Consider the following 51,043-nt stretch of genomic DNA (forward strand, 5'->3'; position numbering starts at 1 on the left):
AAAACCTGCAAGCTGACCATGAGTTCCTGACTAAAGGCGGCGTGTTCAGTGAAGATTTCATCCAATCTTATATCGTACTGAAAACAGCTGAAGCTGAGCGTGTAGCACGTACAACTCACCCACTTGAGTTTGAAATGTACTACAGCCTGTAATGGCTAGCGCTATACAACCGGCTCGCTTTATGTAATTGATACAGAAATATAAAAGCCCCGATAGCAACGCTATCGGGGCTTTTTGTATTTTGAAGGTATATACAACTTTTATTCTGATTCAATCATCGCGTTGCTCTCTAAATAGGCATCATCGCCAACCGCTCTTTTATCATTCAGAGAAGGCACCCAGACACCGCGGCAACAGCAATAATAGAGATAGATGGTTAAAAACCGATCTAAACTAAACGAGGATGCAGCAGAAAAACCACCTATATAGTAGGAAGTTAACTACCGCGCCATTATTGTTAAGTGTCCACGCTTTATTCAACTAGGCAGGTTATTGTCAGGGGAAAAATCTGCCAGTTGAGCAGGTTCGCCTGACTCAAATGACGCGAATGGTACGCCATCTAACACCCGCTCATTTTTAAATACACGGATTTCAGAATCAGGTAACTGCGTCATAAGTAATGACAAGATAATGTGCATCTTATCCAATGGGCAATGAAGACGAATACTTGCACGTAAGCCCATTGTTCGTACATCCGATTGGCAGGCAATAAATGGACGATTCCGCGTTACCTTAATCAAATGACGATGCCCATTTTTTATAGGGCTCTCATAAGTTGTTTCTACATTTTTAAAACCGGTGAAGAAAAATGCCCCCAGAGCCATTCCTCCTGCACCAATCAGCGCTGCGGGACCTAAAAAAGCCACCCCGACAATACAAACTACCACCCCAAACCAAGCCAGCCCCCGCACTACCGCGTAAGCTGCATCCGGAATCGCGTCATGATAGGTAGTAACTAAACCCTCGGTGGCGAGCCGATAATGGTACTGTTTGTCGGCCAACCAGAGGTAGCGCATAAATGGCCCAAAAATCATCACTATGATGAGAAAATAATACCATTGTTCAAATCCATACCAGTATGTCACCAACCCAACTAGAGCCGTAATCCCGCACGGAATAAGGACCATGATCCACCCTATGCCATACACAGTCGCTACCTTAATATCCCACTCATAGAGGGTGGGCGCCTCGCGTACCCGCTGTTGGCGCAGTTGATAGAGCCGGTCTTGCTCCTCTTGGGTTAATTGCAGGTACTCACTGCGCGGCAGGTCTTCATACCGACTGTCGTCCAACGGTTGTGTCTCTTGCTCTGTCGACGCCGACTGCTGCGGCGCTGCTTTATTGTTCATCCTGTTACCTCTCGGTAGACTCTACTTGTAGCGTGGGCATCGCCAAGCGTAAATCCAGTCATCCATTTTAAATCAGCAACATAATATGCTCTCGGCCTACCCTCAAGCGAATATTTACTGAAACAGTTTTAAGGAAAGTAATAAAAGTAGCTAGATGGCCAGTGAGGGAAGTGGAGACTGATTTTAAAGAGTATGTTCAAAACTCATCAGAGTTCTGCGAAGGCACGGCATACAAACCTCCATGATTAATACTTATCCAAAACAAGAGTCGCCGTTAACAACTAGGTTATTGAGCTTGGTTGTATCTCGTTTCTGTTGATGAATAATTGACAGATATAATCATATAGTTAGAATGCCAAGCTGTTGAAACAGAACAGGTTGGCGTCAAATGAAACCTGATCTGGTTCCACATCACTAACGCTCTCAGTTGATCAAGTGAGTAGATCATACCGAAGCAATGCAGTTTTTCACATATAAACAATGGAGTGGTTATGCGTTGGTTGACTTGGTTGCTCGTGTGCTTTTCTCTCACGGGATGTGCAACGATAACGTCGAGGATGGGAGAAGATTCAACTTGGGGTCATTCTTTCTCAAGTGTGCAAACGGCTGTTGATAATGGCGAGGAGTGTATGATTATCTCCGCGTTGGCGGCCCCGCCCTTGCTGCTCTTTACCATCCCGCTGACACTTGTTGATATGAGCAGTGCGTTGATCATCGATACTGTTATGCTACCTGCAGATTTAGCGATCACGCCCAGCGATCCCAAGCTCCACACCCCGCGACCTATGGTCTGCCGCTATGACCATAAGATTTAAGCATGATCGCCCCCAATAAATAACCTTAAGTTGCCTGTGTGACGGTGAGTTAACGCCGACATACGGGAACGACCATGTCGCGGTTTGCCTCCCTGAGTGTTGTGTCTTGTTAGTTATGCCTTGTTAGTTGCAGTTACGTAGTACAACCTAGCCTAGTAAGCCATTTTAAATCATTTAAGTTAGCGATTTGCTTTTATCACATCAAGTAACAGCTTGATATCGGCCATATCGTTGTAGATATGCGGCGAAATCCGGATCCCCATGCTGCGAGCATCGACGCTAATATTCGCGTTTGCTAATGCCGTCATGATTTTATGTTGTTGCTCACCAAACTGTAGAATCAGTGTACCGCTGCGCTTCTCAACATCACGTGGCGATACAAACTCATGCTCAAGCTCCTGCGCCACAGCATCAATCAACTGCTGATTACATTTACGCAGCAAGGGGACACCTAAACCCGCCAGGTAATGAATACTGTGAGCGGCAATGGCATAGGGGGCGATTGAAGGTGTTCCACCCCAGAAGCGCATTGCGGAGTGCTGATAACGAAAGTCGTGGATATCAAATTCGAACGGATTCTCATGGCTAAACCACCCCACATCCTTAGGTTGGCAACGCTCCAAAATGGCAGGGTTAATCCAAAGATAGGCTGCACCAGGGCCGCCGCAAAGCCATTTAACACTCGACCCGATTAAAAAGTCAGGTTGTAGGCGCGCGAGATCTAGCGGAATAATCCCCGCCGATTGCGCAACATCCACTAAGCTCAAACAGCCTCGCTCACGGGCTATGGTGAAAATATTGGCTAATGGCGCTTGCTGCCCAGTATTCGAGTAAGCATGACTAACAAACACCAGATCCACATCACGACTGATATGCGCGTCCCACACATTAGGGTCAGTGACATCGAGCCCCTTAGGGATGAAACGTACTTCGCAGCTGGCTGGCAGTGCTTTTTTAAGGGCGAAACCCATGCTGGGGAAATCAATCTCACTCATTAACACAACGGCGTGTTCGCGATTTAATCGCTCGAGTGACATGACGATTTTAGTCAGCGCACTGGAGAGATTAACCTGAGGGCAAAAGTCCTTTTGGTGGCCGTTAAACAGTTTAGATAAGGCGAAAGTAAAATCATCAATCACACTCAGCCACTGACCCCAAGGTTCGCGCCCCGACTCCTGCCAAGGCGCAAAAAAGGCTTCTTTGAAAACCTGTTCGGTCGATTTTAACGGTCGACCGACGGAATGGTTCAATAGATATCCTGGACCCGCGAGGTAAAAGTCCTTTTTATAGTCTGCAAACATAGTGTTATCTCAAACTCTCTTTCAGTTTCTTAATCTCATCATAACGCGTCCGGATGTCGCTGCGCTGAGCGGCGGCACGCCTATCTCTGAGTCGCTCCAATGAACCGAGTAGCACATGCAGTGGCGGACCACTGGCGGTGACCTTAGCTAAATGCTGCTGCTCCATCGTTGTCGAAGGCTCGGCAATATATTTAGTCACTAACTCATTATGGTGCTGAATCGCAGTCTCGCCATGTAATTCGCAGACTTCAATAAAGAGTCGCAAATTTTCTTGATACCAAGTTTGATTTGCCCTGTCTTTTGCCTGCAGGAAGTCATCCATCAAATTCGGCCGACGCATGCATTCACGCAATATCTGTTGATCCTCTGGCATCATGTACAAAAACTTGTCCACCAGCATTTGTGAATAGGAAGCTTCATTAGCGAAACAAAGACCTAGTGTTAAATCGATCACATTAATCCCAGCGAAATCCCCCGCATTGGCGCCGCGATAAATAACCGAGCCCACCCGATAAGGTTTGTAGTAAGGGCGAACACAGTAAAAGAAACGATCCGTATCTAATCGATTGAATAATTGAGTGTTCGACTCAATCACATCCTGCAATGCCTGTTTGGCGACTCGCAGTAAATCGTGACTAATAGGATGGGAAATGCCCAAAGGCTGGATTTTCAATAACGCATCGGCAGCGCGTTTATAGGCCAAAATGCCTTTAGTGTTGTAATCCACAAACAGCTTTTCGGCGCTCAGATCGGTAAAGCGCTTATAAATGCCATTGTGGGCACGATTATGGGTAGTTAAATGCGCGGTGGCAAAGCGCGGCGTGACACCTATTGAAGCGCCAATGTGCATGGCTAGCGCGGAGGCTTCGGCTAATGGTGAGGTGGTTTCCCGTGAGGGCTCAGTAATTTCATGGCGTCGACAAGCTGCCATGTATAGGCCCACGTTACCGAGTAAATCAAAGGCACTGTCGAACCCTTCGTCGGTATTGCCCTCATCGAGCAAGGCCTTAATCAATCCTCGGCCTTCGCTCTCTAGCGCCAACTTAGCTTCTGCGCCAATATCGAGCACATTGGCCCGGTCCGCTTGTTGATAATAAAGCTGTTCTAGCTCTGAGTTGAGTTCCACAAAGCGACTGCGGATCCAATCATCGAAGGCTTCGGTATTAAAGGTGGCAGGTTTCACGGGCTTATCCTTGAGTATTGTTATCGTTCTTGTAAACGGAGCGAGCGCTAAGTCTTAGCCCTTTCCGTAAAACTCGTTAACCAGAATGCAACTTATCGCCATGCGTTTCTAGCGCTAGTTCAAATTTATGAAAATTCTAATGCCACTTTTTATTTACACCTTGCTCCAGCGCAAGTTATCAAAATCAATCGCCTCGCAAAATAACGCCAAATACAGATAGCCCTAATACAAATAGCGCGGCAGGTTCCGCAGGGGTAAATCAAAATGATTTTAATGGAATTTATTGTCGTACTCGGCTGCTTGCTGCTGGGTACCCGCTATGGTGGTATGGGACTCGGACTGATAAGTGGTATTGGATTATTTTTACTGATATTTGTCTTCGGTTTAGCGCCAGGACAACCGCCAGTACAAGTTATGCTAACGATTCTTGCGGTGATCGGCTGTGCGGCCGTATTGCAAACCGCGGGCGGATTAGATGTGATGATGCAGTTTGCCGAGCGCCTACTGCGCCGTCATCCACAATACATCACCATTCTAGCGCCGCTAACCACTTGGACACTCACCTTTTTGTGCGGTACTGGCCATGTGGTTTACACTATGTTCCCGATTATTTCCGATATCGCGTTGAAGAAAAATATTCGCCCAGAACGCCCAATGGCGGTGGCATCCGTCGCCTCACAAATGGCAATTTGTGCTTCGCCTGTATCAGTCGCGGTTGTGTCTATGGTGTCGATTCTCGCATCGCAACAAGGTGTGGGCCGTGCCTATAATCTGCTCGAGATTTTAATGGTATCAGTACCGGCATCGCTATGCGGTGTCATGGCTGCAGCGCTTTGGAGTCTACGTCGCGGTAAAGATTTAGATAAAGACGAAGAATTTCAAGAACGAATTCAAGATCCTGTGCAAAAAGCCTTTATCTATGACAAGAGCGAAACCCTGCTTAATCAACGTTTTCCTAAGGAAGCTTACTGGGCAACGGGGATTTTCTTTGCGGCTATTGCTGCTGTGGTGCTACTAGGTTCTTTTAGTGAACTGCGCCCTGCATTTGAAGTTAAAGGGAAAACAACCTTATTATCGATGAACTTAGTCATCCAGATGATGATGTTAATTGCAGGGGCTTTTATTCTGATGACCTGCAAAGTCAAACCGACTGAGATTGCTAATGGTCCAGTTTTTAAAGCCGGCATGGTGGCAATTTTCTCCGTATTTGGCGTGGCTTGGATGAGCGATACGTACTTTATCAGCCATATGGATGTGCTTAAGGAAAACCTCTCCCACGTGGTGCAAAGCCAGCCTTGGACCTATGCCTTAGTGCTGTTTCTTATCTCTAAGCTTGTTAATAGCCAAGCGGCGGCGCTGACTGCCATTGCGCCTATGGGCCTCGCCTTGGGGGTCGATCCAAAACTCTTGATCGCTTTCCTTCCTGCAAGCTACGGTTATTTTGTGCTCCCTACTTATCCAAGCGATCTGGCCTGTATCGGCTTTGACCGTTCAGGCACAACTAAAATAGGTAAGTTCATTATTAACCACAGCTTTATTATTCCAGGTTTTATCGGTGTAGGTACCGCATCGATCATCGGTTATCTGCTGGCGACAGCCTTGCTCTAGGCTGTATTTCACAAATAACAAAGGCCGCTGATGCGGCCTTTGTTTTGAATAGGATTAAACGCTAGATTTAAGCGCGATACATAGCCAAAAACATCTTAATATTGGCGTCGATAATCGCTTGCTGATTATCATCATTATTTTTCATATAGAACAGCTTAGGCCAGAATGCAAACGCCTTAAACATGCCCCAAAACTGAGTCGATGCCATTGCAATATCATCGATATTCAGCGCCTTGTGTTCTACCGCTCCCGCAAGCCAAGCTTCGAGTCCACCTTCTTGCTTCGCAAGCTTCTCCATCGCTTCAGTCGCTTGGACAGGCGAGCGAATAAACTCTGCCATCACCACCCGCGCCACATCGAGAAACTCAGGCTGCTGATACAAAGCCCAGCATCGATGCGCAATTTGCTGCAACTGATCTTCAAGACTCTGCGCAGGATTGTAAACTAAGGTCGCCGCCTCTTTCGTTCGCGCCCACAACTCTGTGGTTGTGGTATCAAACAGCACTTCCTTACTCGGAAAATGGTTATACACAGTACGTTTAGAAACATTAGCCCGCTGGGCGATCCTGTCCATACTGGCCCCCATAAAGCCATTAACCATAAACTCTTCCCGTGAGGCACGCAGAATTGCCACACGTTTCTGCTGAGTGTTTGTCAATTTAATGGGGTTGTCTGCCATGTTTTCCTACGCCATAAAAATCATTTGTCGACATTTTACACTATCCAGTTTACTTTTACACCGCCACATGTAAACTACACTGTGTAGTTTACTTTTTAATATTGTACATGCAATTATAAATGCGATTGAAGATTGTCTTGACCTTACTACTACTCGGGAGTTCTATCATGGCCACTCAAACAGAAACTGACGCAAATACTAAGACTTCGGCCCATGTTAAGGGTGACACATTCAGCAATGAAGCTCCCAATACCCACAGTGGTGAAGGTAATTTACTTTCTATTTTATGGCGTTACATGACCGAAAGCATTCCTGATAAGAGTCCAAACCAAGCACTGCCAATCCAAAAAATGCAGCTAAACCCCACTGCGGATGCAACACCTATGCTGTATAAAATCAGTCATTCGACAGTGCTGTTGCAACTCAACGGTCAATATTGGTTAACCGATCCTGTTTTTTCGAAACGCGCCTCGCCAAGCCAAATGTTTGGGCCAAAACGATTCCACGAGTTACCAATCGAACTCGATAATATTCCAGCGCTCGCAGGGATTATTTTGTCCCACGATCATTATGATCATTTAGATAAACACAGCATTTTAGCTCTCGCCGAGCGCACGCAAAAATTTATCGTGCCACTGGGTGTGGATAAACATTTGCTCGCGTGGGGCGTGCCTGCCAGCAAGATAGTCGCGCTCGATTGGTGGCAAGCAACCCAACATGCGGGTCTGAGTTTTACCGCGACGCCAGCACAGCACTTTTCGGGCCGTGGTATCTCGGACAAAAACCAAACCCTGTGGGCATCTTGGGTTATTCAGTCCCCTGAGATCAAACTGTTTTTCAGCGGTGATTCTGGTTACTTCAGCGGCTTCAAAACGATTGGCGACAAACTCGGGCCTTTCGATTTAACCTTAATCGAAACGGGTGCCTACGATGAGATGTGGGCAGATATCCACATGCAGCCAGAGCAATCACTGCGGGCGCATTTAGATCTTCGTGGACGACACTTAATTCCGATACATAACAGCAGCTTCGATCTCGCGCTACATAGTTGGTACGAACCATTGGAACGAATCTCTGTAGCCGCTAAAGCCTATTGCGTGCCGCTGCTAACGCCGGAATTTGGTCAAGGCATCAACCTAAGCGATTTAGCCCATAGCCCTGCTTTGAATCACGCTTGGTGGAAAACCTATTTGCCCAAAGACAGAACCGTGTTTGAAATCATTCCAGCGCGTATGAGTTCAGATAAGCTCTAGTCAGTACTCTTATCTGAGCTTTATTAATACACTAAAAAACGTTAAATCATTGGCTCTCCAACACAGGAGAGCCACTGCGGATTACCATTCAACAGAGTCTCACTCGTCGGCGCTCAAAAGCTTACAACTTCAGTATTAAGCCTCCTCCTGCAAACACTAAATTCTAGACGCCTGCTTGATTTTTGGCATAAGATCACTTGCCTTGTCATTTTTTATACCCAACTGAATTAATGGTATTAATGCTTCTAACTGACCATATTAAAATAGCGGGCACAGGAACAAGACTGGTGATTTTAATCTTTGGATACACCATGATCACTTAACATTTCCCTAAAGGTCGCGCTCATGTCGGTGCTCACTTGGCTTAAGAAACAACTTCATCGCACTTTTTATGGCAACAGCCCACTAGAGCAACAGGATAACTTAACCGCCATTTTTCATCCCGCGCAAATGCCAGACATCGACTTGCCGACAAACCAAGCCTATCCGCTAGTGACATCAATTGTGCAGACTGATATCTACGCCTATCAAGTTCACTGCTTACTGACCTTTGAAGGCAAGCAAACCTTAGATACGTTAATCGGCAATGCAGGTTTTGGGATATTGCCCGAACATGCCGCCAACTTTAATGGCCTGATAATCCATAGGAGCCAAACAACCAACTTGCAGCTTAATCAATATGCCGATTTTGCGGGGATCTGCGTCAGTTTAATAACCAACGACAAAGCGCTATTGGAACAACTAATTGCGTTCAAATCGACTTTACCTCACCCTTGGGAAAGCTTTCCCGATGTCGATCCCGATTCCCTTGGCAGTCTTCAAGGTAATATCGATTTTTGGTGCAACTATTTTTGGCAACCCTATTGGTTATCACTCTCAACAGCTGAGCGTTTACAGTACCCAGTAAATTGGCAGCAATTCAGTGATTTCCATTAAGGTTTGAAAGAAGCACTAAGGCTTAATGCAGGATAAAAAATGAAATTAACATCTGTTGGATTAGCACTGGCGTTACTACTTGGCGGTTACTTGATCCCTGAGTCACCTGTGATCCCGGTAAAAGGCGCCAGCAGTAAAGATTGGAACAGCCAAACCTTTTGGTATGAACCTTGGGGTTCATCGGGCGTGCACAAGGGGATAGATATTTTCGCTGCCAAAAATACCGCCGCGATTGCGCCAACGCCTATGTTGATCTTATATCGAGGCGACTTCTTTAAAGGAGGTAATGTGGTCGTTGGTCTAGGCCCTAAATGGCAAATTCATTACTTTGCCCATTTAGCGCAAATTGAATCGACCACGGGATTAATGGTCCACCAAGGTGAAACACTGGGTACAGTCGGCGATACGGGTAATGCGCAAGGTAAACCGCCCCATTTGCATTATTCCATTTTGAGCTTATTGCCGAAACCTTGGCTGATGGATACTTCAACCCAAGGATATAAAAAGGCCTTTTATCAAAACCCCATCAGCTACTTAGAAACGCACTAAGACTTAGGTGATGAGTAACATAGCAGCTTCTCGGCAATATCAACCACAACTGAGGATTCAGCAACTCGCCATGTCGGCAGACGCAATGAATACCAGCACAGCCGTCAGATTATACGAAGAAATCAACGAATACTTATGATTCAATAGATGCAGTATCAAGAGTCACAGCGTTAACTGCCGTAGCATCCACAGTCTGCGACTCGATACCGGCCCCTGCAGCTAATGCTTCCCTATCCGCCTTCGCAATATATTTAGGTTTATTACTCGATTGCAGTTTGGCATTGGCCTTTTTCGCCTTGCTTTTCAAGGTTTGGTTTATCTTTTTTTTACGGTTCATCAGGGCACCAATGCGAATTAGTAATAAAGGGGCGCGATTATAGCCCTCCAGCTGCACGCCAGACAATCGAAAGCACTAAGTCAGAGCGTCTCAGGCCATCAAACCCACGCCCAACGCTAACTCAGTTAATAAGCCCCAAGTCATCAAGCCTGCGCCCAAACCATCAGATCGCGAAAGCTATGCCAAACGCTAAGTAAGGCGCGGGCTGACCGGTATGAACTCGCACTGGGTAACCCTTGAGGTTAAATCTCGATACCGAGTGCTGTGTCGCAATTTTTGAATACTGCCGCCAAATTGCGCAATTTCCGCGAATACACAACTAGACAAGCCGTAATTCCTGCCCTAAAATCGCGTCAGAATAAAAATCACTATCATTTGCAATGTTGTTTAACGGAAGAATCTAATGCCAAGGAATTCGGTGTAGCAAATCCACCCCTTAGCAGGAAGTTATATGACGTTCAAAACCTCGTTTGTTGCTCTCGCCGTCTTTGCGGCACTCACCCAATCCGCTGTGGCACAAGAAACATCCGATGCGGGAACGAATAAAAACAAAGATATTGAAAGAATAACTGTCACCGCGAGTCGGATGGATAAATCCCCAAGCTCGATCCCTAATACCGTCACTATCATTGACCGCGCCCAGTTAGAAGAACAGTTCCGCACCACTAAAGATTTGTCGACCATTATCGGTAACTTGGCCCCGAGCTTTTCGCCAAGCCGTCAGAAGATGAGTAACACAGGCGAAACCCTGCGTGGTCGCCCGCCGCTGATCATGATCGACGGCGTACCGCAATCAAACCCACTTCGCAGTGGGGGTCGCTCGGGTCAAACCATAGATCCAGCCATGATTGAGCGTATCGAAATCATTCACGGTGCCAATGCAATGCACGGTCTTGGTGCCCAAGGCGGCATCATCAATTACATCACTAAAAAACCGACGGGCGACAGCGAACAGGTTGCCAGTTTCGATGTGACAGTTCCTGATTCGATGAAATCTAACGGTTTAAGCTTTGGTGCCAGCTATGCGTTTTCTGGCGAGTCAGAATTTATCGACATGATAGGTTCGGTTAGCTACCGCAATAATGGCGTCTATTATGATGCCAACCATAACGTCGTAGGTGTGGATACGACTCAAGGCGAGTCGATGGACAGCCAAAGCACCGACTTCTTCATTAAGCTTGGCCACAACTTCGACGAGTCGCGCCTTGAACTAATGGTTAACCATTACACCGCAGACAACAATGGCGATTGGATGCCAGTCGCAGGCGACAAGCCCAATGGCGTGCCCACGGGCGCAGTTAAAGAAACTCAGCCATGGGAAGCGGCCAACAATCAAGTGACCACCACCAGTTTGACTTACACCCACGCCAACATTGGTGGCCAACAACTTAACCTACAACTCTTTAATCAAGATTTTAAAGCGGTTTATGGTGGCGGCTGTTTCGACAGTTTCTACGATCCATCCTTCGAAGGTAGCGACCAAGTGATCCAGTGCGGTGTCGGCAGTAAAGGCGAAAGCTTGTACTACGAGCAATCGCGTAATGCTTCAGTTAAATGGGGTTTAAAAAGCTCATTGATTGCTAAAGATATTGCGGGTTCAGGGATTGATGCGGCCTACGGTATCGACCTTTTCCGCGATACCACAGAGCAAGATTTAGTGAAAACGGGTTTTTCGTGGGTTCCGGAAAGCACCTATGACAACGTCGCGCCATACTTGCAGTTAGATTATGATTTAATTGAAAATCTAACCTTATCGACCGGTGTTCGTTACGAGCATGCCGAGTTGAGCGTCGATGACTACAAAACCCTATGGGGTGCGGGCAACAAGCAGATTGCAGGCGGTTCAGCCACCTTCGATGAAACCTTATTCAATGTCGGTATCTCCTACAAAATCACCCCAGACATTCGCGTTTATACCAGCTATAACCAAGGTTTTGGTATGCCGGATATCGGCCGAATTCTGCGTGATGGTAAAAGCTTCCCCGGCGACAATCCCAGCATAGATGACTCATTGGCACTCACGCCGATCGTCACAGATAACGTCGAAGTCGGCGCCGATTACCAAGGTAAATACTTAAGCGCTAAGTTTGCGTATTATCGTTCGGCCACTGATTTTGGTTCACGTTTAGCCTTAAATAGTGATGGTTTCTACGACGTGAAGCGGGAAAAAAGTGTGATCGATGGGATCGAAGCCAATGTCACCGCCTACCTCACCAGCAATGATGATCTCGGTATGAACATCGCCATTCAGCAGGGCGAATACGATTCAAATGGTGATAACCAAGTCGATACCGATCTCGATGGCGCGAATATTTCACCCAACCGTATCAACCTGTTCTGGACCCATAACTTCGATAATGACATGTCGACCCGCGTTCAAGCCAACTACTACATGGACCGCGACTTTAAAAATGCGGCGGGTAACAAGTATGCAGAATTTGATGGCTATACCACAGTCGATGCTTCCTTCTCTATGCCGCTTTACACTGGCACCCTGAGCTTAGGTCTGCAAAACCTGTTTAATAAGGATTATTTCAATTATTACTCACAAACCATGGGTACAAATGATCGTTATTTCAAAGGGATGGGACGTACTGCGACAATAGGCTACACCTTGCCTTTCTAAGTGAAAGGCCCATTTTGAAGCATAAAAAAGCGCAATTACATTGCGCTTTTTTATTGTGCTGAAGAAAGCCAATTATGCCTTGGTCACGACCCAGAGTGCATGTAATAAACCGGGGAACCAGAACAGTAAACACAAGACTATGTTTATCAACAGATCTTTACCCGCTCCTGCCTTCAAAAATACAGCAACAGGAGGCAATAGAATCGCAATAATGACTAAGAGTAATTTATTTGTATCCATAACAGGGCATCCTTAAAACGGAGATGGTAGGCAAATCAACAAGGTCTAACTTCGCAGGAAGACTCAGAATTTGCAAACTTTTTAGCTTACAGAATGATAAATACTCCAAGTGATTCTCTAAACCAAAGCACTTAATATCGCTATAAATTCAAAGGAAGATGTAGCCCGCCTCATGCCGTTAAATACAGGTTAAGATATCCTATAAACTTCAACCGAAAATGCCTAAAAGCATCTATAGTTAAAGAAAAATATGAACTAAAAGAATGATATTTGATCCCCAAGCCCTATTACTCATCAAATTTATTTGCCTACTGGCCAGCACCGCAGCCGTGGCATGGGGACTCATTGCCAAACCTTTAGCGATTGCGACTCAAGCCAGTATGCGTTTTTCTCTGGCGAACTTGTTCGTTCTCCTTGGCATCATACTCAACAGCCAACGCTCCGAAGCCTCTAGTTACCTTTTTTGGTTCTGCTCCGATATGGCGATTCTGTTTGGATTCATCCTATTACGCTGGGGCACTAAGGCACTCTTCAGACTGAGTCCCAGCGTTAAATCTGACCTTATTCTCTTAACAATCACAGCCGGTGTGATGCTCTCGGTCCCCCCCAGCTTCAGCTCCGAACGCACCTTAGCCGTTGCTTTCTCCGCCTGCGCCGCACTGATTTTTACCATGCTGACGCGGGATAACTATCAGGCCATCAAACGCGATACAGGTAACCGAGTCGCCATCGCTATGGTCACGCCTTTAGTCGCCATGGTCGGTATTTTTACCATTCGTATCTTCATCGCCCTGTTGTCTCCCGAAGAAAGCCCGATATTTATCGCCATGCACACCCAAGAAGCGATACCTGTACTGTGGTTTTATGTATTTCTAACCCTATTAATCAATATCGTGATGATAGGAAATGCCATGACGCGGCTCGTCAGCAAAATCCGTATGTTAGCGGAACGGGATCAACTCACAGGCCTGTGGAATCGCCGGGCTATGCATAAATTTCTCAACAATATCCATCAACGCTGGCTAAGGGATAATGTGCCTTACAGTATGATTTTATTGGATCTTGACCATTTTAAAGAGATTAACGATCAATACGGCCACGATGCGGGTGATCTCGCCCTGCTGACGGCGGCGAGACTGTTTGGATCAGTATTACGTGAAAATGATGCGCTATGTCGTCACGGTGGTGAGGAGTTTCTGGTGATTTTACCCGCGACCGATGCCCCCGCAGCCAGAGCCGTCGCCGAGAAATTACATCAAGTACTTAAAGAAAATTCGATTATCTGGCAAGGCATTACGATAAACATTCATGCCAGTTTAGGTTACGCCACGATTTATCAAGGATGCCAGCCTGACAAACTACTTATTCAAGCAGACCAAGCCATGTACCGCGCCAAATCCGAAGGTCGAGACCGTATTTGCCAAGCTTGCTAGGCTTACGCAAAAATAACGCGACTAGTATTAATCCCCTTTCGCCGGCCAAGCCAAAGTATCGGGTTCAGACCACTCAATCAGCGCTTCAGTCACACCGTCAGCGGCAAAATGCTCACCTTGAGTAGGCAAATCCCTATACGCGTAATCACGCCAGCCAGTCACTTCATCACCATAGCGAAAATGCAGACAGTAGGCATGCAGATAACAACGATCCGCCGCCATGCCGCCGTATAAATCATCCCCTAAAATCGGTACGCCTAAACTAGCCAAGGCGACTCTTAATTGATGGGTTTTACCTGAGTGAGGTTTCAGCAAATATAAACGTAATCCCTCGCCGACACTCAAGGAGAAAAACTGCGTAATCGCAGGATTCTCTTTAGTGCGCAGCAGTTTAAACATGCTACGACGCGACTTTGCCATGTCACCAATCACCCAGCCTTGTTTCTTCTTCGGCTTGCCCTTCGCGAGGGCGAGGTAATATTTCTGCACTTTATGGGCGGTAAATAGCTCAGTAAATTGCTTGGCGGCGACCGCGCTCTTGGCCAAAATCAACAGACCTGAGGTGGGCGTGTCTAATCTATGTACGGCAAAAAGCTTAATCCCTAAATCTTGCTCAGCCTGCGCCACCACGCCTGCCGTCCCATCCTGACAGTGGAAATGCACTTTGGCTGATTTGGAAATAACAATAAAATCAGCCTCATCGGCTATGATTCGATACATGGGGTTCTCGACGCTGTAATGCGGATCATCGACTTAAAACTTAATTGTGACCACTAAGCCGGGATGATTATCCGTGAGATTAATTTTGGCATTGTGCCGTGAGAGAATCGCTTTGACCATAGATAATCCTAAACCTGTACCCTGTAAATGCCGGCTAGGGTCGAGGCGCACTAAGCGTTCGAACACTCTTTCTTTACTGTCGTCGGGAATACCGGGGCCATTATCGCGGATCTGAATTTGAGGGCCTGACTGAATAATCTCAATCCGCGCACCTTGGCCAGAATACTTCATCGCATTATCGACAAGATTATATAAGGCTTGGAATAATAAGTATTTATCACCAAAAACCTTATGGTCAGCCAACAGCGACAAACTCAAGGTTTGCTCATTGGATTCTGCCACGGCATCGGCCATGTCCAACAAATCGGTACACAGTTGCGCTAGGCTTAACTCCTGCAAATCGAGCGTCTGCTGACCTTCTTCGATACGCGTGAGTGACAACATGGCATCAAATGTCGCTAAACAATGGTCGAGCTCCTCGGTCAAAATCGCGCAACCCTCGCTAATCTCATCGCTGGGTTTACTCGCCAACTCTTCAAGACCGATGCGGATATGCGACAGTGGAGTACGTAAATCATGGGCGATATTATCGGTCGCGCCGCGCACTGCCATCAGGTTATTTTCGAGGATATCCAGCACATTATTAAACTGTAGCGCCAACATATCAAACTCATCCTGACGCCAACTCAAGGGCAAGCGGGTGTCATAGTGGCCGCGTTCAATCTGTTCACTCAAGCGGTTGTATTGCACTAATCGACGTAAAATCGCCTTAGAAAACAGATAGCCGAGCGCTAAGGTCAACACTATCGTAAGCATCACGGCTGTCGCGGCGGCGCTGATAAACTTATCGATTAACGTCGCTAAGTTATCGGTACGGGTCGCAATCAACACTGGGCCGTAGCGGGTCATTACCAACCCGCCGGTAAGAATATGCAGCTTATCTGGGCCACCGGTTAAGATGGGGAAATCCCGCGTTTGCGGCAGCATGGGCATGCCTTCGGGCATAAAGCTCAAGGCACCGACCATATCGTAGCTATTACGCCAAGCGATCAGAGCGGTTTGTGGATCGGCGGCGCGGATTTGAGCGGCAAAACTACGGCGGTCAACCGTTAGGGCAAGTTGCTGATAACGTTGGGTCTCTGACTCTAAATATTGAGTCACTTGATACTGTTGCTCGATGATCAACTGTCGATAGAGGGCAAATAGCAGCGCCCCAATGATCACCGTCACTAAGGTCGAAAAGACGATTGTGATGCGCCAGGCGCTGCTTTGGTAAGGCTTAATGCCTTTGTCGTAAGCGATAACCCGCTCCCCTCACGGTTTCGATAAGCTCGCCATGGCCTAACTCTTCAAACTTACGGCGTAATTTTGCGATATGCACATCGATAACGTTCGTGCGTGGGTCGAAGTGATAATCCCACACTGCTTCGAACAACAAGGTGCGGCTAATCACTTGATTCGCATGTTCCATTAGATACTTAAGTAACTGGAACTCTTTCGGCTGCAGCATCAACTCTTGCCCGTCTAAGGTCACATTACGGGTCAGTAACTCCATCTTCAAGCCACCGACAACGAGATCTGTGGTGACAGGCACAGATTGGCCACGGTGCATGAGTTTTTCGGCGCGTACTAATAACTCAGAGAAGGCAAACGGCTTAGTCATATAGTCGTCGCCGCCCGCGCGCAAGCCTTTCACTCGCTCATCAACGTGCGCTAAGGCAGATAAAATCAGCACTGGGGTTTGATTGCCCGTTGCCCTTAAGGCGGCCAATAATTTTAAGCCATCGAGCTGGGGTAACATGCGGTCGAGGATCACGAGATCGTACTGACTACTCGTGGAGAGTGACAAACCTTGGTGGCCATCGCTCGCCGTTTCGATATTGTGGCCCTGCTCAAGAAATCCTTTGACGATGTAATCAATCGTCGTCGCATCATCTTCAACTAAAAGTATTTTCATCTGTATGTTGCGCTCCTCAATCCTAAATACTCGTTTGAGCACTCGATTGACTTAGATGTTTCAATCCCACTTGAGTAAAGGTAACGGGCGTAAATTTTCGACATCAAAAGCCAATTTAAACTTACCCGTATCGTCCAGCAGCTTAAGCTCTAAATAACTGATACCTAAGTCGTGATCTAACTTTGCCTCGGTTAAGAAGGCTTTGTGATCTTTAGTGGCCTTAGCGATTAAGCCTGAAAATGTTTGATCTTTTGCTGCGATCAAACGTGTCGCCTCAACCTCACCGAGATCATCCGCGCTCACTTTACTCGCCTTTTGTTTCAGCAACTTACCATCGCGGGCACGATATTCAAACCGCGTTATAGAATTGGCCAAGGGATTAATCAACTCAAATTGGTAGACTAATTCACCCTCTTGCTCTTCCATATTAAATTCGGCAATCACGCCGGAGAACCCTTTTTCGATCTGCTGCATAACGCTCAGCGGCGGTACATAGTCTCCACCCGCAAACATCGAATACATGCTCTGAGTCGCAGTTGCGACGCCAGATACCAACATGAATCCTAGCAACCATAGTCTCATGGCTCCTCCATATAAATCAGCTAAGTTTGTATCTTATGAGACAATCAGTTAGAAGTCGATGGGACCTATTGTCCCTGTGCGCGATTCCAAGCCAATCTCCGATAATCTACCACTGGATATAGCATCACACTGCGTTAGCCTTAACTCAGGTTGGGTCATAAATGGAACGAAAATTCCCTTTCAACATCACCTAAGTTATTAGCTTTTAAGCCAAACACTCAATCATTTTGTGGCTAATGTGTTAAGTCTACCTAATACCAGCTGAAACACCGATGGAAACAAGATTAAGCTTTGATCATCTGGGGGATTCCAAAATATGAATTTGTTCGGATTTGAGTGCCACTGTGGTTTGCATTCCTTTCGTGAGTGCAAGCTTTTGGGCAAAATGCAGCGAGACTTCGGTGTTAAATTGTAACTGAGTACCTGTGACATAGCAGATAAGCCGCACAGATTCCCCCATCACCAGCATAGCGTCGATAGTGACATCTAACTTATTAAAACTGCGGCATAAACGTCCGTTAGATATCGAGTTAAAGCGAATGCCTTGGTTGGGGATCACCCAACGCACTTTGCTGCCAACGGCGCGGTCTTTGCCATAGTCGCAGGCGATCAACTGCTCGCCAAACTTAAGCCAAGTGAGGTCTTTTGTGCTGTCTTGAAACACTACTTCACCGTCGAAAATATTCCTTAGCCCCATCTGCCGCGCCACAGCTTCATTGCGCGGCCGCGACAACACTTCGAAAGGTGCGCCCTGCTGTAGCATCTTCCCTTGGCTGATCAAAATCATCGAATCAGCCAGCAACAAAGCTTCATTTAAGTCATGGGTAACCATGATCACTGGGCAGAGTAACTGCTCTTTGAGGCGCGCCAATTCGAGATATAAACGCTCGCGGGTTTCCCGATCAACTGCCGAAAAAGGCTCATCGAGTAATAACACTGAAGGTTCGCGGGCAAGTGCACGGGCAAGCGCAACCCGCTGACGCTGACCGCCAGATAAATGCGCCGGCAATCTATCGGGTAGGCCTTGTAGGTTGACTCGCTCAAGCCAATCTTTAGCGCGTACAATGCGCTCCGATTTAGGGATATGGTCAAGTCCAGCGACTACATTCTCTAAGGCAGTGAGATTCGGAAATAAGCCAAAATGCTGCGGCATATAACCGATATGGCGTTGCTGCGGGCTCAAGGCGATGCGCGCTTTATCATCAAACCAAGGCCGTTCGCCAAAATGGATTTGGCCCGTATCGGGATGATTCAACCCAGCGATCATCCGTAGTAAGGTCGTTTTGCCACCGCCAGACGGCCCCACCACAGCGAGCACTTCGCCAGCCTTGCAGCGAAAATCAGCGTTGAGTTTAATGTGTTTATGGTTTTGGATCTGACACTGCAGATCAGCGATGATTTGCGCCACGCTGACCTCCTAAACGCCGTGACAAACTGGTAGTCAGCGCCAAAGCCGTTACCGCAAATAGCAATAACACTAATGACATAGTGCCTGCGGCATTAAAATCGAAGGCTTGCACGCTGTCGTAGATAGAAATCGAAATCGTCTTAGTCTCGCCAGCGATATTGCCGCCCATCATCAACACGACGCCAAACTCGCCGAGCACATGGGAGAAACACAACACCAGCGCGGTTAGCACACCCGGCCACACCATAGGCAATTCAATTTTAAGTAAAATTTTAAGTCGACTCATGCCGCAACAAGCCGCTGCGTCGCGAACATCATTCGGCACAGCTTCGAATGCGCGTTGTATCGGCTGCACAGCGAAGGGAATATTGACTAAAACGGAGGCAATAACCAGACCTGAAAAATGAAACACGAGCTGCTGGCCAGTCAGTTGCTCTATCCATTGTCCGAGCCAACTCTGACTACCGAGCCCCACCAGCAAGTAATAGCCAATCACGGTCGGCGGTAGCACTAAGGGCACCATTATCAATGCCTCGACCCAAGATTTGCCGACAAATTGACGGTAGGCCAAAGCTCGCCCCGCGAGTATCGCAAGGGGGATCAGCACCAATACTGTGATGCTGCTGAGTTTGACCGATAACCACAGCGCCTGCCAATCCATTGGAATCCTTAACTTACCGGCAAACCAAAACCGTATTGAGTGAATACGGCGCGGGCGGCGTCTGACTGTAGATATTGGTAGAAACGCTCGGCGGTTGAGCTCGCCTTAGGCATTAACGCCATACGTTGATTCAGCGGACCATGGAGATCTGTGGGTAAAGCTAAGTAATGACCGAGGGCTTGAAACTGCGGCGCAATCGCCAGTGATAAAGGAATAATTCCGCCTTGAGTCGAGCCGCTGATCGCAAACTGCGCCGCTTGGGAGGCGTTTTCGCCTAAGATCAACTTAGTTTGCAGCTCATCCCATAACCCGAGTTTTTTCAATAACTCACGGGCGCGTTCGCCGTAGGGAGCATGGTCAGGATTGGCGATCGCAAAACGCTCTAATTGGCCCGCAGCCAGTAATGCTTTTAGGCCATTGAGCTCGATATCTAGTGCGAGCGGTGAATTTTTAGGGGCGACTAAGGCTAAACGGCCGACGGCATACTGCACGCCCTCGCCTTGGGTAAAACCGACTTTATTTAGCTCTGCAATATAACGCTCATCGGCGCTCAGCAGCATTTCGAACGGCGCACCGTGTTGAATTTGCGCGACAAAATTCCCCGATGAACCATAGGAAACCCGTACTTTGAGACCCGTTTCTGCGGTGAAGTTTTTAACAATGTCATCCAAGGCAAACTTGATATTAGCCGCCGCGGCGATGGCAGGAATCGGAGTATTATCCGCTGCGCGACTGGTCGATGGTACGACGGCTAAGCAAAACAGTAATGCAAAACCAAGGGAGTGGAAGAAACGGGTCAAACTCTGCATTGGGTCACCTCAGTGCCGTGTTCGCGTTCATGTAGAGCTAGCAAGCTGCCTTGCCACTGCGCGTATTTTTGCTGTAACTAAATCTTTGTGTTGCCACAGTTTGGCAGCTTGTTCATCGGCATCTTTCGCCTCAACCCAACTTTTACCTTGCTCGCCCGCTTCTAATTTCCAGAATGGCGCTTTGGTTTTTAGGAAGTCGATTAAGAATTCACAGGCCGCGAAGGCGGCTTTGCGATGGGCGCTGGTTACCCCGATAAACACAATTTGCTCACCTAAGGCCATAGTGCCCACGCGGTGAATCACAGTGACCTTGTTCAGTGGCCAGCGACTGCGCGCCTCGACAACGATTTGCTCTAGCACGGCTTCTGTCATGCCCGGATAGTGCTCTAAGGTTAAGTCAGTCACCGCGGCGCCATCATTAAAATCACGCACTTTACCGACGAAAGTGACTACGGCACCATCGCTATCATCTTGAGCTAACTGCCGATATTCGTCGGTCACACTAAAATCGACTTCTTGCACTCGAACTGCGGGTAATAAACGCATATTAACCTCCGGTAACGGGTGGGAAAAAGGCGACTTCATCACCATCGTTTACAGGCGTATCCCATTGACTGATGGTCTGATTTACCGCCACCAGCAATTTGTCTGAGGTTAAGACTTTGGCCCATTTATCATCGGTAGCCGCCAGCGTCGCACGTAACGCTTCGGCGGTTTGTGTCTGCTCGCTCGCCTCTAAGCTTAATTTAGCTATGCCCAATAATTCTCGAACTTGAGCAAAAAAAAACACGTTAATCATAGTCTTCTCTCGTTTTTGATCCGCTAAACCTTAAAATGTCCCGACTTGCCGCCGCGTTTTTCTAGCAAACGAATTTGGGAGATCACCATATCTTTTTGCACGGCTTTGCACATATCGTAGATAGTTAATGCTGCCACTGAGGCCGCAGTTAAGGCTTCCATCTCAACACCTGTTTTGCCGGATAATTTACACAGACTGGTGATACGCACGCGGTTATGTTCGGGCTGCGCCTCTAAATCGACTTCAACCTTAGTCAACATCAGTGGATGGCATAAAGGGATAAGATCTGAGGTTTTTTTCGCGGCTTGAATACCCGCAATACGTGCAGTGGCAAACACATCACCCTTGTGGTGGCTGCCGCTCATGATCATCTCAAGTGTCGTGCTTGCCATCTCGATAAAAGCTTCTGCACGGGCTTCGCGCTCGGTAACAACTTTTTCAGTGACATCGACCATATGGGCGTTGCCATCGGCATTAATATGGGTAAATACATTGCTCATTGGAGCGATCCTTTAATTGAGGTCAAAACAGGGTACAAGGGAAATTGTGCTTATACTCGCGCTAAATCGGCGCTGATGAAGAACCTAAATACGGGCTAGCCACCAATAGAGGCGAGATGCTGAGTGACACCAGTAATGCCTTGATGCAAGTAATGGGTGGCTTTCTTCTGGGCTAATTGACCGTGCAAACGCTCAATTAATTCCGCTTGTTGGCTAGAATGCTGCAGCAGATCACGCAAATCGACACCGGATTCGGTAAAGAGGCACAAGTGTAACTTACCCTTAGCAGATACCCGTAAACGGTTACAGGTAGCACAAAAATTATTGGCGTAAGGCATGATCAAACCAATGCGACCTTGATAATCACTGCGGCTAAAGTTTTGCGCTGGACCATCATCGGCGCTCGGCGTATCTAATTGCCAACCATCCGCCAGCAACTGCGCTTTAATGTCAGCGCCCGCTAGATGATGTGTTTCAAAATACTCACGGCCTAGGCCAGTTTCCATTAACTCGATGAAACGTAAATCGATTGGCGTGTTTTTAATCCAATGCAAAAAGCGCGGTAAATCTTTATCGTTTAGGCCTTTAAGTAGGACGGCATTGATTTTTACGCGCTCAAAACCCGCCGACAAGGCAGCATCGATCCCCCGCATCACTTCGTCGAATTTATTCTCGCCAGTGATTTGGTAAAACATTTTAGGATCTAAACTATCCACAGACACATTGATACGGCGCAAGCCCGCATCGAACCATTCTTTGGCATGCTTTTCGAGTCTATAGCCATTAGTGGTTGTCGCTATGGTGTGAATGCGCGGGTTATCGGCGACGACACGGATGATGTCGGTAAAGTCTTTACGCAGGGTGGGTTCGCCGCCTGTTATGCGGATTTTTTGGGTGCCGACTTGGCTAAATGCAGAGACTAAGTTTTCTATCTCATTGAGAGATAAGAATTTTGGCTTGCCGTCAGGATGATAACCGTCGGGGAGGCAATAACTGCATTTGAAGTTACAAACGTCAGTGACTGACATCCGCAAATAGTGAAATTTTCGACCAAAGCTGTCTTGTAATTGAGACATGATCACCTTTCCAAGTGTGGGAGGTGAGAGCATTTCTTATCCCACCCCGGTGGCATTATTACCACGGCTACACCTCCATATCTTTCGACTTAGGTAGGCAAGCTCGGAGAACCGTCACCGGTGATTATAGGCCGAAAGTACTCACTAGCTATACCCCTAAACAGGTATTTATTAACCTAGATCACGCTAGCGTGAATAATCTGTGACAGTCCTCACCTAAAGATTTGTACTGAATTAGACTAAACAGCCGCTTAATCCACTGTGACCTTATCTTATTTTCAGGTAAGGTGGTACAAGCAATAAAACGCCCGTTTACAAACTACAACACTCGATAAAAATCGGGGAAACGTGAAGGAAGAGGTGAACTGATGGAACGCGAATCAATGGAATTCGATGTTGTTATCGTCGGCGCAGGTCCAGCAGGCTTGGCCACCGCGTGTCGAATAATGCAAATATCACAGGATTCAGGTAAAGAAATTACCGTCTGTGTGGTCGAAAAAGGCTCAGAAGTGGGCGCGCATATTCTGTCAGGCGCAGTGTTCGAGCCAAAAGTGCTAGACGAGCTATTCAGCGACTGGCGCGAGAAAGACGCTCCAGTGAAAACCGCTGTCACCCACGACGAAATCTACCTACTCAGCTCAGCCACCGACGGCCGAGTGATGCCTAATGCCTTTGTGCCAAAAACCATGCACAACGACGGCAATTTTATTATCAGTGTCGGTAATCTGTCCCGCTGGCTTGCTAATCGCGCCGAAGAACTCGGTGTCGAAATATTCCCCGGCTTTGCCGCCAGTGAATTGCTATTTAATGCCGATAACAGCGTTAAAGGTATTTTGATTGGCGATATGGGCGTGGGCGCCGATGGTGAGCCTAAAGACAGCTTTATGCCCGGTATGGAACTGCACGCTAAATATACTGTTTTCTCAGAGGGTTGCCGCGGCCACTTAGGCAAGCAACTGATCGAAAAATACCATTTAGATAATGGTAAAACACCCCAGCATTACGGCTTAGGCTTCAAAGAAATTTGGAAAGTCCCCGCCGAGCAACACGAGCAAGGCAAAGTGGTGCACACTGGTGGCTGGCCATTAACCGAGGGCGCATCGGGTGGCGGCTTTCTGTATCACATGGAAGACAACCAGATTGCTGTCGGCCTCATTATCGATTTGAACTACAAGAATCCGCATCTGAGTCCATTTGACGAATTCCAGCGCTATAAAACTCATCCTGTGATTGCAAAGTATTTAACCGGCGGCGAACGCCTCAGTTACGGCGCCCGTGCGATTACTAAAGGCGGCTTGAACTCGCTTCCTAAGATGAGCTTCCCCGGCGGCCTGATCATCGGCTGTAACGCTGGGACTTTGAATTTCGCGAAAATCAAAGGCACTCACACTGCGATGAAGAGCGGTATCGTTGCGGCAGAAACCTTAGGCAAAGCCATGATGGCGGGTGTTGAAGGCGGTAAAGATCTCGACTGTTACCAAACTCATATCGAAGAAAGCTGGCTGCATGAAGAACTGCATAAATCGCGCAACTTTGGCCCTGCGATGCATAAGTTTGGCACCTATTTAGGTGGCGCCTTCAATTACATAGATCAAAACTGGTTTGGCGGAAAGTTCCCTATCACACTGCGTGATGAACACCCAGACTATGCGCAAATGGCCTCCGTGAGCGCTTACAGCAAGATTGATTACCCAAAACCCGATGGCAAACTCAGTTTCGACAAACTGTCCTCTGTGTATCTGTCGAGCACTTATCATGAAGAAGATCAGCCCTGCCATTTACGTCTTAAAGACAGCAGCATTCCACTGGGTATTAACCTGACTCAGTTTAATGAGCCAGCACAACGTTATTGCCCTGCCGGTGTGTATGAAATCGTCGAAGAGGCGGGTCAGCCTAAGTTTGTGATCAATGCGCAAAACTGCATTCACTGCAAAACCTGCGACATTAAAGATCCTAGTCAAAACATCACTTGGGTTACGCCTGAAGGCGGTGGTGGTCCTAACTACCCCAACATGTAATTGGTTGCCAACAATTGTTAATAGCGGCGCTCAGTGGAGCGCCTTTTTTTCATCTTTGACACAAACATCTCACTTTTTTTGCTTGCCCTTATCTACGACATTGGCCACAATTGCCACACAAAAAAGAGTTCGTTTTCAATCACCATCCCATTTCCATCTATACTCTACATAATTAGATCTACTGCAAGACCAACGGGTTAGGCCAAATAAATGTTTTATACGCTGTTTTATTCAGCATTCGGCCTAGACTAAGGTTAACTTTTCACATTCCTGTCCGATAATCTTTTACCGTACAAGAGTGCGTTGAGCGATAACGCAAAACAGTCCAACACAGGCATATTGATATTTATGATATTTAATAACCTCACCATTAAGCAGAAAATTCTGCTAACAGTGACATTTGCAGTACTGCTGTCGACCATACTCGTCGGCGTATTAAGCCAACGTAGCGCTAAAAATGTCGTACAACAACGGATGTTAGGTTCGGAACTGCCGAGTTTGATGATGCAGATCCGCAATAAGATCGATCTCGACATCTCCACTTTAATGAATGCTGCAGAGCAATTGGCCAGCAGCCGCATGTTACTGCAATGGCTCGAAGACGGCAGACCACAGGCCCAAGAACCCCAAGTGGTTGCCCAACTAAAAGATATCACGCGTCAATATAAACTAGCGCAAGCCTCCTACGCCGACAGACAAACTGCCGCCTATTATACTCAAGATGGATTTTTGCGCGTGCTCACCCCTGCGCAGGATGGCTGGTTTTTTGGTTACCGCGACAGTGGCCAAGAACGTATGTTGAACGTATTCACTGAGGCCAACGGCGAAGTCAAACTCTTTATCAACTACCAACAACCCAATGGTCGCGGCTTAGTCGGGCTCGCTAAATCACTCGATGATATGGTGCGTTTACTGAGTTCATTTAAGATTGAAGAAACAGGATTTGTTTACTTAGTGGATGCTAAGGGTGAAGTGAAACTCCACCCAGATACGAGCCAAATTGGTAAGAGCAACCTAAGCAACTTATACAAAGATGCGAACTCAAGCGCCTTACTAAACCGCGGTGATTTCAATCTGATCAATACCAAAATCAATGGCGAAAACATGCTGGTTGCCAGTAGTTATATCGCGTCTATGGATTGGTACTTAGTGGCACAAGTGCCAGAAGCCGAAGTGTTTGCGCTATTAACCGAAGCGGCTTATCAGATCTTAATCTGGACACTGTTGATTGCAGCGGGCTTTATCGTCCTCGCTATCGTTGTTGCAGGTTCTGTGAGTCGTCCCATCGCCCAAGTTGCCGCTATGTTCCGCGACATAGGCGAAGGTGAAGGTGACTTACGCCAACGCTTACCTGTCAATGGTGAAGATGAGATTGCGCAACTCGCTAAGGGATTTAACAGCTTTATCAGCAAGATCCAAGATTCGGTCATCGAAGTGGCGCAAACCAGCGAACAGCTCGGTTTCTCCGCTAAGGATGTGTCGAATCAGGCACAGCAAACCTTAGAAGACAGCCACGAGCAGAAAGATCGCACTATGATGGTGGTAACAGCCATTAATGAAATGGGCGCGACGGTTAACGAAATTGCCAGTAATGCCGCTCAAGCTGCGGTTGCTGCAAGAGATGCAGACACTGAAGCCAGCAGTGGCCAAGTTGTGGTAACCCGTGCCCGCGATACCATTAACCAATTGTCAAAAGACGTTGGCCAAGTGGGTGAAGTGATTGAGTCCCTCGCGACCCACACTAAATCCATTGGTGGGATTTTAGATGTGATCCGCGCTATCTCTGAACAGACCAACTTGTTAGCCCTCAACGCGGCAATTGAAGCGGCACGTGCCGGTGAAGCTGGACGCGGTTTTGCTGTCGTCGCCGATGAAGTACGTAACTTAGCATCACGTACCGCAGCATCGACCAATGAAGTGCAAGGCATGATCGACAAGTTGCAATCGGAAGCCAGCCGCGCAGTGAATGCGATGGCCCAGAGTCGTACTCGCTCCCATGAAGGTGTTGTGGCCGTCGATGAAGCCAGCAAATCGTTGATTGGTATTAGCGATCGCATTGGTCTTATCAGCGACATGAACATCCAAGTTGCTGCGGCAACGGAAGAACAATCCACAGTTGTGGAGGACATCAACCGTAACGTCACAGAAATCAACGATATTACTCAGCGTACAGCCAATACTGCACAAGCGGCAGCACAGGCGAGTTTAGCCTTGAATCAACTGTCACACCGCTTAGATACCTTAGTGGCCAAGTTTAAGGTGTAAAACCTTAAACTTACACCATAAAAAACGCCTTAGATGGAAACATCTAAGGCGTTTTTCTTTAATTCAATGAGGCGATTAATCCATAGCAATAAATTTAATCGTTAATGGATATTTATATACCTTACCCTCACTGGCTTTAATAATCGCCAGCACAGTGCACACCAAATCGAATATGCCGAGTATGGCTAAAAAGATAAAACCTATCCCGACCAAAGCGAGTACGCCACTGATGATTACATAAATCAGCAGGCTCAATTTAAAGTTCAAACAACTACGGCCACATTGATCGACAAATGCGGACTCTTCGCGCTTCATCAGCCAGATAATCAAAGGACCAAGAATCGAGCCCAGCGGCACTAGGTATCCAACAAAGCTTGAGGCGTATACCAGTAAGCCAAAATCTTTATCACTTTTTGTAACGGGTTCAATCATAAGGTCATCCCTGTTTTATCATTATGAATATAAATACTTATTTACCGCTCGGCCCACATAATACCAATCACATTAAATATCTAATCAGTTCAGAGCCTCACAGGCATCTCAATCCAAGGCGCATTGACGCAGAAATGGTTATTCCCTTTTAAGGCAATGCAACACGGGAGTGGGATGCCTGTGAGGCTCCCGAAGGGCGGGTTTCAATGCGCTTTATACTGCGTTCAAGGCTTTAGACAGAGCACCACTATGCCTTCAAGCCTTCGCCTTGTCTAAAGCGCGTTGAACTCCCGCTGAATGAACAGATATTTAATACGATTGGTATAAGCGCATTTGCCAATCTTCCACTGTCTGTGATGCTAAGCGCCGTTGTAGGCTATTCACCCAACTCTGCGCTAATCCCTCGCAGCAAGCTAAACGATCATAGCCGCTGGTATTAAAGGTAGGGGAAAAATAGAGTGCCATAGCCTCGGCGACACTGATGTCCGTACGGCGCTCAACCAATTCAATCTTATCGTTTAACTGAATAATCCCAGGCGTTAATACTCGATAAAACCAACCACATAACTGGCTCTGCTGCATGGCGAGGGCAAATTCTTTGTGCCCAAATTGCAGATTCAACTTAAAGCAAGGTGAACGCGGCTGAGTGACCTGCACTGTTACGGCGCCAATTTGTAAGATATCACCAATATTAACTTGGGTTTCGTTCAGCCCAACGGTACTGATGTTCTCCCCCATACTGGGCGCATCTTCGAGTTGAGTGATTAAATCCCAACGACGATATTGGCCGTAATGCTCGCGGGGAAAATGATGTAACACGCGATCGAGTCCGCCATGGTGTTTAGGATCGGCCTGTGCATCCCCTTCAACATGGCTGACATGCACTAGCAGTTGTTGAGCAGCTTGCTTGCCATCAATACCTGTGGCGACACCTGCCATTTCCTGCAGATGCGTCCCTAAATACAACCCAGATAACTTATTGATCAACAACGTTGACATCTGTAACCCCCAATCCATAACCCATCTCGCATTACCGCCAGAGTGTAAACCGCGATACGCCAGTAACACAATCAACTTGCTCAATAACTCATAAAAGTAGGCGACATCTTGCCACCAATAAGCACGGGGCTGAATCTATGAATGATTTAACACCACTTGATTTCGACCGGCTTCCTTAGCCTGATACAAGGCCAGATCGGCACGCTTGATCAGATCTTCTGCAGGCTCTTGCGCCTGATGCTCGGCGACGCCGATACTGGCAGTAATAGAAATATGTAATCCATTCACTTTAATTTCCCGCTGAAAAATAAGCTCACGGATCTGTTCAGCCAGTTCTGCCGCTCGGGTTAAATCCATCCCCGGAAGTAAAATCAAGAACTCCTCGCCGCCCCAACGACATAAAATATCCTGTTGCTGCAGCGCGCCACGCAGCATATTCGTCATGGTTTTTAATACTAAGTCACCAATCCCATGCCCATAGCTGTCGTTCACTTTTTTAAAGTGGTCAATATCCAGCAAGAGTATTGAAATCGGCGATTGTGCCAACTTAGCCTTATCTAACGCCTGCCTAAAGTACTCATCAAATACCTGACGGTTAGCGGCGCCAGTAAGCTTATCGGTAGACGCCATCACTTCTAATTTGCGCTGATAACGACCTAAGGTCATGTTGGAGATGAATAAAATCCCTAGGGTCACCATTAGGCTTAAGCCCAAGTTGCCCCAAAAAGTATTCAGTAACTCCCGCTCCTGAGGCGCATCTTCCTGCTCAACAATCAAATACCACTTAAATTCAGGGACTAGACGGCTGTTGAGATAAACGGTTTTACCATTTCTCTGGTAGCTAAAAGCCGCACTTGGACTGGTTAAAATACGCGTCGCTAAATTTTCAAGCCCGGGACTGGTTTGCAGCGAATCCGCACCATCATATTCATCGCCATGCAAAGTGACATTGCCCTGCCGATCGGTAAAGAACACACGACGGTTATAACGTTTTTGATAAAGCTCGATGAGAGACTTAACCTTTTCAACCGCCAAACCCACACCGGTAACGCCTATAAATTTGCCTTCAAAATCAAAAACTTTATAGTTTACGAATACGGTTGTTTTACTGCGGTCCGCCGTATCAGCATCAATATTGACCTCATAATGCTCAGATTCGGGTAAAGAGCGCACTCGAAAGTACCAAGCATCATCGGGCTCAACATCTTGGATTTGTTTTAAAATACCCGTGGAGTGGTAATAATGCCGACTTTTCTCTGACACAAAAAAACTGGTGACTGTATCGTATTTCTCTTGGATTTCCTTAAGGTAACGGATCAGTTTTTCTGGCTCTTGCTCGTGGCTTAATGTCCAATCGCGAACAAAGGTATCCTGCGCCATCAAGGATGAAATAAAGATAGGTCGCAGCAAATCCTGCTGAATTTCAGAGTAAATATTGTCACTTGTGAGTGGTAGGGTATTACTCTCGATTTGTTGACTCAGTGAGTCATGGGCCACCTTGTAACTGATACCACTGGTCACTAAAAAGGCAACCAAAAGCAGAACAGAGAGCAACCAAATAAATTTATTCTTATCATTCCAAGCGTTATTGCCCATTCTCAACTCCAAAGACTACAGAACACCTTGAGTGGCTTATTATTTTAATGTCACGATAACTATTTTAGTTGAATAAATGTTAACGCAATTGCGCCATGGCCGCACAACATTTCAACCTTATGAATGTTCTGCGATGGAATAACTTTATTTTGAGCAAAAAAATGCCTCGTTGGGGAAACGAGGCAAAAAACATACTAACCAATAAATGGGAGAAAAGCACAAGAAAACGTTAAGGGACAAGAGCTATGCGCCACAAGACATACTCTAGCAAGGACGTATAACAAAAAGATGACTCAAACTGCTCGCCCGCAGATTTATCATGCGATTTACTTCGCCTCTAAATACTGTTTTAGTGCCTCACCAGGAATAGAACTATCGGTTGCCACTGCAAACGCCGCCCACACTGCGCCTTCTGCCATTGCCTCAGTAATCGACTGGCCAGTGCATAGACTATGGATAAGTCCTGCGGCATAGGCATCGCCAGCGCCTGTAGTATCAACTACAGTGGCAGGGATAGCCGCAACATGCTGCACTTGATCGTGCGTGTAAACCTTAGCCCCATTGATGCCATCGGTGACAATAAAATAACCTAATGAATTGCCAGCAATACTCACACCATACTCCCAGAATGCCGCTTCACACCTCCCCTGCATATCGCTCATAGAGGCCAGCAAAATATGACAAGGTCTCTGCCTATCATCCTTGGCTAATTGCGCGACCACTAGGCAATGTTCTAAAGCTGTTTTTGCCCAACTAACAGTGCCTTCAGCGGAAGTATTAAAATATAACGCATCCCATGATTGCCACTTCGGCGGTACCGATAATTCAAATATGGGTCTTTGTGGCCGAATAATTGTTCGCTCGCCGTCTGGCGTCATTACGAGCAGCATTTCACAAGTATTACTGGCACGGCGCTGCACTAAACGGCAATCGAGCCCTTGAGTGCTAGCTTCTGCAATCAACCAATCCCCCATATCATCACGACCAACTTGACTCACCAACGCGACGCTATGCCCAGCCCAAACTAAACCTAATCCGGTATTTGCCCCGCCGCCACCGAGCCTTTGTCCACCATCTTGATAATGGAAACGACCACCTGTTTTTAAAGGTTTATCAAGCAGTAAAATCCGATCACAGTTGAGATTGGCAACTAACAAAATATTCGCCATTACGCGGCTCCAAAGGGCAAAAAAGACTCAAGACCAGAAGATGAAAACAAAGAAATATCAATCTAGAGCAAAATGCTCACTGGTACAATCCAATCATCAAGATAGCAACACAATCAGGCTATGGCTGACGCCTGTGTAAGCATTTGTCCCGAATAAGATAAGGAGAAAAGTCCATCACCATACGGTAAAACTGACTATTTCAGCTCAACCCTCTGTTTAAAATAGATTTCTATATTGCATGACGCCCAACGGCATAAATGCATACAACAAACTTCAAACCAGCTCAGTTAAATAGCAATAACTGTCGTTAAAATATGTGAAGTGAATAAGGAATTAAATTTATGAATGGAATCAAACGCTATGCTAATGGAAAGATGGGATACCGCTGAAGAAAAAGCTGAGCAGCTACGCCGTTACCAGCTCTGCCTTGATGAGTTTAATGAGTTAGATTTTCACGATGTGTATGTGGCAGAAATAAAACAAGAATACCAACAACTTGCAGAGCTAGTAAAAGTGCAGTCAACGTCAGCTCCCGAACGTTAACTGCACTTACCTATTTAGTCACTTAACCATAAATCTTCAATTACTTTATTGGCGTCAATGGTGATAAAGACGCAAATTGTACTGCCAACGTCCAATCTGTGATAACCATATCTGACGGCTGCCAACTGTCATCAACCCACTCATAAATCAATCCTGGATTTTCCTCAGCATTGACTAACAAACGCCGTCCATCTTGCAATACCAGCGTATAATCGAGCCCCTGTGCATCGACACTTTCAATGTCCCCCAAGACATTATGTTTAATGGCCGAAATGGTTCCCGTTGCCTTAACGGCATCGCTCCCCTTTGCACCGCTGTAAAACGTTAACGCCTCGTTTGCGACAGTCTTATGAAAGACAAACTCCTCAGTCACACCCATTACGATCGATTGATCAAGTTCGTACCAGGCGGGTATCCATAATGCGTTAATTGTCATCCCGTTATATCCTGCATAATAATTTTACGGACGGGATCATTCTGCCTTAACCCCGACAGAGAAAATACTCTTCAGGGATAAAATAATTTTAATCCTAAAAAGGCTGGTATCACAAAACGCAATGCTCACTTCCTTTGTAAGATATTCTTAACTCTAAAGGTCATATCCGAGATGTTTTAGCGCCAGTGGCTGATGTTGGACTCAATTCGTGTTTCTGTTAGTTTGTAAATCAAATCGACACATTAAGCTGACAAAGTGATCCTGAGCCCAGTAATCGCGTATAGAGTCACACACGATAGATTCATGTCCCCATGCTTGCAGCGCAGGCCGATAAATACGGAGTTTACTTGCCTATGGATAAGCCCATAACGCAACCCCCTCAAACCCTTAAGCTCATTGGTGAAACTGAGGCAGGAAAGCGTCAAGAGCTTAAGCAGTACTTTAATCAGACATGGGCTCTGTACGAGTCACTGTTTGATTTGATCCAAGAAGATAGCGCCTATTACCTCAAAGCCGAGCCGCTGCGTCATCCGTTGATCTTTTATTTTGGCCATACGGCCACTTTCTATATCAACAAGCTCAAACTCGGCAAATTTCTCGACGAACGGGTAAACGATAACTTCGAATCCATGTTTGCCATTGGTGTCGATGAGATGTCTTGGGACGATCTGAACGAGCAACATTATCCATGGCCGAACGTGGCAGAAGTGCGAAGCTATCGCCAGCAAGTTAACGCTGTCGTCAATCGCGTGATTGATGAAATGCCGCTGGCGCTGCCGCTCACTCAAGACAGCCCAGCTTGGATCATTTTAATGGGCATTGAACATGAGCGTATTCACTTAGAAACCTCATCGGTGATCATCCGCCAACTGCCGCTGGAACTTATCGCACCTAACAGCTACTGGCCTGCTTGCCAAGACACCGCCCCTGCCGAGGCCAACAGTTTATTAGCTGTAAAAGGGCAAAAAGTGACCTTAGGTAAAACTGAACAAGATCAAACCTACGGCTGGGACAACGAATACGGCCATAAAATCTTTAATGTTGCCGACTTTAAGGCCTCTAAATTCTTAGTCTCGAATCAAGAGTATCTCGTATTCGTCGAGGCTGGCGGTTATCGCTCACCCCAATTTTGGAATGAAGAAGGCCAAGCTTGGCTTGCCTATACCCAAGCTCAAATGCCGCGTTTTTGGCGCTTAAAACAAGACAAATGGTGGCAACGTAACTTAACCGAAGAAATCCCGCTGCCATTAAACTGGCCGGTAGAAGTGAATCAACTCGAAGCTAAAGCCTTCTGCAATTGGAAAGCCGAGCAAAAGCAAAGCAATATTCGCCTACTGACGGAAGCCGAATGGTACATATTACGTGAGAGTGTACCTGCCGATGCGCCAGACTGGCATGAAGTACCGGGCAATATTGCTTTGGCTTATTACGCCTCTTCTTGCCCAGTGAATCGCTTCGAACATAATGGCTTTTTCGATATTGTTGGTAATGTTTGGCAATGGACAGAAACCGCAATCGACGGCTTTAACGGTTTTGCCGTGCATCCACTCTATGATGATTTTTCGACTCCAACCTTCGATGGTAAGCATAATCTCATCAAAGGTGGTTCGTGGATCTCCACAGGTAATGAAGCCATTGCTTCGTCACGCTATGCGTTTCGTCGACATTTTTATCAACACGCTGGCTTCCGCTATGTGGAATCCACGCAAAATCCCGCCCAAATGGCCGAGGTCAATGTGTACGAAACTGATGAACTGATTTCCCAATACCTTGAATTCCACTACGGCGCCGAATATTTCGGGGTTGCTAACTTCTGTGTCAATGGCGTGCAGCAAGCACTCAGTGAAATTCAACTCACCCATACCGCCAAAGCCCTCGACATCGGCTGCTCCGTAGGTCGAGCGAGTTTTGAACTGGCAAAAGTGTTTGATCATGTTGATGGTATCGACTTTTCGGCGCGCTTTATTCAACAGGCCTATGCGCTGACCGAACAAGGTGAAAAACGTTACACCATACGTACCGAGGGCGACTTACAGGAATTTAAGAGCGCGAGCCTAGCTAAACTTGGCTATGGCCTTGAGGCGAAAAAAGTCAACTTTATGCAAGGTGATGCCTGTAATTTAAAGCCAATGTATACAGGTTATGACTTGGTTTATGCCTCGAACCTTATTGACAGACTGAACGATCCTAAGCACTTTTTAACCAGTATTGCCCAGCGGATTAATCAAGGTGGATACCTTGTTATTACTTCGCCGTACACTTGGCTGGAGGATTATACGCCCAAGGATAAATGGCTCGGTGGTGTTAAAGTCAAAGGAGAGAACTTCACCACCTTAGATGGCTTGACCGAAACCTTGATCGGCCAATTTGAGCTGGTCGCAGTGAAGGAGATTCCCTTCGTCATCCGCGAGACAAAACGTAAATTCCAACATTCCATCTCCGAAATGACAATTTGGCGTAAGCGTTAATGCTCTCTCATGGAATAAACAACTGAAGTCTCAATAAAAATATCCGCCAGAAATCCATTTCTGGCGGATGTGTAACATCCAGCTCAGTCATATTTGCAGCATCAACTAAGGTTGAACACGGCAAATACAGCGCAAATACCTACACCTTAAACTGTGCCGTTGTTAAACCAAGCTGATTCGCTAACCCTAACAAACTGCGCGTACTCGCCGCCACTTGGCTGATCGCCGCGCTATTTTCTTCCGCCGCCACGCTCAAGCCAGCAATCCCCTGTGCAATCGTTGCCGAAACCGTTGTTTGCTCCTCCGCGGCGGTGGCGGTTTGGATCATTAATGCCTTTAAGGTTTCTAAACGTAAAGCGATGTCATCCACTGCGGCTTGCATGCCATCGGCATCTTCTGCGGTTTTAGAGGCTTCAGTTGTACAAGTCACACTATGCAGCGCCAACACGCCAGATTGCTGTTGAATGCCTTTTAACACTTGACCAATATCCTGAGTAGCCAACTGAACCTTAACTGCTAACTGGCGCACCTCATCGGCAACTACGGCAAAGCCACGACCATGTTCACCAGCTCTCGCTGCTTCAATCGCCGCATTAAGTGACAGCAGATTCGTTTGTTCAGCAATCGCATTAATCACAGCCAATACCGAACCGATTTTCTGACTGTCAGCCTCAAGGCTGCCCACCTGTTGATGTATGGTCGCAAAACTGCTCAAGGTCACTTTCAAGCTTTTACGTGTGCTGGCTAAATTTTGCGAAAGAATTTCACTCGAATGAGTACAGGCAGAGACTTCATCAGAGGATTTAAGCGTATTCGTGCTGATTTCCGCGGCGGCATAACTCATTTCTTCGACTGCGGTTGCCAGCATATCGGTCTCTTTCGCCTGCATCTGAATACTGCAATCGGCTTGGGTCATAGCGGCAGAATTTTGTTCCGCGGCGGATTCGAGTTCATGTCCAACGCCCACCAGCTGACTAATGATTTCTTTGAGCTTTGTTTGCATCCTGGCCAACCAGCTCATCAGATGATTATCCGTTTGAACATGGGGCAGATTATGGGTGAGATCCCCTGAGGCGATCATGCTGGTCAAATTGCACATGTCCTCAGGCTCACCGCCGAGTGGCTTCAACACAAATCCTGTGACTAACTTAGCAGCAGCGAATGCCAGCACTAAGGCCGCCACGCAAACAAATAAGCCAATAAACAACATTCGATAAGCCGGCGCCGCGATTTCGCTTACGTCAATTTCAGCCATCAAGCCCCAACGTAAGCCAAGTTCAACAACGGGAGAATAAGCAGATAACACTGGATTATGATTGTAGTCATTCACTTGCATCACACCAGTCTTACCCGCCAACGCCTCTTTCACCGCAAGTGTGTCGACGCCATTCTGGGCAACCGTTCCAGCGAAGGAAGCGGTCACAGTGCGATTGTTCGGGTCAAGAAAAGAATCGGAACGCATGCGATTATTGGGGCCAATTAAATAGGTCTCGCCACTTTGTCCCATACCTTCGCGGATCTGCATAACTCGGTTGATGCGGTCAATTGATACTTGAGCCGCCACCACTAATCTTTGCTGATTGAATTGAATCGACTGACCAATAAATGCCGCTGGTTGGCCATTTGAAGGGGCGTATGCGGAGAAGTCTTGCAATAATACAGTACCAGTAGCCCCCAAAGCCTTATTGAATAACTGCGCTAATCCCGAATCATGATAAGGCCCAGTGCGAAGATTTGTGCCGAAATCCGACTCCTTCGCGGCGGTGTAAAACACAGTGCCGTCATCCCGAATGATGAACAGATCATAGAAACCTAAAGACTTATTTAACGACTTTAAGGTCTCATCAAGGTCGGAGATAGTATCGAGGCTTTTTTGGCTGGCGATCACCGCACTAACGGCCTGCAGGTTATCTGAAAAGTCCTGAAACATACCGACAATCTGTCGCTGCTTGATCTCGCGCACCGCCACTAAACGAGACTGAGCCTCGGCAAATAACTCATCCCGAGCAATGTAAGTCACTATCGCGGTAGCAAATATGAGGGGTAATAGGACAATCAATAAACTGATCAGCTGAATTTTACGAGTAAAACCCATGGTGAGACTCCTTGTCGCGCTTCTAATTCCATTCATTCACTTTTTGCAAAATTAAATCTGCCCTAAAACTATAGGAGAAGAATCTCAGCTAAACAAAGCGATGCCGACTATTTTCATCAAAAGTTCACCTAAATGCTGCCAACCAATTATTTTTAAATAGAAAAATGATTAATAACTTTAAATGACAGCCAAGCCATACCGACCATTTCAAACAAAATGATAGAGTGGAAAACACTCTATAAACCGAACGTTAGCATCAACTTATATTCCATACGCACATCCACACGACAAATGATGCATTGAAAATTATTAAATATGCATATAAATTCACCTCAAGCCAATTTAAAGAGGATTAATAATGAGTTTACTCGAGCAAGTGTCAGTATCTAAAAAAGCCAATATTTACTTTGATGGCAAAGTGGCTAGCCGTAGCGTATTTTTTGCAGATGGCAGCAAGCAAACCTTAGGTGTTGTATTACCAGGAGAATATGAGTTCTCGACTTCTCAAGGCGAAATCATGGAAGTGACTAGCGGCCGTTTTGAGGTGTTACTGCCAGAAACAATAACTTGGCAAGAATTTAGCGAAGGAACTCAATTTGAACTGGCTGCAAATGTCAGCTTTAAAATTCGTAACACAGCCATTGCAGAATATTGTTGCAGTTACCTCTAATCATCTTGATTGAGTAAAAGTTTCAATATCAATTATGAATCTAATGCTCACAGTGACGGTTTATCTCAGCACTGTGGGTATTTTGTCTTACCGAACCATTTCTCCTTACCACAATTTCACCCTCTGCATGCTTTATCCGTCTGGCTTTTTATCAATTTGATAGCTTTATTAGGCAGACCCAAGACAGTTTAAACCTCGCGACTTAAAGAAGACTAAATTGGGCGTGTTGATATCGCCGATAAAAACAACACTAGACGACCGGTCTAATTTGTTTTATTCTAACCCACATGAAAATTGAAACTCAATCCACTCGCCAGCACATTCTCGACATCGGCTACAAGCTGATCGTACGTAAAGGCTTCTCCAGCGTCGGCTTATCGCTACTGCTGCAAGCCGCCGAAGTGCCTAAAGGCTCGTTTTATCATTACTTCAAATCCAAAGAACAATTTGGCGAAGCGCTCATAACTGATTATTTCGAAAAATATCAGTTAGATTTAGACGCATTATTCAATGACTCGACGCTGACGGGCTATCAACGCTTGATGCAGTACTGGCAACAATGGTTGCACGTACAAGCCGATGGCTGCGTAGATCAAAAGTGCCTAGTCGTGAAACTCAGCGCTGAAGTGGCCGATTTATCCGAAGCCATGCGAGTTGCCTTACTTAAAGGTTCCGCCGGCATCATAGACAGGTTAACCACTTGTGTTCAAGTTGGCATAAACGACAGTTCAATCGCCGAGCAAGATCCGCAATCGACCGCAGAAATGTTGTATCACATGTGGTTAGGCGCCAGCTTAATGAATAAATTAGGCCACAGCCCTGCGGCACTCGAACGCGCTCTAGTGACGACTAAAGCCATTTTAACGCCTAAAACGGCCCTTTAACCTAATACCGACTCAAAACTAATATTGGCTGATATCAGTCAGCCCAGATTTTTAAAGAATACATTCTCACTCCCCAAAATTAGACGACTGGTCTACTAATTTGATAGGCGATTAATTAACGCAGCGCATTTAACACTGCTAATTTAAAGTAACTCACTTAAAGTAATAAGGGATAAATCATCCATGCTAAATTTTAACTATTACAACCCAACCCGTATCCGTTTTGGTAAAGACACTATCGACGAAATAGATGCTTTAGTACCGAGCGATGCTAAAGTCATGATCCTCTTTGGTGGCAGCAGCGCCAGAAAAACCGGCACGCTAGATGAAGTTAAACAATCATTGGGCAATCGTTTCGTTGTCGAGTTCGATGGCATTGAGCCAAACCCAACCTATGAAACCTTAATGAAAGCCGTCGCCCAAGTGCGCGAACAGAAGATCGACTTCCTGCTCGCAGTGGGTGGTGGTTCGGTTATCGATGGCACTAAATTTGTTGCCGCTGCAGCAGTATTCGAAGGTGAACCTTGGGATATTCTTACTAGCTGGGGCGCAAAAGTAACTCAAGCTATGCCTTTTGGCTCAGTATTAACCTTGCCTGCGACGGGTTCAGAAATGAACAACGCCAGCGTAGTGACCAGAAAATCACTACAAGCTAAGCTGCCATTCCGTAATGACTTGGTTTATCCACAATTCTCAATACTCGATCCGACGAAAACCTTCACCCTGCCAGAACGCCAAGTGGCCAACGGTGTAGTCGATGCTTTTGTGCATATCACAGAACAATACCTCACTTACCCCGTTAACGCCGCCGTACAGGACAGATTTGCCGAAGGTCTGTTACAAACCTTGATTGAGCTTGGTCCACAGGTATTGGTTCAACCCGAAGACTACGACATTCGCGCTAACTTAATGTGGGTTGCCACTATGGCACTCAACGGCACGATTGGCGTAGGCGTTCCGCACGATTGGGCAACCCACATGATAGGCCATGAACTGACTGCGCTTTACGACATCGACCATGCGCGTACATTGGCAATCGTATTGCCTGCTCTGCTGCAATGTACCAAAGAGGCTAAGCGCGAAAAATTACTCCAATACGCAGACCGCGTGTGGCACATCAACACAGGTACCGATGACGAGCGCATCGATGCCGCTATTGCAAAAACTAAGGCTTTCTTCGAAGCCATGGGCATACCGACACATTTATCTGCCTATGATCTCGATGCCAGCCACGTTGATACCGTAGTGAAACAGCTTGAACTGCACGGCATGGTGGCACTCGGCGAACATGGCAACATTAACCCAGCAATGAGCCGTGACATTTTGACCTTAGCCCTATAACGTCAAATGGTATCCTGATTGAACTAAACCCAAAGCTCACACGTATTGATGTGAGCAACTTAGGTAAAGGTATGAAAATGAATATATTAATGGTACTAACTTCACACGATAAACTCGGCGACACAGGTTTAAAAACCGGCTTTTGGCTCGAAGAATTCGCCTCACCTTTTTATGAGTTTAAAGATAAAGGTTTTGACATTACCTTAGCCTCGCCATTGGGCGGTCAACCCCCGCTCGATCCAAAAAGTGATGAGCCAGACTTTCAAACTGAAGCCACTGCGCGCTTTAGCAAAGATCCTGAGGCACAAGCACTGCTAGCAAATACCACTTGCTTAAGTGAAATTAACGCAGCTGATTATGATGCGGTTTTCTATCCAGGCGGCCACGGCCCACTGTGGGATCTTGCCGAAGATAAACATTCTATCGCCTTGATTGAACAGTTCTATCAAGCGAATAAACCCCTAGGGCTCGTCTGTCATGCGCCTGCGGCACTGCTGCACCCTAAAGCCAGTGATGGTAAGCCATTGGTCAGCGGCAAGCGCGTTACCGGTTTCAGTAATTCTGAAGAAGAAGCCGTGCAACTTACTCATATCGTGCCATTTTTAGTCGAAGACATGCTGCAGAAAAACGGCGGCACTTATGTCAAAGGTGATGATTGGACAAGCTTTGTTGTCGCAGATGGCCATTTGATCACAGGTCAAAACCCAGGATCATCCGAAGCCGTTGCTCAGGCCATCGTCGCGCAACTGAACGCCAGAGGTTAAGCGATAAATGACGCGACACACTCAGCTTGAAGTGAATAATGACAAGCTCGAGTGTGCTAAATGCGGTAGAAATAGCTATCGCACCATAATGGTGCGATAGCTAAAAATGTACTCTCACAGTCGAAAGGGAAGCCAATGATCACCTTGCACCATCTCAATAAATCACGCTCTAAACGTATCATCTGGTTGCTAGAAGAACTCGGTCAACCTTATCAAATTAAGAGTTATCAGCGTGATAGCCAGACTTTTCTCGCGCCACCCGAACTTAAGCAAATTCATCCGTTGGGCAAATCACCCGTTATCGAAATGGACGGTCAAGTGATTGCGGAGTCAGGCGCGATCACTGAGTATCTGATTGAAAAATATGCGGCTGATACCTTAGCCCCCGCTAGAGACAGCGCTGACTACATCGATTATCTGCAATGGCTACACTTTGCCGAAAGCTCAGCCATGCTACCTTTGTTACTGCGTATGTTCGTGCAAAAGGATGGCTGTAAAACCAACTTCCTTGAAGGTTATGCCGCGATAGAAGTCAGTAAGATAAGCCACTACTTCAATGATATGTTGGCCGGTAAAACCTACTTGGTTGCAGACAAGCTCACAGGTGCGGATATCATGATGTCCTTCGTGGTGGAGCTACTGGCTAATAGTGGCGACCTCGAAAAATTTGAACACATTCAACGCTATGCCACTCAATTATCCCAGCATGCCGCTTGGGTTAAAGCGAGTGAGATCGAGAAACAACTCGACGCAAGCGTGTAATTTACAACTCGAGTTCGGGTACATGAGTGTGCCCGAACTTCAGTTCGTTCAACCCAGTCCGATTTCTAGCTCTCCCTTTCCTGTCGCGTTTTACGCCTTCCATGTAGCGACGCCGCATAACAAACACCATGATTTTTGATGTAAAAGAGACTAATCTTGATTAACTCTCTCTCAAGGCTACAGGGACTTTAGCATGCGTTCACTCACACTCATCGGCTTAGTGCTATTTAGCATGTTAGCGCAAGCGACGGTTTATAAATGGGTCGATAAAGATGGCAAAGTCCATTACTCAGATGAGCCGCAGCCAAATGCCCAAGTCGTTGAGCTAAAAGAGAAGACCTTAAATCAAATTGCCCTTCCTCAGCCCAAAACAGACTCAAATAACGCAAACCAAGCAATTGAATCTATTCAATATAAAGTTAATATCACTTCCCCAGCAGAAGAAGAAACCGTCAGAGATAATAATGGCGATTTCGACGTCGTTGCGACTATCACCCCTGAGCTAAAAAGCCAGTATTTAATGGTCCTCAAACTCGATGGCACCCCCGTCGGTCAGCCGCAAATTGGCGGTACCTTCAAACTCAAAAACATCGACCGGGGTGAACATACCTTAGTCGTTGACGCTTTGACTCAAAACGGCAAAGTCTTTGCATCAAGTTCACCAAGAAAGATATTTCTTCATCAAGCAGCTAAGCGTTAATGCCACTCAATGCATAGATAAAGTTAGTATAAAAACTTTAAATACATAGAGTTAGATTAAACGCCCAAGACTAAACCGTTTGATGAAGACAAGTTGCAGCTTGCACCAGATTGGTGCACCATAGTGGTGCAACCCTATTTCTAGGAACGGTCGATGGATAAAGAGACACTGCTCAATCATTTAGTTACCGCTGTACTTGTCATCGATAAGGATCTTAAGCCTTGTTATGCCAACGCAGCAGCAGAGCAATTATTAGGTGTTGGCAGCCATAGACTCGTAGAACAAGCTTTGCCTGAGCATTATCAAATCCTCGGTGTCGAAGCCCAGTTATTGAGGGATGCAGTAACAGCTGGCCAAGGTTTAACGGTCAATACAGCGGCCCTAGTCACGCTCGATGGCCAGCACCATACCGTTGATTTAACCCTTATTCCCCTCGATGACGAGGCTGAACTCAGCCTGCTCGAACTGCGCCAAGTCGATCAACAAAGACGCATTCATCAGCAGCTGAGTCAAGATGCACAGCAACAAGCGGCGCAGTTTTTGGTGCGCAACTTAGCCCATGAAATCAAAAATCCTTTAGGCGGCCTGCGCGGTGCAGCGCAATTGTTATCGCGGGAGCTGGATGATCCGGCGCTGAAGGAATTCACTACCCTCATCATTGAGCAGGCCGATCGACTGCGTAATTTAGTGGATCGCCTGCTCGGCCCCCAAAGGCCAACACAGCACAGTCTGCACAACATCCATCAAGTGGTGCAAAAGGTCTATAAATTAGTTGAAATGGCGCTACCCGCTAACATTCAGCTTAAACGGGATTACGATCCATCCATTCCCGATATCGAGATGGACCCAGACCAAATGCAGCAAGCCGTGCTCAACATTTTACAAAATGCGGTGCAGGCGCTTGAGCATACGGGCGGCGAGATTTTGATCCGCACTCGCACTCAACACCAAGTCACTATAGGTTCACAGCGCCACAAGCTAGTGTTAACCCTATCGATTATCGACAACGGCCCCGGCATACCGCCTGAGCTGATGGACACATTATTTTATCCAATGGTGACAGGCCGTGAGCAAGGTTCAGGTTTAGGCCTCTCAATTGCCCATAATATTGCCCGTTTACACTCGGGCAGAATCGATTGCCTCTCCAGCGCTGGGCACACCGAATTCATCATTTCATTACCGATTTTAGGCGCTAAATAATTTCGACAGTACCTACCCATACCGTATGAGGAAGCAAGATGCGAATTAGTGAACAAGTGTGGATCCTCGACGATGACAGCTCGATACGTTGGGTACTCGAAAAGGCACTACAAGGTGCCAAGCTCAGTACCGCCAGCTTTGCCGCCGCCGAATCCCTGTGGCAGGCCTTAGAAATATCGCAACCGCACGTGATAGTGTCGGACATCCGTATGCCAGGCACGGACGGGTTAAGTCTACTCGAACGATTGCAGGTGCATTACCCCCATATTCCCGTGATCATTATGACGGCGCACTCAGACTTAGACAGCGCCGTCAGTGCCTATCAAGCGGGCGCATTTGAGTATCTGCCTAAACCCTTCGACATCGATGAGGCGATCTCTCTGGTCGAGCGCGCACTCACCCATGCCACTGAACAGAGCCCCGCACCCGCGCAGGAAGCCCAAGTCAAAACACCCGAAATCATAGGTGAAGCGCCAGCTATGCAGGAAGTGTTTCGCGCCATAGGCAGGCTTTCACGCTCGTCGATCAGCGTGCTGATCAATGGCCAATCGGGGACGGGTAAAGAATTAGTGGCTGGCGCGTTACACAAACACAGCCCACGTAAAGATAAGCCGTTTATCGCGCTGAACATGGCTGCGATCCCTAAGGATTTGATCGAATCAGAGCTATTCGGCCACGAAAAAGGTGCCTTCACTGGCGCAGCCAATGTCCGCCAAGGTCGGTTCGAACAAGCAAACGGTGGCACCCTCTTTTTAGATGAAATCGGCGACATGCCGCTAGATGTACAAACACGGTTACTCAGAGTACTTGCCGATGGCCAGTTCTACCGCGTCGGTGGTCATAATGCGGTGCAAGTGGATGTGCGTATTATAGCGGCGACTCACCAAGATCTTGAATTATTAGTGCAAAAAGGCGGCTTTAGGGAAGACTTATTCCATCGCCTCAACGTGATCCGCGTGCACTTACCGCCACTGTCACAAAGACGGGAAGACATTCCCCAACTCGCCACCCATTTCCTCGCCTCGGCAGCGAAGGAAATTGGTGTAGAAACTAAAATAATGACCAAGGAAACCGCGGTAAAACTATCCCAATTACCTTGGCCCGGTAATGTCAGACAACTCGAAAACACCTGCCGCTGGTTAACCGTTATGGCATCGGGGCAAGAAATTTTACCCCAAGATTTACCGCCAGAATTACTGAAAGATCCTGTGAGTGTCACCCACACGGCGAAAGGCAGCCAAGATTGGCAATCGGCACTGACTGAGTGGATAGATCAAAAACTCTCGGAAGGAAACAGCGATCTATTAACTGAGGTACAACCCGCTTTCGAACGCATACTGCTAGAAACTGCGCTGCGCCATACCCAAGGCCATAAACAAGAAGCGGCGAAACGTTTAGGCTGGGGACGAAATACCTTAACGCGAAAACTCAAAGAGCTGTCGATGGATTGAGTAAATAAAATAACGTTATCACTCGTAATCCCGACACAAGATTATTAATAATAAAAAAGTAAAAAGGGATATTTTCATATCCCTTTTTATTTGAAATTCTTTTCATTGGCATTAATTAAATATGCCAAATATAAAGAAATTAGAATTGATAATGCACACCTACAGCGAATTGCTTAATATCGGTGTCTATATCTTTTAATCCTAAATAGCTACGGTCTGCATCTAAATCGCCCGTAGTGACATCATAGCTTACACGGATATTTAAGTGTTCTGTTACGGCGGCATTAACGCCTACACCGTAAGTCCAACCAAAACCAGTAAAGTCTTCATCGTAACCATAGCCATCAACATTCACAGCCATAGATGCGATACCCACTTTGGCATAGGCAGAGAAAATATCATTGATTTGTGCAGTAAATTTAGGTGTGAAGCTTAATGCGCCAGCACTAATATCAACATCCTTATCGCCTAAGTCGCCAGTGGCGAACAGGTTAGCTTCTAAACCAAACCACTCATTGAAGTTATAGCCACCGTATACGCCTACACCAGTACCGGTTTCTGAACCACCAAAAGTATCTGCTGTGACTCTATTTAATGCGCCACCCACATAAAATCCTGTCGTGTCGGTTGCAGCAGATACTTGAGTAGCCGCGAATGCTGATAGTAAAGAGATAGCAACAATTGATAACTTATTCATCATATTTCCCTAATGATTTAACGTAAGTATTAGACAGCGCGGATATTACAATAAGCAATTAAGAAGTGTCATGGTTTAAATTACCAAAATACAAACCATACAGCATTGATTCAGCTTGAGTCGAAAAATGGAAGTTTTAGTTATTCGCTATGTAGCAAAACCATACTTACTGTAAGTATTTTTTTTAAATTGAAACAATTAACGATGTTAACTTAGCACCCGCAACAATCCTATAAAACTGGCATATAGCCAACGTATGAGGGAACAACGCCTTCTCACATCTAAACATTCGGATACGACAACTCGGCCAGTCGCTAGACAAATAATACGGGTGCGCCAAAGGAATAATGGCCAGATATGGACTCGATAAGTTTGGTTAGATATTTCAAAATCAATTTTCTGCGGTAGGTAATAAAGATGTTTACGCAGGACTAACTGACTCCAAGCCACCGCTATCACAGGAGTGACTGTACTATCTGCTTGATTCACTCTCGAGGACAGCGCTTGAGTTGAGACCGTAATTTCCGCATCTGCAGGAACGTTCACATCACGAATATCAGATTCAACTATCAACTCAAAGCGAGTCGATAGCCTCTGATAGCGACATATCAATCGAGTGGAATGATCCCATCTGTGACCTTGCTTCTGCATCCATGCCATCGCTTGCCCTTACTTTATGTTTCGTTGACTTCAGGTTTGACTGGGTCTTGGTGAATAATCACCTCGGCATCTTCAAAGGCGGCCTTGACCTTTATCCCTGTCGTATCGGCAATACTGTGGGCTTCATTCAAACTCAGATTGCCATCAAGCTCTAAATGGAATTGGATAAAAACGGTTTTGCCAGCCTGACGAGTACGTAAGTCATGCAGCCCTTGCACCCGTGGATCTTCCATCGCGATTTGCGTGATTTGCTGGCGAGTTTCTTCGTCTAACTCTCGGTCTAACAAGGCTTGAATTGAGCGATAGCCCAAGCCAAAGGCTTGATGACCAATATAGAATGCAATCATTACTGCAAATAAACCGTCAGCCCACCACCAACCATACTGGGATAGGACGAGTGCTAACAGTACCGCACCATTAAGGAATAAGTCTGACTTGTAATGCAGTGAATCGGCTTCGACAACAGTGCTTTTTGTCGCCGCTAATGCGCGTTTTTGCAACGTCACTAAAGCTAAAGTCATAATAATCGCGATAACAGAAACCACCACACCTATGGTGGCATTCTCAACGGGAACGGGCGTTAATAACCGCTCGCCACCATAAAAAAGCAACAGGAAAGCGGAGCCCATAATAAAGGCGGATTGCGCTAAAGACGCTAACGGCTCAGCCTTACCATGGCCATATCTGTGGTCATGATCCGGCGGCACAAGCGCGTAACGAATCGCAATAAAGTTGATGATGGAAGCGAGTGCGTCGGCAAAGGAATCCGTCAAAGATGCCAACATACTGGCAGAGCCGGAATAAAGCCAAGCGAACATCTTGATAAGAATAAGGATCAAAGCGGTAGCCACGGAAGCGCGGCTAGCCAGTTTGACCCAAAAATCGTATTGGGAAGTTTGAGTCATAAGGGATCTATCTTGAGAAGCTATGACCCTATTGTATATCAGCTAAGACGCTTAACCGCGAGGTTCTTTACCAGCTTGTGCTTCAAATCTCGCTTTAAACTTAGCTTGCTGCTCTGGTGTCAGCAGATTAAATATTTGATTATGCAGCTTCATACGTTCAATGGCTTGAGTTTGACGCTGCTCTTGCTGCGCACTCATCAGTGCCTTTGCTTGTGTTTCATCAAAACTAGGCGCGGTAATTAAGGCCTGCATCTCAGTGCGATGTGCCAAGCGTTCCTCTTTCGTTGGACGATTATCAGCGCGCGTGGCTTTCTGATCGGCAAACAACTTTTTGACGTCAGCTTTCTGGGCATCCGTTAAATCGAGCCCTTCAAACATACGATGCATGCCACCGTGGTCCATATGTCGGCCGCCATGTTCCATGCGGTCGCCTTTATGGAATTCAGATTTAGAGAAGTCGCAGCCAGCATCCTTAGGTGCAGCATTAACTGCCGTCGCGAAAACCGCAGAACTCGCTAGAATGGCAAACAGGCTCGCTTTCAAAGGTGATAATGTTTTCATAGTGTTAACCTCGATGGTTCAACTTTAATATGGCAATTAATAAGACACAGTGACGACCCTTTTAAGCCGAGTCACTTTCGACCCTTCCAGTCTAAACCCCTATATGTAAGTGAGGGCGTTGCCTGAGTAAATCACTGTAAAGTTGCGGCAATAACTCTATTCTTTACTTTGGCTTACATTGCTACACAGCAATTGACATCAAAACAGGTATACTCAGCCAAAGCGCTAAAAGTGCCAGTATTACATGGGCGCATAAGGCCATATTACAGAGATTAAGGAACAGTATGAGTCGGATATTATTAATCGATGACGATCTGGGTTTATCGGAGCTACTAGGGCAACTGCTCGAGTTAGAAGGGTTTCAATTAACCTTGGCCTACGACGGTAAACAAGGTTTAGATCTGGCACTGAGTGCGGATTACGATCTGATCTTACTCGATGTCATGCTGCCTAAATTGAACGGCTTCGAAGTCCTGCGTGCACTGCGTCAGCACAAGCAAACGCCAGTATTAATGCTGACCGCCCGCGGCGATGAAATCGATCGCGTAGTTGGGCTTGAAATCGGCGCCGATGATTATCTGCCAAAGCCGTTTAATGACAGAGAGTTAATCGCCCGTATCCGCGCCATTATTCGTCGTTCGAACTTAACAACCCAAGAAATCCATGCCGCGCCCGCACAAGAATTTGGCGATTTACGCTTAGACCCATCGCGCCAAGAGGCTTACTGTAACGAGCAGTTGATCATACTTACAGGCACAGAATTCACTCTGCTGCACACCCTAGCACTGCACGCTGGCGAGTTGATGAACAAGGAAGAGTTAAACGAGAAAGTGCTCGGCAAAAAACTCATGCCCTTCGATCGCAGCTTAGACATGCATTTATCGAATCTACGTAAAAAACTCCCCGAGCGTAGCGATGGGCGGCCAAGGGTGAAAACCATCCGTGGCAAAGGTTATATTTGGCTTCCATAACGGCGGTATCGACTGTGCCTAATCGTTTATTTATCAAATTATTGCTCGGATTCTGGCTCTGCAGCTCGCTGATCATTGCCTTGGTCGGTCTGTTACCCTTGCTGCAGCAGAGTCACGACCGTGCACCGCTGCCACCTCACCTTGAAAAAGTCCTATCGACCATAGCGCAGCGCATTCAAGAAAATCCTGCCTTACTGGAATCCGACTTTCTTCGTCGCTGGGAAAGGCACAGAGACATGGAAGGCAAGCCGCTACGGGTTTATCTCGTCAACAGCCAAGGCCAAGTCGTCAACACCCACAGAGTGAGTCGCGGTGTGCGCAGCTTTATGTTGATGGCCGATGAAGAAAAACAACCTATTAGCCATCAGTTTAAAGATGAGCTGGTGTTTGGCCCCTTTCAATTCAATCTGGGCGCAGAGACGTATTCGCTCTACGGCCGGCTGCCGGATAACCATCCGCGGCCTTGGTTTTTCTTCTTCGCCGAAAATAAGTTATTAACTTTAAGCCTAGCAATTTTCCTATCAGGATTATTATGTGGCCTGCTCGCGTGGCATTTAGGTAAAGCATTAAATTCACTTAAAAAGAGTGCTAATGCCCTCGCAGAGGGTGACTTAAGTCATCGTGTCGATAAGTCCACTACACAGCGTAAAGATGAAATAGGCCAATTAGCTAAGGCCTTCAATAGCATGGCCGACTCCATCGAATCTATGATGAACAATCAACAGAGATTGATGGGCGATATTTCCCATGAGCTACGTACCCCGCTCACCCGTTTACAATTGTCGTTAGCCCTCGCCCGTAAAAAGGGCCAGCAAACGGCAGAAACGGATCGTATCGGCTATGAAGCCGAGCAACTCGAAAAGCTTATCAGTGAATTGTTAGAACTCTCGCGGGTCAAGCTCAGCACTAACGAAACCAAAGTACATTTAGGCTTGGCAGAATCCCTGAGCCAAGTTTTAGACGATGCGGAATTTGAAGCAGAACAGCAAGGTAAAAGCATTACTATCGATATCGATGAAGAAATTGAGTTAGCGCATTTTCCTAAATCACTTTCCCGCGCGATTGAAAATCTGCTGCGTAATGCAATTCGCTATGCCGCAAGCGACATTCAGTTACAGGCGAGTGCAACAGCTGATCAAGTAAAAATCACGATAAAAGACGATGGACCAGGCATAGATGCCACCGAACTCGATGCCATTTTCAAACCCTTCTATCGCCCTGACTCTGCACGGCAAAGAGAAAGCGGTGGCTGGGGACTTGGGCTGGCAATCACTGAAGCGGCGATTACCGCCCACAAGGGTAAGATTAAAGCCGAGAACCGCATCCCAACCGGACTTGAAGTGACGATCACGCTGCCGAGGTAGCAGCTTGACCATGTAGCTGTAATAGCCAATCGGTAAATTTTTGTTTGGTGGGAATTCGCTTATCCGAATGTCCCATCAGCTGACCCATCGCATAGCTAAATTGATAATAGGTCTGCACATCGCCGCATTGTTTGCTGCCATCATCGCTGTTGATCATCGTACCGCGAATATAATTTTTGAGTAATTCATAACGATCAAACCCGGGGCGTTCGCCAACGGATAAAATTATGTTTTTATTCCATTTTTTATATTGATCCAGCAAATCACTAAATCGATGACGATAAACCTCCGAGGCTTGCAGCAACAACTCTTGATTAGGCATTACGCGTTCTATCACGAAACGCTTATGGGCTAAAACATCATGTAAGCGCTGGCAATGATGAAACAGATAACACTCAAAAGGATCACTATATTGTTGCCGATCCTGCTTCGCCGAAATCAACCAATCCTGATATTGAGCACAAGCGACAGCGACCACTAGATCAGCCTCTGTTGTAAAATGATTATAGATGGTTCCTTTGGAAATTTGACTCGCAGCAACAAGATGAGAACGGTACAAATCAAAACTTTGATGCCCCCTAAGGCATCGCTGCGCAACCTCAACAAGATAATCCGTTCTTTGTTCCCAGCTACTCATAGCGACCCCGTCACATTTCAATAAACAAAAACATTGCAACCTCACAATCAAACGATAACAGGGTTTGTGACCAGTCGATATTGAGTAATACTGATACCACTATGAGCAAACTCAATACCCCATGTTAAAAATCGAATTACTCGAAAGTTTTATCGCTGTTGCAGAATGCGGCAATTTATCTAAAGCTGCCGAACAGATCTGTCGAACGCAATCGACATTAAGCTTGCAGATAAAAAAACTGGAAGAGAGTGTCGGACAGCCTCTATTGCTGCGCGACAATAAAGGGGTAACGCTCACCGATTCAGGTAAGACACTACTTAACTACGCATACAAAATGATGCAGCTCAACTCCCAAGCGCTAGACGATCTTAAAGATTGCCAAAACCGAGAGATAATCCGCCTTGGGGTGCCGACCGATTATATTACGCGCTACCTCAGTAGCTGCTTATTGGAATTTATACGAGAGTTCACCTGTATAGAGTTGGTAATAGATACCGATGTCAGTGGTAATCTATTTAAACGCCTCCACCAAGGGGAATTTGACTTAATTGTAGCCACTCACTGGCTGCCACCT

General features: G+C 46.6%; 52 protein-coding genes and 1 riboswitch (1 of these 53 running past the window's edge). Of the genes, 24 read left to right on the plus strand and 28 right to left on the minus strand.

What is annotated here, in order from left to right; genetic code table 11:
* Positions 1-152, plus strand: partial view of a glutamate--ammonia ligase gene (gene glnA / locus Q4Q54_RS09470; RefSeq protein ID WP_106648392.1) — the end only. 1,258 nt of this gene lie to the left of the window's left edge; 152 of the gene's 1,410 nt are visible here — the last part of the coding sequence; the start codon falls outside the window, past its left edge; the stop codon is at positions 150-152.
* Between the two features lie 324 nt (positions 153-476).
* Here glnA and Q4Q54_RS09475 read toward each other — a convergent pair whose 3' ends face one another.
* Complete coding sequence (locus Q4Q54_RS09475) at positions 477-1,349, minus strand: hypothetical protein (protein ID WP_311988300.1); 873 nt, start codon at positions 1,347-1,349, stop codon at positions 477-479.
* 557 nt (positions 1,350-1,906) lie between these two features.
* Between Q4Q54_RS09475 and Q4Q54_RS09480 the strand changes: the two genes are divergently transcribed.
* Positions 1,907-2,164 (plus strand): YceK/YidQ family lipoprotein, encoded by a 258-nt coding sequence (locus Q4Q54_RS09480; RefSeq protein WP_311988334.1) that lies wholly within the window; start codon positions 1,907-1,909, stop codon positions 2,162-2,164.
* Between the two features lie 179 nt (positions 2,165-2,343).
* Here Q4Q54_RS09480 and Q4Q54_RS09485 read toward each other — a convergent pair whose 3' ends face one another.
* Complete coding sequence (locus Q4Q54_RS09485) at positions 2,344-3,465, minus strand: aminotransferase class V-fold PLP-dependent enzyme (protein WP_311988301.1); 1,122 nt, start codon at positions 3,463-3,465, stop codon at positions 2,344-2,346.
* Positions 3,466-3,469: 4 nt separating this feature from the next.
* Entirely contained in the window at positions 3,470-4,648 is a 1,179-nt protein-coding gene (locus Q4Q54_RS09490; protein ID WP_311988302.1) for a monodechloroaminopyrrolnitrin synthase PrnB family protein, read from the minus strand.
* 264 nt (positions 4,649-4,912) lie between these two features.
* Between Q4Q54_RS09490 and Q4Q54_RS09495 the strand changes: the two genes are divergently transcribed.
* Complete coding sequence (locus Q4Q54_RS09495) at positions 4,913-6,256, plus strand: anaerobic C4-dicarboxylate transporter (RefSeq protein ID WP_311988303.1); 1,344 nt, start codon at positions 4,913-4,915, stop codon at positions 6,254-6,256.
* Positions 6,257-6,323: 67 nt separating this feature from the next.
* Here the strand turns inward: Q4Q54_RS09495 and Q4Q54_RS09500 are convergent, their stop codons facing one another.
* Positions 6,324-6,935 (minus strand): TetR/AcrR family transcriptional regulator, encoded by a 612-nt coding sequence (locus Q4Q54_RS09500; RefSeq protein WP_311988304.1) that lies wholly within the window; start codon positions 6,933-6,935, stop codon positions 6,324-6,326.
* Positions 6,936-7,102: 167 nt separating this feature from the next.
* Between Q4Q54_RS09500 and Q4Q54_RS09505 the strand changes: the two genes are divergently transcribed.
* The 4 genes from Q4Q54_RS09505 to Q4Q54_RS09520 all read left to right on the plus strand — a co-directional run bounded on the left by Q4Q54_RS09505 (position 7,103) and on the right by Q4Q54_RS09520 (position 9,812).
* On the plus strand, positions 7,103-8,188 hold the full coding sequence (locus Q4Q54_RS09505; RefSeq protein WP_106648399.1) for an MBL fold metallo-hydrolase: 1,086 nt from the start codon (positions 7,103-7,105) through the stop codon (positions 8,186-8,188).
* 345 nt (positions 8,189-8,533) lie between these two features.
* Positions 8,534-9,124, plus strand: coding sequence for a hypothetical protein (locus Q4Q54_RS09510; RefSeq protein WP_311988305.1), 591 nt, complete (start codon positions 8,534-8,536; stop codon positions 9,122-9,124).
* A gap of 39 nt (positions 9,125-9,163) precedes the next feature.
* On the plus strand, positions 9,164-9,673 hold the full coding sequence (locus Q4Q54_RS09515; protein ID WP_311988306.1) for a M23 family metallopeptidase: 510 nt from the start codon (positions 9,164-9,166) through the stop codon (positions 9,671-9,673).
* A 10-nt stretch (positions 9,674-9,683) separates the two neighbouring features.
* Positions 9,684-9,812, plus strand: a complete 129-nt coding sequence (locus tag Q4Q54_RS09520; RefSeq protein ID WP_311988307.1) for a hypothetical protein — start codon at positions 9,684-9,686, stop codon at positions 9,810-9,812.
* Here the strand turns inward: Q4Q54_RS09520 and Q4Q54_RS09525 are convergent.
* Positions 9,807-10,010, minus strand: a complete 204-nt coding sequence (locus Q4Q54_RS09525) for a DUF2986 domain-containing protein (RefSeq protein ID WP_220776888.1) — start codon at positions 10,008-10,010, stop codon at positions 9,807-9,809. The genes Q4Q54_RS09520 and Q4Q54_RS09525 overlap by 6 nt on opposite strands.
* 451 nt (positions 10,011-10,461) lie before the next feature.
* Here Q4Q54_RS09525 and Q4Q54_RS09530 point away from each other — a divergent pair, with 451 nt between their 5' ends.
* Complete coding sequence (locus Q4Q54_RS09530) at positions 10,462-12,636, plus strand: TonB-dependent receptor (RefSeq protein WP_311988308.1); 2,175 nt, start codon at positions 10,462-10,464, stop codon at positions 12,634-12,636.
* 72 nt (positions 12,637-12,708) lie between these two features.
* On the opposite strand, the gene Q4Q54_RS09535 is transcribed toward Q4Q54_RS09530, so the two are convergent.
* Positions 12,709-12,876: a YqaE/Pmp3 family membrane protein gene (locus Q4Q54_RS09535; RefSeq protein ID WP_006079767.1), complete on the minus strand. Its 168-nt coding sequence runs from the start codon at positions 12,874-12,876 to the stop codon at positions 12,709-12,711.
* Between the two features lie 263 nt (positions 12,877-13,139).
* Here Q4Q54_RS09535 and Q4Q54_RS09540 point away from each other — a divergent pair, with 263 nt between their 5' ends.
* Positions 13,140-14,309: a GGDEF domain-containing protein gene (locus Q4Q54_RS09540; protein WP_311988309.1), complete on the plus strand. Its 1,170-nt coding sequence runs from the start codon at positions 13,140-13,142 to the stop codon at positions 14,307-14,309.
* Positions 14,310-14,336: 27 nt separating this feature from the next.
* On the opposite strand, the gene Q4Q54_RS09545 is transcribed toward Q4Q54_RS09540, so the two are convergent.
* From Q4Q54_RS09545 to moaA, 11 genes are all read right to left on the minus strand, one after another.
* Positions 14,337-15,029 (minus strand): TIGR01621 family pseudouridine synthase, encoded by a 693-nt coding sequence (locus tag Q4Q54_RS09545; RefSeq protein WP_311988310.1) that lies wholly within the window; start codon positions 15,027-15,029, stop codon positions 14,337-14,339.
* Between the two features lie 33 nt (positions 15,030-15,062).
* Positions 15,063-16,319: a HAMP domain-containing histidine kinase gene (locus tag Q4Q54_RS09550; RefSeq protein ID WP_006079764.1), complete on the minus strand. Its 1,257-nt coding sequence runs from the start codon at positions 16,317-16,319 to the stop codon at positions 15,063-15,065.
* Between the two features lie 49 nt (positions 16,320-16,368).
* Positions 16,369-17,046: a response regulator transcription factor gene (locus Q4Q54_RS09555; RefSeq protein ID WP_311988311.1), complete on the minus strand. Its 678-nt coding sequence runs from the start codon at positions 17,044-17,046 to the stop codon at positions 16,369-16,371.
* Positions 17,047-17,106: 60 nt separating this feature from the next.
* The gene (locus Q4Q54_RS09560; RefSeq protein WP_011845542.1) at positions 17,107-17,628 is read right to left on the minus strand and encodes a hypothetical protein; all 522 of its coding nucleotides are present in this window, start codon (positions 17,626-17,628) and stop codon (positions 17,107-17,109) included.
* Between the two features lie 295 nt (positions 17,629-17,923).
* Positions 17,924-19,036, minus strand: a complete 1,113-nt coding sequence (locus Q4Q54_RS09565) for an ABC transporter ATP-binding protein (RefSeq protein ID WP_311988312.1) — start codon at positions 19,034-19,036, stop codon at positions 17,924-17,926.
* Positions 19,017-19,697: a molybdate ABC transporter permease subunit gene (gene modB / locus Q4Q54_RS09570; protein WP_220591741.1), complete on the minus strand. Its 681-nt coding sequence runs from the start codon at positions 19,695-19,697 to the stop codon at positions 19,017-19,019. The genes Q4Q54_RS09565 and modB overlap by 20 nt, the downstream gene beginning before the upstream one ends.
* A gap of 8 nt (positions 19,698-19,705) precedes the next feature.
* Positions 19,706-20,506: a molybdate ABC transporter substrate-binding protein gene (gene modA / locus Q4Q54_RS09575; protein WP_311988313.1), complete on the minus strand. Its 801-nt coding sequence runs from the start codon at positions 20,504-20,506 to the stop codon at positions 19,706-19,708.
* Positions 20,507-20,533: 27 nt separating this feature from the next.
* The gene (gene moaE / locus Q4Q54_RS09580; RefSeq protein ID WP_311988314.1) at positions 20,534-21,052 is read right to left on the minus strand and encodes a molybdopterin synthase catalytic subunit MoaE; all 519 of its coding nucleotides are present in this window, start codon (positions 21,050-21,052) and stop codon (positions 20,534-20,536) included.
* Position 21,053: 1 nt separating this feature from the next.
* Positions 21,054-21,305 carry a molybdopterin synthase sulfur carrier subunit gene (gene moaD / locus Q4Q54_RS09585; protein WP_311988315.1) on the minus strand — a complete coding sequence of 84 codons (252 nt, stop codon included), beginning with the start codon at positions 21,303-21,305 and terminating at the stop codon, positions 21,054-21,056.
* Positions 21,306-21,328: 23 nt separating this feature from the next.
* Positions 21,329-21,805 carry a cyclic pyranopterin monophosphate synthase MoaC gene (gene moaC, locus Q4Q54_RS09590; protein WP_311988316.1) on the minus strand — a complete coding sequence of 159 codons (477 nt, stop codon included), beginning with the start codon at positions 21,803-21,805 and terminating at the stop codon, positions 21,329-21,331.
* Positions 21,806-21,900: 95 nt separating this feature from the next.
* Entirely contained in the window at positions 21,901-22,881 is a 981-nt protein-coding gene (gene moaA / locus Q4Q54_RS09595; RefSeq protein WP_311988317.1) for a GTP 3',8-cyclase MoaA, read from the minus strand.
* Positions 22,869-23,002: riboswitch (molybdenum cofactor riboswitch) on the minus strand. It overlaps the preceding gene by 13 nt.
* Positions 23,003-23,249: 247 nt before the next feature.
* Here moaA and Q4Q54_RS09600 point away from each other — a divergent pair.
* Positions 23,250-24,899 (plus strand): electron transfer flavoprotein-ubiquinone oxidoreductase, encoded by a 1,650-nt coding sequence (locus Q4Q54_RS09600; RefSeq protein WP_311988318.1) that lies wholly within the window; start codon positions 23,250-23,252, stop codon positions 24,897-24,899.
* A 348-nt stretch (positions 24,900-25,247) separates the two neighbouring features.
* Complete coding sequence (locus Q4Q54_RS09605; RefSeq protein WP_311988319.1) at positions 25,248-27,164, plus strand: methyl-accepting chemotaxis protein; 1,917 nt, start codon at positions 25,248-25,250, stop codon at positions 27,162-27,164.
* Between the two features lie 75 nt (positions 27,165-27,239).
* On the opposite strand, the gene Q4Q54_RS09610 is transcribed toward Q4Q54_RS09605, so the two are convergent.
* The 4 genes from Q4Q54_RS09610 to Q4Q54_RS09625 form a co-directional block, all read right to left on the minus strand.
* The gene (locus Q4Q54_RS09610) at positions 27,240-27,596 is read right to left on the minus strand and encodes a DUF4870 domain-containing protein (RefSeq protein WP_006079751.1); all 357 of its coding nucleotides are present in this window, start codon (positions 27,594-27,596) and stop codon (positions 27,240-27,242) included.
* 309 nt (positions 27,597-27,905) lie between these two features.
* Positions 27,906-28,595 carry an MOSC domain-containing protein gene (locus Q4Q54_RS09615; protein WP_311988320.1) on the minus strand — a complete coding sequence of 230 codons (690 nt, stop codon included), beginning with the start codon at positions 28,593-28,595 and terminating at the stop codon, positions 27,906-27,908.
* Positions 28,596-28,730: 135 nt separating this feature from the next.
* On the minus strand, positions 28,731-30,191 hold the full coding sequence (locus tag Q4Q54_RS09620) for a sensor domain-containing diguanylate cyclase (protein ID WP_006079749.1): 1,461 nt from the start codon (positions 30,189-30,191) through the stop codon (positions 28,731-28,733).
* 326 nt (positions 30,192-30,517) lie between these two features.
* Entirely contained in the window at positions 30,518-31,360 is an 843-nt protein-coding gene (locus Q4Q54_RS09625; protein WP_311988321.1) for a PfkB family carbohydrate kinase, read from the minus strand.
* Between the two features lie 360 nt (positions 31,361-31,720).
* Between Q4Q54_RS09625 and Q4Q54_RS09630 the strand changes: the two genes are divergently transcribed.
* Positions 31,721-31,903, plus strand: a complete 183-nt coding sequence (locus tag Q4Q54_RS09630; protein WP_311988335.1) for a hypothetical protein — start codon at positions 31,721-31,723, stop codon at positions 31,901-31,903.
* 40 nt (positions 31,904-31,943) lie between these two features.
* Here Q4Q54_RS09630 and Q4Q54_RS09635 read toward each other — a convergent pair whose 3' ends face one another.
* Positions 31,944-32,339, minus strand: coding sequence for a hypothetical protein (locus Q4Q54_RS09635; protein ID WP_311988322.1), 396 nt, complete (start codon positions 32,337-32,339; stop codon positions 31,944-31,946).
* A 353-nt stretch (positions 32,340-32,692) separates the two neighbouring features.
* On the opposite strand from Q4Q54_RS09635, the gene ovoA reads away from it, so the two are divergent.
* Positions 32,693-34,807, plus strand: a complete 2,115-nt coding sequence (ovoA, locus tag Q4Q54_RS09640; protein ID WP_311988323.1) for a 5-histidylcysteine sulfoxide synthase — start codon at positions 32,693-32,695, stop codon at positions 34,805-34,807.
* 139 nt (positions 34,808-34,946) lie between these two features.
* Here ovoA and Q4Q54_RS09645 read toward each other — a convergent pair whose 3' ends face one another.
* The gene (locus Q4Q54_RS09645) at positions 34,947-36,902 is read right to left on the minus strand and encodes a methyl-accepting chemotaxis protein (protein WP_259544441.1); all 1,956 of its coding nucleotides are present in this window, start codon (positions 36,900-36,902) and stop codon (positions 34,947-34,949) included.
* Between the two features lie 358 nt (positions 36,903-37,260).
* Between Q4Q54_RS09645 and Q4Q54_RS09650 the strand changes: the two genes are divergently transcribed.
* The 8 genes from Q4Q54_RS09650 (at position 37,261) to glnG (ending at position 44,674) form a co-directional block, all read left to right on the plus strand.
* On the plus strand, positions 37,261-37,572 hold the full coding sequence (locus Q4Q54_RS09650; protein ID WP_311988324.1) for a pyrimidine/purine nucleoside phosphorylase: 312 nt from the start codon (positions 37,261-37,263) through the stop codon (positions 37,570-37,572).
* Positions 37,573-37,859: 287 nt separating this feature from the next.
* Positions 37,860-38,456, plus strand: coding sequence for a TetR/AcrR family transcriptional regulator (locus Q4Q54_RS09655; RefSeq protein ID WP_006086531.1), 597 nt, complete (start codon positions 37,860-37,862; stop codon positions 38,454-38,456).
* A 183-nt stretch (positions 38,457-38,639) separates the two neighbouring features.
* Positions 38,640-39,797, plus strand: a complete 1,158-nt coding sequence (locus Q4Q54_RS09660) for an iron-containing alcohol dehydrogenase (protein ID WP_311988325.1) — start codon at positions 38,640-38,642, stop codon at positions 39,795-39,797.
* A gap of 71 nt (positions 39,798-39,868) precedes the next feature.
* Entirely contained in the window at positions 39,869-40,561 is a 693-nt protein-coding gene (locus Q4Q54_RS09665) for a type 1 glutamine amidotransferase domain-containing protein (RefSeq protein ID WP_107403286.1), read from the plus strand.
* A 135-nt stretch (positions 40,562-40,696) separates the two neighbouring features.
* Positions 40,697-41,323 carry a glutathione S-transferase gene (locus Q4Q54_RS09670; RefSeq protein ID WP_311988326.1) on the plus strand — a complete coding sequence of 209 codons (627 nt, stop codon included), beginning with the start codon at positions 40,697-40,699 and terminating at the stop codon, positions 41,321-41,323.
* 193 nt (positions 41,324-41,516) lie between these two features.
* Entirely contained in the window at positions 41,517-42,023 is a 507-nt protein-coding gene (locus Q4Q54_RS09675) for a DUF4124 domain-containing protein (RefSeq protein WP_311988327.1), read from the plus strand.
* A 153-nt stretch (positions 42,024-42,176) separates the two neighbouring features.
* Positions 42,177-43,223: a nitrogen regulation protein NR(II) gene (gene glnL / locus Q4Q54_RS09680; protein ID WP_259484011.1), complete on the plus strand. Its 1,047-nt coding sequence runs from the start codon at positions 42,177-42,179 to the stop codon at positions 43,221-43,223.
* Positions 43,224-43,261: 38 nt separating this feature from the next.
* Entirely contained in the window at positions 43,262-44,674 is a 1,413-nt protein-coding gene (gene glnG, locus Q4Q54_RS09685) for a nitrogen regulation protein NR(I) (RefSeq protein WP_006079736.1), read from the plus strand.
* 139 nt (positions 44,675-44,813) lie between these two features.
* Here glnG and Q4Q54_RS09690 read toward each other — a convergent pair whose 3' ends face one another.
* The 4 genes from Q4Q54_RS09690 to Q4Q54_RS09705 form a co-directional block, all read right to left on the minus strand.
* Positions 44,814-45,371, minus strand: a complete 558-nt coding sequence (locus Q4Q54_RS09690) for a porin family protein (RefSeq protein ID WP_311900643.1) — start codon at positions 45,369-45,371, stop codon at positions 44,814-44,816.
* Positions 45,372-45,578: 207 nt separating this feature from the next.
* A complete protein-coding gene (locus Q4Q54_RS09695; protein ID WP_311988328.1) occupies positions 45,579-46,031 on the minus strand; it encodes a hypothetical protein in 453 nt (150 codons plus the stop codon).
* 14 nt (positions 46,032-46,045) lie between these two features.
* Complete coding sequence (locus Q4Q54_RS09700; RefSeq protein ID WP_006086520.1) at positions 46,046-46,936, minus strand: cation diffusion facilitator family transporter; 891 nt, start codon at positions 46,934-46,936, stop codon at positions 46,046-46,048.
* 51 nt (positions 46,937-46,987) lie between these two features.
* Positions 46,988-47,497, minus strand: a complete 510-nt coding sequence (locus tag Q4Q54_RS09705; RefSeq protein WP_113941370.1) for a Spy/CpxP family protein refolding chaperone — start codon at positions 47,495-47,497, stop codon at positions 46,988-46,990.
* Between the two features lie 284 nt (positions 47,498-47,781).
* Between Q4Q54_RS09705 and Q4Q54_RS09710 the strand changes: the two genes are divergently transcribed.
* Positions 47,782-48,468 carry a response regulator gene (locus Q4Q54_RS09710; RefSeq protein ID WP_006079731.1) on the plus strand — a complete coding sequence of 229 codons (687 nt, stop codon included), beginning with the start codon at positions 47,782-47,784 and terminating at the stop codon, positions 48,466-48,468.
* The gene (locus tag Q4Q54_RS09715) at positions 48,456-49,832 is read left to right on the plus strand and encodes an ATP-binding protein (RefSeq protein WP_311988329.1); all 1,377 of its coding nucleotides are present in this window, start codon (positions 48,456-48,458) and stop codon (positions 49,830-49,832) included. Before Q4Q54_RS09710 ends, Q4Q54_RS09715 begins: the two co-directional genes overlap by 13 nt.
* Here the strand turns inward: Q4Q54_RS09715 and Q4Q54_RS09720 are convergent.
* A complete protein-coding gene (locus Q4Q54_RS09720) occupies positions 49,816-50,469 on the minus strand; it encodes a TetR/AcrR family transcriptional regulator (RefSeq protein ID WP_311988330.1) in 654 nt (217 codons plus the stop codon). The two genes, Q4Q54_RS09715 and Q4Q54_RS09720, sit on opposite strands and share 17 nt — an antisense overlap.
* Positions 50,470-50,590: 121 nt before the next feature.
* Here Q4Q54_RS09720 and Q4Q54_RS09725 point away from each other — a divergent pair.
* Positions 50,591-51,043, plus strand: a 453-nt coding sequence (locus Q4Q54_RS09725) for a LysR family transcriptional regulator (protein WP_311988331.1), incomplete at its 3' end; no start/stop codon positions are given.

It is taken from the genome of Shewanella sp. SP2S2-4, from assembly GCF_031932025.1.
GTDB lineage: Bacteria > Pseudomonadota > Gammaproteobacteria > Enterobacterales > Shewanellaceae > Shewanella > Shewanella baltica.

Coding starts and splice junctions, on each gene's coding strand:
- Q4Q54_RS09670 (WP_311988326.1), top strand. CDS start 40,697: ATGATCACCTTGCACCATCTCAATAAATCACGCTCTAAACGTATCATC.
- Q4Q54_RS09655 (WP_006086531.1), top strand. CDS start 37,860: ATGAAAATTGAAACTCAATCCACTCGCCAGCACATTCTCGACATCGGC.
- Q4Q54_RS09485 (WP_311988301.1), bottom strand. CDS start 3,465: ATGTTTGCAGACTATAAAAAGGACTTTTACCTCGCGGGTCCAGGATAT.
- Q4Q54_RS09555 (WP_311988311.1), bottom strand. CDS start 17,046: ATGAAAATACTTTTAGTTGAAGATGATGCGACGACGATTGATTACATC.
- Q4Q54_RS09635 (WP_311988322.1), bottom strand. CDS start 32,339: ATGACAATTAACGCATTATGGATACCCGCCTGGTACGAACTTGATCAA.
- Q4Q54_RS09690 (WP_311900643.1), bottom strand. CDS start 45,371: ATGAATAAGTTATCAATTGTTGCTATCTCTTTACTATCAGCATTCGCG.
- Q4Q54_RS09535 (WP_006079767.1), bottom strand. CDS start 12,876: ATGGATACAAATAAATTACTCTTAGTCATTATTGCGATTCTATTGCCT.
- modA (WP_311988313.1), bottom strand. CDS start 20,506: ATGCAGAGTTTGACCCGTTTCTTCCACTCCCTTGGTTTTGCATTACTG.
- moaC (WP_311988316.1), bottom strand. CDS start 21,805: ATGAGCAATGTATTTACCCATATTAATGCCGATGGCAACGCCCATATG.
- Q4Q54_RS09480 (WP_311988334.1), top strand. CDS start 1,907: ATGGGAGAAGATTCAACTTGGGGTCATTCTTTCTCAAGTGTGCAAACG.
- Q4Q54_RS09700 (WP_006086520.1), bottom strand. CDS start 46,936: ATGACTCAAACTTCCCAATACGATTTTTGGGTCAAACTGGCTAGCCGC.
- Q4Q54_RS09630 (WP_311988335.1), top strand. CDS start 31,721: ATGCTAATGGAAAGATGGGATACCGCTGAAGAAAAAGCTGAGCAGCTA.
- Q4Q54_RS09665 (WP_107403286.1), top strand. CDS start 39,869: ATGAAAATGAATATATTAATGGTACTAACTTCACACGATAAACTCGGC.
- Q4Q54_RS09560 (WP_011845542.1), bottom strand. CDS start 17,628: ATGAGACTATGGTTGCTAGGATTCATGTTGGTATCTGGCGTCGCAACT.
- Q4Q54_RS09645 (WP_259544441.1), bottom strand. CDS start 36,902: ATGGGTTTTACTCGTAAAATTCAGCTGATCAGTTTATTGATTGTCCTA.
- moaD (WP_311988315.1), bottom strand. CDS start 21,305: ATGATTAACGTGTTTTTTTTTGCTCAAGTTCGAGAATTATTGGGCATA.
- Q4Q54_RS09610 (WP_006079751.1), bottom strand. CDS start 27,596: ATGATTGAACCCGTTACAAAAAGTGATAAAGATTTTGGCTTACTGGTA.
- Q4Q54_RS09675 (WP_311988327.1), top strand. CDS start 41,517: ATGCGTTCACTCACACTCATCGGCTTAGTGCTATTTAGCATGTTAGCG.
- Q4Q54_RS09695 (WP_311988328.1), bottom strand. CDS start 46,031: ATGGCATGGATGCAGAAGCAAGGTCACAGATGGGATCATTCCACTCGA.
- Q4Q54_RS09520 (WP_311988307.1), top strand. CDS start 9,684: ATGAGTAACATAGCAGCTTCTCGGCAATATCAACCACAACTGAGGATT.
- Q4Q54_RS09625 (WP_311988321.1), bottom strand. CDS start 31,360: ATGGCGAATATTTTGTTAGTTGCCAATCTCAACTGTGATCGGATTTTA.
- Q4Q54_RS09545 (WP_311988310.1), bottom strand. CDS start 15,029: ATGTATCGAATCATAGCCGATGAGGCTGATTTTATTGTTATTTCCAAA.
- Q4Q54_RS09710 (WP_006079731.1), top strand. CDS start 47,782: ATGAGTCGGATATTATTAATCGATGACGATCTGGGTTTATCGGAGCTA.
- glnL (WP_259484011.1), top strand. CDS start 42,177: ATGGATAAAGAGACACTGCTCAATCATTTAGTTACCGCTGTACTTGTC.
- moaA (WP_311988317.1), bottom strand. CDS start 22,881: ATGTCTCAATTACAAGACAGCTTTGGTCGAAAATTTCACTATTTGCGG.
- Q4Q54_RS09500 (WP_311988304.1), bottom strand. CDS start 6,935: ATGGCAGACAACCCCATTAAATTGACAAACACTCAGCAGAAACGTGTG.
- Q4Q54_RS09515 (WP_311988306.1), top strand. CDS start 9,164: ATGAAATTAACATCTGTTGGATTAGCACTGGCGTTACTACTTGGCGGT.
- modB (WP_220591741.1), bottom strand. CDS start 19,697: ATGGATTGGCAGGCGCTGTGGTTATCGGTCAAACTCAGCAGCATCACA.
- Q4Q54_RS09540 (WP_311988309.1), top strand. CDS start 13,140: ATGATATTTGATCCCCAAGCCCTATTACTCATCAAATTTATTTGCCTA.
- Q4Q54_RS09650 (WP_311988324.1), top strand. CDS start 37,261: ATGAGTTTACTCGAGCAAGTGTCAGTATCTAAAAAAGCCAATATTTAC.
- Q4Q54_RS09525 (WP_220776888.1), bottom strand. CDS start 10,010: ATGAACCGTAAAAAAAAGATAAACCAAACCTTGAAAAGCAAGGCGAAA.
- glnG (WP_006079736.1), top strand. CDS start 43,262: ATGCGAATTAGTGAACAAGTGTGGATCCTCGACGATGACAGCTCGATA.
- Q4Q54_RS09620 (WP_006079749.1), bottom strand. CDS start 30,191: ATGGGCAATAACGCTTGGAATGATAAGAATAAATTTATTTGGTTGCTC.
- Q4Q54_RS09600 (WP_311988318.1), top strand. CDS start 23,250: ATGGAACGCGAATCAATGGAATTCGATGTTGTTATCGTCGGCGCAGGT.
- Q4Q54_RS09530 (WP_311988308.1), top strand. CDS start 10,462: ATGACGTTCAAAACCTCGTTTGTTGCTCTCGCCGTCTTTGCGGCACTC.
- Q4Q54_RS09615 (WP_311988320.1), bottom strand. CDS start 28,595: ATGTCAACGTTGTTGATCAATAAGTTATCTGGGTTGTATTTAGGGACG.
- Q4Q54_RS09720 (WP_311988330.1), bottom strand. CDS start 50,469: ATGAGTAGCTGGGAACAAAGAACGGATTATCTTGTTGAGGTTGCGCAG.
- moaE (WP_311988314.1), bottom strand. CDS start 21,052: ATGCGTTTATTACCCGCAGTTCGAGTGCAAGAAGTCGATTTTAGTGTG.
- Q4Q54_RS09705 (WP_113941370.1), bottom strand. CDS start 47,497: ATGAAAACATTATCACCTTTGAAAGCGAGCCTGTTTGCCATTCTAGCG.
- ovoA (WP_311988323.1), top strand. CDS start 32,693: ATGGATAAGCCCATAACGCAACCCCCTCAAACCCTTAAGCTCATTGGT.
- Q4Q54_RS09475 (WP_311988300.1), bottom strand. CDS start 1,349: ATGAACAATAAAGCAGCGCCGCAGCAGTCGGCGTCGACAGAGCAAGAG.
- Q4Q54_RS09505 (WP_106648399.1), top strand. CDS start 7,103: ATGGCCACTCAAACAGAAACTGACGCAAATACTAAGACTTCGGCCCAT.
- Q4Q54_RS09495 (WP_311988303.1), top strand. CDS start 4,913: ATGATTTTAATGGAATTTATTGTCGTACTCGGCTGCTTGCTGCTGGGT.
- Q4Q54_RS09605 (WP_311988319.1), top strand. CDS start 25,248: ATGATATTTAATAACCTCACCATTAAGCAGAAAATTCTGCTAACAGTG.
- Q4Q54_RS09660 (WP_311988325.1), top strand. CDS start 38,640: ATGCTAAATTTTAACTATTACAACCCAACCCGTATCCGTTTTGGTAAA.
- Q4Q54_RS09510 (WP_311988305.1), top strand. CDS start 8,534: ATGTCGGTGCTCACTTGGCTTAAGAAACAACTTCATCGCACTTTTTAT.